This is a genomic window from Paraburkholderia sp. 32 (assembly GCF_050435345.1).
GTDB lineage: Bacteria > Pseudomonadota > Gammaproteobacteria > Burkholderiales > Burkholderiaceae > Paraburkholderia > Paraburkholderia tuberum.
Map to the genome: position 1 here is coordinate 168,941 of NZ_JBNDKD010000003.1, position 57,671 is coordinate 226,611.

Below are 57,671 nucleotides of genomic sequence, written 5' to 3' on the forward strand. Positions count from 1 at the left end.
GAACTGGCGCGTAATTGCAGCGTGGACGCGCCGCGCTACTGTGCGACGCAGGCGGCCTCGGCCTATCGGCTGCGTCGTCGGCGCTGCGTACGGCCGCGCAAGTTGATCGAAGGCAGCGCGCTTTATCGGCATGTGCATGATCACCTGGTCTACTGGCGCTGGTCGCCGCAGCAAATCGCTGCCAAACTGCGGGCCATGTATCCAGACGACCCAAGTCAGCACGTCAGCCACGAGACGGTCTATGCTGCCATTTACACGTATGCACGTGGCTCGCTGAAACCAGCCATGATCGCAGCCTTGCGCCAAGAAAAACCGGCGCGCGGAAATCGGCGCACGACGCTTGCTGGCGGCAGCTATGTTCCCGAGGATTTGCGCATCCAATATCGCCCCGAGCAGATCGAGCAACGGCTGTTGCCGGGGCACTGGGAGGGCGACTTCATCAAGGGTGCGTTTAATCGTTCCGCCGTGGGCACGCTGGTCGAACGCAAGACGCGCTTCGTGATTCTGTGCCGCATGGATGGCTGTACGGCCAGGAATGCGCTGGAAGGCTTCTCGCGGCAAATGAAGAAGTTGCCGGCCTTTCTTCGCGAGAGCCTGACCTACGATCGGGGAACGGAAATGGCCTGCCATGTCGAGCTCTCCAGGCGGCTCAATATCGATATCTGGTTTGCTGATCCGCATGCGCCCTGGCAGCGCGGCAGCAATGAGAACACCAACGGCTTGCTGCGTCAGTTTCTGCCAAAGGGCACAGACCTTTCGACGCTCTCGCAGACCCAACTCAATGACATCGCCAAATTGCTTAACGGGCGGCCTCGCCAGACGCTCGGCTGGGACTCCCCCGAGGAAGCAATGGCTAAAGAGTTAGAGAAGGCTGGATTAGCTAAACGTTGCACTTGACTCTTGAGACTGCCCTCCATCTGAAATTTTTGGATTAGTCGGACCCCCAGTTGGAGATCCACAGTAAATCATGGAAATCGACGGCTCTATTCGCCTGAAATTCGCCGTAAGAGCCTTGGGAATACAGCAGCGGCGTCGTTGCGTCGCCATTAATGGCAGTGCCTTCGACATGCCCAAAAATCACGGCGTGGGTACCAATCTCAATGATGCGTTCGACGCTGCAATCGAAATTGACCATAGTATTGGCCAAAGCCGGAGCCCCCGTCTTAATACGATTCCACGTCCCTGCCTGAAACTTTTCTTGCGGCGAAATGGGTCGCGAGAACCGCTGCGCCAATTCCCGCTCACTGCGCGCCAGAACGTTGACGACGAAGTTGCCAGTGGCCTGCACGTGCGCCAGAGACGAGTTTGCACGATTGATACAGACCAGCAGAATAGGAGGCGCTGCACTAACAGACGTCACAGCGGTTGCGGTCATGCCGGCAAGCGGTCCGTCCGTGTCCGAACCGGTAGTGATCAAACATACGTGCCCGGTCAAACAGCGCATGGCGCGTTTGAATTCGGATTCTTCTATGCTCACCTCACCCTCCAATCAAAAAACCAGACGGAGAAAATGGAGGGGTGGCGTTTTTTCGGGGCGCCACCCATGCTATAGACGCGAGTCTCAGCCGGTTTATTGATCCCAACCGAAGATACTGAGCGTGCTCTCGCCCGCTTCCATTCGCTTCATCTGCTGTGCTTCTGCTGCTTCGCGTGCTTCGGATGCAATGATCACCTCGGCGATTCGCTCACGCGGGATGCACACGACGCCGTCTTCATCACCAACGATCAGGTCACCTGCATTTATAGTGACATCGTCGAATCGAATCGGGGCGTTGATCCAACCTCTGGCGCCGAAATCTTTTCCTGTGCCACGGATACAAAGACCGCGAGCGAAAACGGGAAACCCGATCTCGGACAGCAGTCGCTGATCACGAACACAGCCGTTAATGACGAGACCGGCAAGCCCCCGAACCTTTGCGGCCGTTGACATGATCTCGCCCCAGTACCCGTGTTCATATGCTTCGCTTACGGAGACGACCAGGACATCACCTGGTTGTGCTCCGTAAATCGCACGGTGAAGCCAAAGGTTATCGCCACCGGGCGAATGGACGGTCACAGCTGGGCCGCAAATCTTGAAGCCGGGCGCGACAGGCTTAATTTCATAAGGCAGGACGCCGATCTTTCCGGCAGCCTCGTGAAGCGTTGCTGCCGGCAATTTCGCGGCGGCGTCAAGCAAATTGACGTCCGGTCGCTCGATAGCGAGACGCGTGGTCTCATGACGATTGAAAACCGGGCCCGTCATGCCTCTTCTCCAGTCCGACGCGTTTGCAGTTGATGGTACTTGAACTGTTTGCGAGCCTCGTCTAGCCGCATACCCGTTGCCACAGACCGTCGGATTGCATTTTCCGCGGCATCGATTTCTTCAGCAGCAGCAAGCACGCGTTCTTCGTGTTCCTTCGGAATCGAGATCACGCCGTCCGCGTCACCGCGCAGCAGATCGCCCGGAGCAACGCGCACGTTACCGATATTCACCGGAACGTTGGTGGCTTCGACCTGCACGCGATCCTTGCCCGTGCGCATCCAGTTATCCTTGGAGAAAACCGGGTAACCGAGCGACAGGCACAGGTGTACGTCACGATTTATGCCGTCGATTACGGTACCAGCGATACCACGGCGATGAGCGATCTCGGTCAGGATGTCGCCCCATACCGTTGCGTCTTCGCGACCACCGTTGTCGAGGACGATGACCGAACCCGGCGGAACGTCGTCGATGAAGTCACCCACGGTGCCTGCGGGCGAAGCGGCGGGGCCGTAGAGAATCGTGAATGCCCGACCGGCCATTCGGAACGACGAATCACGCGGCTTGATCTTGTAGCACTGACCGTTCAGGCCCAATCGGTCCAGTGCGTCGCTCAGGGTCGCCGTTTCGAGTTTCGCTGCGCGGGCAACATTCTTGTCTTGTTCGATTTCGGACATGGTTAATCCTTAAGCATAAATTCGTAGTTGCCACCCATGACTTCATGGATCGGCGTGTCCGCCAGTAGTGCCTTCGCCATCAAGGCTTCGCGTGCGACGATCGATTCAGCAGTCTCGACCACCCTGGCGATGTTTGCCTTGCTGATGAAAATCACGGCGCTGCTGTCGGCGATCACGTAGTCGCCGGCTTCCACTGCGGCCCCGAAGACTTCAATGGGGACGTTCACGCCCTTTTCGACGATACGGCCACGAGCGGTGAGCGCCGTGAACTTGTTTGTGAACACCGGCAGGCCCATCTCGCGGGATTCGTCGATATCGCGAACCGGACCGTCAGCGATCACGCCCGCGATACCGCGAACCTTGGCACCCAGCGACAGGATGCCGCCCCACGAACCGGCTTCAATACCGGTGCGCTGCTCGACAACGATCACATCGTCGGAGTTGCCGAGTTCGATCGCGGTGGTGCCCAGATGACGCGGCGGGCCGGGAGGCGGATCACCAACACCGAGTTTCATCGTGATAACGCGACCTGCGATGCGCTTCGTGCCTGAGGCTTGGGCGACGCCGCTCACGACGCCGGACAAGCCGAGTTTATCGAGTGCGTCCGAGACTGCGCAGCAGTCCAGCCGACGAAGGCGGTGGATCAATTCGTCTTTGGTTGCCATATATTTGATGTTTCCTTATTCGGACTGCGGCTTCCAGTACACAAAGCCCATGGCGTTGCCGGTACCGGCTTCGCTGCGATAGCAGGGCACATAGTCGACCACCGTCATGTCGAAGGCGAGTTCATCCATCATGCCGGCGACGGGAATCCAGTTCTTGATTTCCGATGTACCCGCCTGGAAGATTTCTTCGCCCAACGCGAATACCGGCGTGAGGTCGTGGTTCTTCATCGCGTCGAGAATCAGATTGTCGACGCGCTCGTCAATGACGAAGTGCGTCAGACCACCGGAAGCGATGACAGCTACACGTGCGTCCGAATCCCACGATTCGATGGCGCGAGCAATCGATGCACCGAAAGCGTGGCAGCGTGCGACTGTCGGTTGATTCGGCGGATAGAACGTATTGACAAACACCGGCACGGTCGGAACGACCTGGTCTTTCATCAGCTGGCGGAACACGAAGCCGTATGCATGCGGCGTTTCCGTTTCTGACAAGCGGCCAAGAGCGGCCACGTCAAAGTTGTCGGCGATCGCGTTCTTGATAATGTGCTTTGCAAGCTCTGGAACGCCTTCATGCGTGGCAGTTTCCGGCTTGTAACCCGGCATCGAATGGCGCACGCCCGGAGGCATTTGCATCAATTTATCGTGACTGATCATGTTGTTCACGATCGTCGGGCCGTGCATGACGCCGAATGCGGGAATGCAATCAGTGGTGAAAATTTCCATCTGATCGTTGCCGACAATGACAACGACGTCAGCTTTGGCCTCAGCCAGCACCCGCGCCATTTCCTCGATAGCCGCCCGGCACTGGGCATGGCGCTCCTTCCACTTCTCCGGCGTGATCTGATCCGCGAGGTTCTCGCTACGGCGATATTCAACGAGTTCATCGAAGGCCCATTCGCGGCCTTCGAAATCATGCTTGCTCAGTCGATCATCAGGTACGCGAGCGCCCCAGGTCTCCGGTGGCGTGATGAGCATGGGGCCATGCGAAGTTCCCATTCCCAATACGATTTTTGCCATGATTTCGAGTCCTGTGGGCGTCGGGATTATTCGTAATCCGCGAGGTTGAGCTTAAAGAAGTCGCGAGCGTTCCCGAAGAAGATTGCATCCTTCTCTGCTTTCGACAGCCAGTCGAAGCTTTCGATATACGGCTTGATGTCGTCGAAAGTGCGGCCGGTGTCCGGGTTGATAGCCGAACCCACGCCCGGGCACTCAGCGCCGAACATGCAGCGGTCAGCGCCAACCGTCTTGATCAGTAGACGCAGCGATTCTTCGGAGTAGAGCACGGTGTCGTAGTACAGATTTCGCATGCCCTCGAGGAAGTTGCGGCCGGCACGCGAGGCGCCCGACTGGAAACGGCCGATCTGGTAGGGGATCGAACCGCCGCCGTGCGACACCATGATCTTCAGATTCGGAAAGTCCTTGAAGACGTTCGAATTGACGAGGTTGAACACCGCGATCGTTTCTTCGTTAATGAAGTGAACGGTGTACGGCGAACGAGCCGACTGCGAGCCAGTAGCGTGGATGTGCGCCGGTACGTCGAGTTCGCACAGTTTCTCGTACAGCGGGTACCAGTAACGATCACCGAGACCGGGGGCTTCGACGCCGCTGTTTTCGAATGGGTCGGGATTCAGCAGTACGCCCTTGAAGCCCAGTTCCTTGACGCAGCGCTCCAGTTCCGGCAGCACGACCTCGATCGGGTCGCCCGACACTTGCGGCAGGCCGCCGACTCCGATGAAACGCTTCGGCAGCAGCTTGACAGTGCGCGAGATGATGTTGTTGGTTTCTTCCGTGAACCAGTGCACGAGCTTGCCCGGCTTCTGGCTGTGCATCATCTGGAACGGACGCGGCGACATCAGCTGGACGTTCGTGCCGACGCGGTCGAGCATGTCGAGGTGGCCAACCGGCGCCATTTCCTTCTTGTTGGCGTAGTGCAGGATTTCCTCGTCGGTCACCTCCGGCATCTTGCGACCGTGTTCGCCCCGATGCGACAGAATGTGTGCCTTGTAGACCCACAATTCTGCGGGTGCGCTGACGTGACCGTGGCAATCAATAATCACTTACGTGTCTCCTTGATTAACGTGATGGTGGGTGCCCGTAGGCACACGGGTGTTTGTTACAGATCGAGGACGAGACGATCGCCCTTGCAGCCAGAACAGCAGATAATCATCGTCTTGTTCGAAGCCTTTTCGGGCTCCGACAGAATGGCGTCGCGGTGATCCGGCTCACCTTCCAGCACGCGGACTTCACATGCACCGCATACGCCTTCTTCGCACGAGTATGAGATCGGTACACCGGCTTCGCGCACGACGTTGAGAATCGTCTTGCCTTGAGGGACGGTGAGCGTCTTGCCGCTCTTACGCAGTTCAACGACGTAGTTGCCATCGAGTGCGGCTTCGTGTTTGGCACTGAAGTACTCGACGTGGACTTGTTCAGGGGGCAAAGTCGAGCAAGCCTTTTCGAATGCTTCGAGCATCGGGCCCGGGGCCGCAGCAATAGAAATGGGCCGACGCCGGCTCCCGCTTCACCACGTCTTCGATATTCAGAAACGTGCCGACTTCTGCGTCGACGTGAACGAGCGAACCTTCGAACGTCTTCAATTCTTCAGCGTAGGCGACGTCAACCCGGTCTCGGCACGAATAATAGATACGCGGCGACTTTCCGATTTCCTTCAGGCGACGCGCCATACACAGAATAGGCGTGATCCCGATACCACCGGCAACCAGAATCGTGTGCTTAGCGTCTTCGTCGAGGGGGAAGTTGTTGCGCGGGGTTTCGACCTGCACGAGGTCGCCGACACGCATCGTTTCGTGGATGTAGCGGGAGCCACCACGCGACTGCGGGTCGAGTTTGACGCCAATCACGTACGAACGCTGCGTCAGGCTATTGCTGGACTCAAGGAGGGAGTACTGACGCGTCAATCCGTTCGGCAGGATCAGTGCGACGTGCGAACCCGCGTCAGCGGCGGGCAGACGCTCGCCCTCGGGGTCTTCAAAGGTCAGAGCCAGCGTGTTGCGCGCTAAATATTGACTCGCCGTCAAGCGCAGAGTCATCACTTCATTAAGTTCAGTCATCTCACCTCCAAAATCATAGAACGCGCGGAACCCTGCGAATGGGGGGCAGGCATCACACATCACGCTTCCTCAGTCACCAATCATTGAAAGTTTCTTGCCAACCGTTTGACGCGTAATTCTTTTTTGCATATTATTTCGTCTGAGCGGGAAAAAGTCAAAGACAGGCGACATCACATGGGGTATTCCCTAGGGAGGAGAAATGATTGCAGTTTTGACCACCAACGGTGGAACCGTTACGCACGGTGATGGCGCGGCAACGACGCTACTGGTTGCTACGATTCGCGGCATGCTCGTATTCGAGCGTGAAGACGCCAGTGCCCCGTGGGATCTCACGCGCACGACGCTGGAAGATCGCCACGTGAGCGCGTTGCTCTATGTTCCGGGTGCGGGCCTGTTGTTCGCGGGCGCACACGGCCAAGGCAGTCTCGTGGTCTCGAAGGACTTGGGCCTGACGTGGGAACCAGCCAACAATGGCCTGAAGAGCACGCATATTTATACGATGGCGCAGCAGGAGCGCGACGGGAAGACCGTCCTGTTCCTGGGCACTGAGCCGTCCGCGCTTTATCGCAGCGACGATCTGGGTGCTTCGTGGGTCGAAATTCCCGAAATGATGACGGTGCCGGACCAGGACAGGTGGACGTTCCCGCCGCCCCCGCATATCGCACACGTCAAGAATATTTCGTTTCACCCGGCCGAACCCGAAACGCTTTATGTCTGTATTGAACAGGGCGCGCTTCTCAAGACTACCGACGACGGCAAGACGTGGAACGAGCCGCGGTCGTACGAATCGGAAAACGACAAGTTCTACCACGACAACCACCGCGTGGTGATCCGCCCGTCGAATCCGAAACAGATCTTCATGTGCGGCGGCGAAGGCCTGCATTACAGCGCAGACGCTGGCGAGACCTGGGTTCACCTGATGACGCGTCAAGACCTTATCGGTTATCCCGACGCCATGTTTATCGACCCGCGCAACGAGAACGTCCTGTATCTCGGTGGACCGGGTAACGCACCGCGCGATTGGGGCGCCCGTAAGTCGGCGAACGCAACTGTTCTCAAGAGCACCGATGGTGGCGTTACCTGGAAACATATGCGTAACGGTCTGCCCGAGGAAATTATCGGCAACATCGAGGGTATGGGTATGTACCGTTGGGATGACAAGATCATGCTCATCGCCGGTACGGCAACGGGCGAAATCTATGCGACGGAAAACGACGGCGAAAGCTGGTACGTCGTCTCCGAAGACGTTCCGCCGATCTCGAAGGGCGGTCACTATCGCTGGTTCCTCGACGCCAAGGAACGTATGACCGTCGAAGATCGTTATGGTCGCAACGAACACTGAGCGATATCTAAGCAAAAACCATTCTGCACGCCGGCCACGTTCCGGCGCACCAAGTCCTCCCAGGAGAATGTCTTGAGCCGTATTAACAGCCGCGAGGAAGCCCTCGATATTGCCCGTGGTTTGCATGACGCGATTCGTTCACGCGTCAAACAGACCGAAAGCGACCGCGTGGTGCCCAAAGAAACGATCGATGTACTGCGCGAAACGGGTCTTTTCAACATCATCACACCGAAGACGTTTGGCGGTTCCGAACTAGGTTTCACTACGCTCGTCGAAGTTACGGCAGAAATCGCATCGGCCTGTGGCTCGACGGGTTGGGTTTTCGGCGTTCTGGCGGGTCATAGCTGGATGTTGAATCTGTTCCCGTTGCAAGCACAGCAAGACGTGCTTGGCAAAGGCCACGTATTGACGGCAACCGTGTTCCGCTTGGGCGGCACGATTACCGAAGTCGACGGCGGCTACAAACTCGTGAACGGCGACGGTCGCTTCTGTTCGGGTATCGACCACGTGCAATGGGTCATCATCGGAAACGCCGTGCAGCGTTCCGATGGGCCGCCTGAACCGCGCTTTTTCGTGATCCCGCGTTCGGATATCGAAATTGTCGATGACTGGCACACGGCTGGCCTGCGTGGCACCGGTAGCCGCACGATCAAGGTCGCGGAAGCGTTCATCCCGAAACATCGTTCGGTGTCGGTCAAAGACATGATGACGGGCAACGTCGAAGGCGCTGACGCAATGCGTGCCCCGATCTACCGGATGCCTTTCCAGAACGTCACGCCGTTCTCGCTCATCGGCGCGCCGCTGGGCATGGCACGCGCAGCACTCCGTTCGTTCGCTGAGGGTTTGGCGCCGCGTCTTCAGGCAATGCCGGCCGCTCAAATGGCGGAACAGTCGGCTACGATCGAACGCCTGGCACACGCGACGGCAGATCTCGACGCGGCCTACGCATTGATTCTCGAAGACACGCGCCGCGTCGATACGGCAGAAAGTGCAGAGTCACTGACGGCGCTCGAATGGTCGCGTATACCGCGCGACTGGGCGTATTCCGCTCAAACCGCTCGTCGCGCCGCCAACAGTGTCTTCGAAGCTGCCGGCGGCACCAGCATTTACAACGCTTCGGAGCTCCAACGTATCTGGCGCGACGTCAATTCCGCCGCCCAGCACTTTGCTTTCACGTGGGATTCGGCGCTGACGGCATTTGGCCGCCATGCGCTCGGCCTCCCACCTTCGCAGTTCGGTCCAGGTCCCAAGAAATAAGGATGAGCCATGAACGTGGATGATATTCACTCGATCGAAGATTACTCACCGCAAACGCTGCGTGAACTGATCGGGCGCGTGGAGAAGTCGAGTACGTTCGAGCACATGATTTACCGCGAATCCGAGCTCGATGAAGTCTGGCGGCTGCTCGATAACGATATCGTCGCTGCTGCACGGCAGGGCTCGAATGTGCGGGAAGTGCAGAACCTTGCTGCTCTGCGCAACCTGATTGTCGAAGCGCACGATTTCATTGGCAACGACAGCAACACCGTAGACGCGCGTGATCGATTGCTGAAGGCCGTCGAACTCGTTTAACGCTAGTGGGAGCGCATTTATCTCCCGCGCATATTCACAGATAAACAAAATCTAGGAGCAAACCATGCTTTCCCGCGAAGATAACGACGTTCTGACCCAGGTTGGTAAAGGCACGCCGAACGGCGACATGATCCGCCAATTCTGGATTCCGATGATGCTGGCGTCCGAAATCAGCGAGCCGGGCGGCAAGCCCGTGCGTGTGCGTCTGTTGGGCGAAGACCTTGTGGCGTTCCGCGATAGCGACGGCAAGGTTGGCCTGCTCGAAGAACAGTGCCCGCACCGTCGTGCGTCGCTCGCGCTGGGCGACAACTCGGACGGCGGCCTGCGTTGTCTGTATCACGGTTGGAAGTTCGCCGTCGATGGTCAGTGCATGGACACTCCGACGGAGCCGGAAGATTCGAAGCTGTGCTCGCGTATCAAGGCAGTGGCGTATCCGACTCGAGAAGTCGCTGGCGTGATCTGGACGTACATGGGCGATCCCGCGAAGGTTCCCCAATTCCCCGACTTCGATTTCCTATCGTACCCGGCGGAAAAGGTTGTTGCGTTCAAGGTACTCGAAGACTGCAACTACGCCCAAGCCGTCGAGGGCACGATCGACTCCGCACACGCAGGCGTCCTGCACCGTGAACAACCGTGGGCAGCGCCGGCCAAGTACGAACACGAACGCGATCTGCGTCCGAAGATCGAAGTCGAGTACACGCACTACGGCCTGCGCTATGCAGGCGTGCGCAATTTCCGTGAAGAAGGCAAGTTGCACGCCCGCGTCACGCAAGTGATCCTGCCGTTTTTCACGCTGATTCCGCCCGATGGATTCGGCGTGCGCAAGAACCGTCGCATGGCAAATGCATTTGTTCCGCGCGATGACGAATCGACGTGGCATATCCAGTGGTTCTTCGACGAAACGCAGCCTGTCGATATCGAATATCGTATTCAGGAAGGCGGTCACTGGCTCGATGAAAACTTCCGCAAGGAGCTCAACATCGACAACTGGTACAAGCAGGATCGCGAGGCCATGAAGACGACGTCGATGTCGGGCATCAAGGGCATCCTGACGCAGGACCACGCAGTCAGTGAAACTCAGGGCCGTATCCTCGACCGCACGAAGGAACACCTCGGCACATCGGATGTCGCGGTCGTTGCATGGCGTCGTCAGATGATCCGTGCGGCTCGTGCTTACTCGGAAAGCGGCGAATTGCCCAGCGTGCTGACGACCACGATTCCGTGGAATGAGATTCACGCTTCGACGGTGATTTTCCCGAACGATCGTACGTGGAAAGAAGAAGTACCCCTCAATCCGGAAGTCGCTCTGAAGGCCTGAGGTCCACATGATCGTCGATAGTCACGCGCATGTTTCGCCTCATTGGTATGAGCCTGTCGAGACGTTGATCGACCAAATGAATGAGTATGGCGTTGATATGGCCGTTCTCACTCAGATGATCGGACAGACGGATAACCGATATCAGCAAGACTGCGTCAAGCGATATCCGGGCCGTCTGTCGAGCGTGGCTTGGGTTGATGTCGAAGCCCCGGACGTTGCAATGACGATCGAAAACCTCGCAGCCGGTGGCGTGTCGGGTATTCGGCTTCGCCCCTCCTCGTGTCTTCCGGATGGTCGTCTTCCGGAAGCATGGCGTGCAGTCCAGGAAACTGGATTACCCGTCAGTTGCGTGGGGTCGGCGGAAGCATTCAACGCGCCGGGGTTTATCGAACTGGTTGCGAGGTTGGCAGGGACGACCATCGTCCTCGAACATCTGGGTGGCACCAGCATGCCCGTCACGACAGATGAGCAGTTAGCTATTCGTCGCCAGGTGTTCAAGCTCGCCGCCTTTCCGAATGTCATGCTCAAGGTTCCGGGGCTCGGCGAATTGATGCCTCGCGACCCGAAAACGTGGCATCTGGGCCGTCCCTTCGGGGACGCGGCGTCGCCGCTTGTCCACGAGGCGGTAGCCGCATTCGGCGCGAATCGCCTGATGTGGGGTTCCGATTTCCCAGTCGTGAGTTCTCGCGAAGGCTACGGGAATGCATTGGATCTCACCCGTATTGCACTCAATGGAATACCTGATGAGGATCTCAACGCGATCTTCGGTGGTAACGCACTTCGCGTATTTGGGAAACTCTGAGATCGAAAACGAGCAGGAGACAAACACATGACGAAGAAGGTACTGGCAGCAGTTAAGACGGATGTCGAAACCACGGAAATTCGTGAATTCGATTATCCGACTGTCAAGCCTGAAACCGGAATTCTGCACATCGAAGCGAGTGGCGTAGGTGGCAGCGATCCCGAGCTCTACCGCAAGGCCGGCCACGTTCCGGTCATCATGGGCCACGAAAACGTCGGGACCATCGAAGAAGTCGGTGAAGTCGCGGCCAAGCGTTGGGGCGTGAAGCCCGGCGATCGCGTTGCTCTGCACGAATATCTCCCGTGCTGGCACTGCGAATGGTGCATGAAGGGAGATTTCCGTCTGTGTATGGACGTCGATTTCTTCAATGTGAAGGATCGCCTGAATACCGATCGGTTCGGCATGTCCACCGCCAACAAGGCACCGCATTTGTGGGGTGGCTACGCACAGTATATGCATCTGCCGCTCAACACGGTGTTGCATAAAATTCCGCAAAACATGCCGGCAACGCACGCAACACTGGCAGTGCCGTTCGGTAACGGCGTGCAGTGGGCGTGTCTCGACGGCGGCGCAGGTCCCGGTAAGGTCGTACTCGTCTGGGGACCGGGCCAGCAGGGCTTGGGCTGCGTGCTGGCGGCAAAGGCCGCAGGCTCATATACGGTGATTCTGGCCGGCATGACGCGCGATCAAAGTCGTCTCGATCTGTCGCTGCGCCTGGGCGCCGACTATGCAGTCAACGTCGAAACGCAAGAGCTCGAAGCCGAAGTGATGCGTATCACCAAGGGTCGGGGCGTGGACGTCGTGGTTGATACGACCGGCGACCCCAAGGGCGAGATCGTCAAGCAGTCGATCGCACTGGCGGCAAAAGGCGCCTATCTGAGCCTGAACGGCCTGGAGCAGCACGTACCGATCGGCGAGATCAAGAAGCGCTATCTGACGGTTCGTGCACCGCGTGGCCGTAGCTACGCAGCGGTCGAATTGGCACTGCGCTATGTAGGCTCAGGCCGCTATCCGATCGATGAAGTGTGCTCGCACACGTTCGGCCTGTCGCAGGTGCACGACGCAATTCTGGCCACCGCAGGTCGGGGCATTCAAGGTGCGATCCACGTGTGCGTGGACCCGTGGAAATAATGCCGCAGATCATTGGTTAAATTGAATTTAATAGAGGTAACGTCATGATTGACAGCCACGCACACCTTATTTCGACCGACCGCGAGAAATATCCGCCGTCGCCGCTGAGCGGCGTTCTGGAAGAAAACGCATTCGACAATCCGGTAACGGCTGAGCGCTTGATCGACTTGCTCGGCACATTCGGTATCGATAAGGCGCTCGCGGTCCAACGCGCGCACCTCTACGGCTTCCACAACGACTACGTCGTGGATTCCGCACAGAAATATCCGGACCGTCTGCGTTCGCTGTGCATGCTCGACGCACTGGCACCGAACGTCGAAGAAACGGTGAAATACTGGGTCGGCGAGCGCGGCTCGGTCGGCATCCGTCTGACGGAACCGAAGAAAGGTGCAGACAGCAGTTGGTTCGCTTCGACGCAAGCGCGTCGTGCATGGGCAGCAGTGACGGATCTCGGCGGCAGCGTGCGTCTGCACTTCTACCGCTGGAATCGTTTGGCAGCACTCGAAGCGCTTCAAGACGTGGTGACGGAGTTCCCTGATACGCCGGTTATTCTTGACCACTTTTCAAATATTGTCGGCGAGGGCCCGGGACCGGATTACGGCGTGGATGAAGCACTGCTGAAATTCGTCGACAGTCCGAACGTCTTCTTGCTTTATTCCATGATCAACCTCGGCAAGTTGAAAGCGCTCGAGCTGCCGTCCGCGCCGGTTGTCGAGCGTGTGGTGCGCTCGTTCGGTGCCGATCGTGTGATGTGGGGTTCCGACATCGCTCAATCGAAGGGCGACTACAAGGACATGGTCCAGCTGGCGAAGGACTCCGTCTCCACCCTGTCGGCCGAAGATCAGCGCAAGGTGCTGCATACGACGGCTGAGCGCGTCTACTTCAGCTAATGAAGTTGCAAACATAAACGGCGTTCTGACTGGAACGCCGTTTACGTGCATTTCAGGGTTATCCCGAGTCATGTCGCGCGAAGCAACGCGATAAGATGCCATGAATACTGAATTGAATACTATTTAGGATGCCAGTCCGGTTGAGTCACAGAGGTCGCATGCGCAAACTGGCAGGTCTATTGTGTCGCACCTTGTTCCGATTTATCCGTTCCCGATTCCTTTCTCAGGAGACTGACAATGAAATTCCTCCGGAACTGCTGGTATATGGTTGGATGGTCGAGCGAGTTTTCGGCTACTGATATCGTCCCGTTCACGGTGATGAACGAGGCACTGGCGCTCTACCGCAAGGAAGACGGCACGCTCGTAGCACTCGAAGATCTGTGTCCGCACCGCCTGGTTCCGCTGTCGGTCGGCCGTAAGGAGGGTGATGAACTGCGCTGTATGTACCATGGTCTGAAATTCTCCGCCGACGGACGCTGCACCGAAATCCCGGGCACCGATCGTATCTCGTCGAAGGTCTGCGTTCGTAGCTACCCGATCGAAGAAAAACATGGTGCTGCATGGGTTTGGATGGGTGACGCTGCAAAGGCTGATCCCGCGCTGATTCCGCCGATCGAAGGTCCGGACAGCGCTGTCTTCGCGATGAAATGCTCGAAGAAGGTATGGAAGGGGAACGCGGAAATTGTCGCTGACAACTTGCTCGACCTTTCGCACGCACCGTATGTTCACGAAGCGACGTTCGGTGCCAACAACAAAGTGTCGCTCAAGATTCAGAAAGATGGTGAAGCAAAGCGCGGCATCGATACGGTCGAGCGTGGCGTCGTTGCTGACCGCTGGCACCTGGGACGTCAGTCGAATCCATACTTCGGTGAAATCCCTTCCGACGACAACGTCGTCAGCACGTTCCTCGTGCCGGGCGTCTTCATCCTCAAGATCCATTCGTACGCCCCGGGCGTTCAGGATCGTCTCGTCGATGGCAGGCCCACAGAAGAGCCGATCTTCCGCCGTTGCACATGCCAGATGATCACGCCGATCAACGATACGGAATCGATGTTCTTCTACAACTTCGGTCCTGATCACGAGCATGCCGATCTCGCAGATCACGCTTTCGCGATCGCCGAAGCCGCATTCGCTGAAGACAAGGCAATCATCGAGACGCAGCAGGCAACGATCTCGAAAACGCCGGGGCGCAAGATGATCATGTTGGTGATGGATCAACCGGTGCTGCGTTACAACGAAATCTACAACGGTCTTCGCTCGGCGGAAGAGGCTGAGCGAGCCGCTGCTGCCCCCGCAGCCTAGGTAGATCGAACCGCGCTGGTATGTTTTCTGAGACACGAGGAATAACGAAAATGGAATTGAATTGGACCGAGCCCCGATGGGATGACCAGGCCGATATGGTTGTTGTCGGCTACGGCGGCGCCGGCGCGGTGTTTGCGCTTGAAGCTGCTGAGCAGGGCGCCGACGTGCTCATTCTCGAAAAGGGTGCGCAGGGCGGCGGCAACTCGGTCTGCGTCGCGGGCGGTCTGATCATGACCTCTGTCGACGAAGAAGAGTCGTTCAAATATCTGAATTGGCTGTGTGGAGGCCAAACTGATGAAAGCGTTCTTCGCCATTTCGTGTCGAGCCTCAAGAACATACCCGCCTGGCAGCACAAACTCGAATTGCCGCTCAAGGACAACCCGCAGCCGTTCTCGGCACCGGGATTTTTTCCCGAATTCCCGGGGGCTCCCGGCGGGGAAAGCATCAAAGGCATGAGCGTCGTCGCCGCACCGGGCGGAGCTGGCCTCTGGAATGCGATCTCCGCACAAGCGGAGAAGGCGGGTGGCCGCGTCCAGTGCAACACTCGCGTCACCAGGTTGGTTCAGCACCCGGCCACGAAACGGATTCTCGGTGTTGAAGCCGAACATGACGGCAAGACGATCGCGGTGCGTGCTCGCAAGGCAGTCGTGTTGGCCAGTGGCGGCTTCGAGGCGAACGACGCCATGTGCAAACAATTCCTGACTGCTTGCCCGATCTACTTCCTTGGTAGCCCGAATCTGACCGGGGACGGCATTCGAATGGCGCAGGAGGTTGGCGCGCAACTCTGGCACATGAACGCCGTAGCGGGCCCCCTGAACATGGGCATCAAGACGAAGGAAGGCTACGTCTATGTGACTTACGACCTGAACAAGGTCGCGGGCTTCGGCTATAAAAGCGGCGCCTTCAAGGACGGCGGCAGTCTGTTGTGGGTCAACCGCCAGGCGAAGCGCTTCCATAACGAAACGGTGGACACGTCGGTTGTCCAACATGGATTGGCCAATCGCGATACCTGGTTGGCAACGACGCCGGGCACCCCGGAATTCACGAACGTGCCGGCATTCCACATTTTCGATGAAAAGGTGCGTGCGGGCGGTGCGGCAATGACGACGCTGAATTCGCGTGTGCCGCCGTGGTCGCAAGACAACCTCAAGGAAATCGAAGAAGGCCTCGTCATCAAGGCCGATACGCTTGAAGAACTGGCGTTGAAGTGCCAGTGGCCGGAGATCCAGGGTGTGTGCAAGGCCGGCCGCCTCGATCCGGCCGCACTTCGCGAGACGGTTGAGCGTTACAACGATCAGTGCCGCAACAACCTTGATCGCGATTGCGGGCGCGAAACGTTCCTCGTGCCGCTCAACGATGAAGGCCCGTACTACGCGATCGGGCCAATGCTCCCGACCTATTTGAACACGCACGGCGGTCCGAAACACGACGCAGGTCAGCGTGTTCTCGATCATCAGAACAAGCCGATTTCCGGTCTTTATGCAATCGGAGAATGCGGATCGCTATGGGGACCGTATTACAACTCGATGGGCGATATCGCCGAGTTCATCGTATCTGGCGTGACGGCGGCAAAGACCGCACTCGCCGATAGTGGGCGGGAGAAGGGCGCTAAATAGTTGTACGGATAATTAGCAAGGAGACACCGTAGTGAGTGAGATCGCAGATGTACAAACGAAGTTGGCCCCCGCCGACAACGTGGAAGATTCAAAGACGACCAAAGGTGCATGGTGGATGCTTATCGTTTTGACGTCCACCTACGTCATCTCGTTTATCGATCGGGGCGCGCTTGCTCTCGTTGTCGGACCGATTAAGGAAGACCTCGGAATTTCCGATCTTCAGGTCAGTTTGTTGCTTGGCCTTTCCTTTATGTTGCTGTATAGCATGCTCAGTATTCCGATGGGCATTCTGGTCGACAAATACCAACGGAAGACGCTCCTCGGCGGCGCGATCATGGCATGGTCGGTGGTTCAGATGCTTTGTGGTCTGAGTACGACCTATCTCCAGTTGTTCTTCACACGTGTTGGTCTCGGTGTTGGTGAATCGGCGCTGGCACCCGGATCGCAGTCGATGATTCGTGACGCATTTCCGCCGCATCGTCGCAGTATTGCTTTCGGTATCTACAATATCGGTCCGATGTTGGGTACTGGTTTGTCCATGGCTCTCGGTGCCGTCCTGTTGAAGGCAGCTTCTGCAGGCGCATTCGATACACTACCTGTCGTCGGCGGCATGAAGCCCTGGCACTTTGTACTGCTGGTGCCGGGCATCATTGGGGTTCCGTTCGCGATTCTGCTTTGGCTGCTGCGTGAGCCGCCCCGTCGTTTCCAGACCGATATTTCCGATGTGACGTACAAGCAGACCATGTGCTTCGTCTGGAAGAATCGTGGCGTGTATGTTCAACTCTGGGCTGCGATTTGCCTATACGGTATTGCCATTGGTTCCCAGATGGCATGGCTTCCGGAAATCATCGCTCGCACGCTACATGTTGCCCGTCCGGAAATCGGTAAGGCGATAGGCGGCGTTGCACTGCTCGCTTCCCCACTCGGTCTCCTGATTTGCGGCGGAATCGCGGACCGGTTGCGCAAGCGCGGCATGGTCGATGCGCCTGTTCGGGTAGCGGCAGTCACAACGGCAATCGCCGCAGTCGTTACGGCATGCTTCCCGCTCGTCCATACGATGAGCGCGGGTATCGTCCTCTACTTCGTCCAAATGTTCATGTTTGCGATGTTCGCGGTGGCAGGCGGTGCAACGAATGCCGAGTTCACGCCGGGTAACATGATGGGCAAGATCACCGCCCTCTATTACTTGATCACGAATCTCGTCGGGTTGGCACTCGGCCCTACCGTGGTGGCGCTCGTTGCTAAATTCTTCGACGGTGCGAATGCACTTGGCGCCTCGTTCGTCATCTGCTACGTGGTCTCCGTGGCATTGGCAGTGATTCTGCTGATCCGTGTCAGCGGTGCATTGCGTCGGCCAGTTGTGCAATAACTCGTCGTCGCGTCGGGGCGTCATTTCTGACGTCCCTTCCCACGAATATCTATAGGTTTAAATCAAGTGAAGATAACCCGCGTTGAGTGCATTCCGATTTCGATGCCGCTGAAGAAGCCGATTAAGCTTCCGAATGTCACAATCACATGCCTGAATACGCTTTTCTTGGCTATTACAGCCGACAACGGTCTCGTCGGCTATGCGGAGTCGGGGGACACTTCATCGTGGTATCGCGGTGAAAGCCAAGCGTCGATGACGGCGATGATTTCCGATATTTTCGCGCCACGAATTTTGCTTGGTGAAGATGCGAGCAATATCGAAAAGATCGTCGGCATGATGGATCAACTCGCACGCGACAACAATCAGGCGAAGGCGTTGGTCGACTGTGCTCTGCATGATCTGAAGGGCAAATCTTTGGGCGTGCCAGTCTACAGCCTGTTGGGTGGCCGCACTCGCGAGAAGATTCCGCTCGGTTGGGTATTGTCGGCGGGTGAGCCCGAAAAGGTGGCCGAGCTCGCGATCCAGGTCCGCGAAAATGGCTTCTCGGCGTTCAAGCTCAAAGTCGGCCGTCATACGTTCAATAACGACGTGGCTACGGTCCGCGAAGTGCGAGCCGCGCTCGGTCCGGATGCCAAGATCATCCTGGACGCGAATGGCTCATGGAACTACGAGCAGGCGTTGGCGACGATGAAGCGCCTCGATCAATACAACCTCTCATTCCTGGAGCAGCCACTGGCGCATCAATACCGCGACAGCCTGTCGAAACTGCGCGAGCGTATCACCACACCGATATACGCAGACGAGGGAGCGCAAGAGTTGGGCGATCTCCGCGAAATCGCCGAACGCCGTTCGGCCGATGGCGTCGTTCTCAAGATTCAGAAGGTCGGCGGGCTGGTCAAGGCACAGCGATTCCTGGCCGCATGTCGCATGTACGACATTCCTGTCTTTTGCAGCACGCTGATCGGATCGGGTGTCGAATCCGGGCCGAGCACGCATCTCATGGTCGCAAACGAGTGGGCATGCCAGTTCATGAGCGAAAGCATGGGCCCTCTCGCGATCCACGCAGCATGGAACAGTGGTGATATCCCCGTCGATCAGGACTTGGCTATCGGCGGCCAGCGCTTTAGCGGCGGCTTTGCGTATCCGAGTGAAGGCGTCGGATTCGGATTTGCATTGAATCAAGAATTACTGGCCAAGATTCATACGCCGGGACAGCAGCATCGGGTTGTCGAAGCGTAATAGCGGAACACAAGGCGGCGGGCTCGATTCCGGCGCGTTGCATAACCATAATCCAATATAGGAGATATTCGATGCACGGACTTAATTCGCCACCGTGGAAATATGCTGTACTTTGGCTCCGGGTTTATTTCGGCGCCGATCTTTTGTGGTCGGGTTTCCGCTATCTTTCGACAGGCTGGGTTCCGTTTATTCCAGGCATCGGAGGCCAATACGTGCAGGCGCTCGATGCCATTCACATGTTTTATGCCGTTAAAGCAGTGGAAATGCTGGCCGGCATCCTGTTGCTGACGAACCGATACGTGTTGCTCGGCGCAATTCTCGAGTTCCCGACATCTATCTCGATTTTCTGGATTAATACCTTTATCGTTGCGACTCCACGTCAATTGTTCTCGGGTCCGAATCAACTACTAATGAATGGCCTCATTCTGGTGGCGTATGGCGGCTATATGGCAAGTGTGTTTAAGCCAAACAAGCCGCTCGCGCTATGGGAGGGCTTCAAGGTCGACGTCTGGAAAGAGCATTTGAGGCTGAGTAAAGGCGCCGAATCGACGTCCACTATTAAGAAATCAAGCGATTTCGCATAAGGGAGATCGAAGATGAAAAGTAACCGGAATCTTTATATTGGCCTTGCATGCTGCGTCATCATGACGTGCTGGGTATTCTTCGGATCCACAGGACTGGGCTATACAGAATATCGAGAATTGCGCGCACGCGATATGTTTGGCCTGGCAATTCCATGGATCTGCGTCATCACCGTTTTAATTCGGGATCGACGCAAAGGCATCATTTAACGGGCTCTCAGGCAGTGGTCTGGACCACCGCCTTTGGGGTATGCCTGCCGCAGGCATATTTCGTCGCTGTACTGCACTAATTTTTTGGAAATATTTCCTTATGCAAAGCGCTAATTCTTCCCCGTGGAAGTACGTCATTACGTGGCTTCGGCTGTATTTCGGCGCACACCTTTTCTTCTCAGGCATTCGATTCGTGATCGACGGGTACGTACCGATGGTTCCTGGTCTTGCTGGTCAGTATTTGGCCGGTGCCGATGCAATCGGTATGTATCATTGGGTCAAGTATATGGAGGCGATTTACGGCTTCCTGCTTCTGACGAACCGTTTTGTCTTACTGACGCTGATTCTCGAAATGCCGACGACGGTTACGATTTTCTGGCTGAATACGTTCATTTCCGCAACGCCGCGTCAATTGTTTTCGGGCCCGCAAGAACTGCTGATGAACGGTTTGCTGCTGCTTGCGTATAGCGGTTATATGGCTGCATGCTTCCGCCCGACCCTGAACCCTATGTGGCTGTGGGACGGTTGGAATGGTTTCAACCTGAAGGGTAAAGGTGGTCTATTGCAAACCGACCCAACTTTGGTCGGTGTGTCTGTCGAAGAAAAAGTATCGGCTTAAGGAGCACTCGCATGAAAAAAAATACCTGGATCGCAATCGCCATCTGTATCGCGCTGACGCTGCTGGCCATCGACGGATCAACGGGTTGGGGTTGGGCGGACTACCGTCCGCTGCGTAACTTCGATTACTTCGGTCTCGGCATCTCCTGGCTGCTTTTTATCGGCGTGCTCATCCGCGACAAGATCAAAGGTGAAGCCTGAGCCTCGGTTGTGGATCTATAAAAGAGCCCGGAGACGACTCTCCGGGCTTTTCTATTTGAAATGTATCGCTAAAAGGTGCTGTTGAGAGTTCGAAAGTGGATGCGCTGAAGCTCGCAGAATACGAAGCTGCTGAGCCAGCAGAAGATGCGTTCGACCATTTAGCGGCTCCGCAACAGAGCGAAGGTTTTTTCGCGACCGGTAGCCTGACGACTAACGCTGGATGCCTTGCCCGACTCGGCCTGGCAAGCTCTTCGCCGGTGAGCTGTCACCGGCGAGCGCCACCGGACAGTCTGACCGGCGGCTTTCTGAACTCGACGCGCCAGTTGGCCAACTGGCACGTCTGCGGCTCGTTGGCTGCCGTCACATGCACGGGGGGCAACAGCGCCAAAGTGTCCATCGCCATATGGACCTTGAGAAGATACGTGCGTCAAATTCGTGTAGAACTATAGAGGAATAGAAACGCGAGGAGCGCGGCGAGCGGTACCACCTCGCATTTCCTATGAAATTAATCTACCAGCGCCTCGTATGTACGATACTTGCGCAGCCCACATTCACGGCCAATGCCACCACGGACTTGGCCAGCGCCGACCTCCCCATATGTCGGCTTCAGGCTCACATCAAGTTCACGAGAATTCGGCACCGAGAGCCAGAGGCGGAACAGATGGCGCTTCCTCGCTTCGTCGGTGTAATCCTCAAACGCCGTACGTCCATGGACACAGACATGGTTATTGACGAACTGCATGTCACCGGCCTCGAACATCATGGACACTGCAAACTCTTCGCTTTCGGCAAGTTGGGTGACCAGGTCGATGGCCTCGCGTTGCTTATCCGTCAGATGGGGAACGCCTTCCATCCCTTGGGCGAGATTGATCTTCACGGGAAGCCACAAGCACGAGAGCTTGTTGGCTACTCGCGAAAACAACGGCTGCTGGAAGTAGGGCGGATGACCTGCACTAAACGGAGCTGGGATTGTAGTTTTCCAGCAGAACGGCTGGTAGAGCACCTCCAACAGATCTGGTCGGGTCCGCGCGATTTCGTTATGTATTGCGACGGTACTGGCAATTCGTGACAGTCCGCCAGACTTCGCCGGACGCACGACAAACAGACCGACTACGTCGCAGGTATCGACATGGAATCCACCGGCGGCGTTGGTATTGTAAAGTCGACCATCGCTTGTACCAAAATCACGGACATCGCCGAGAAAATCTCCTTTATAGCTTTGGCAAACGGCGGTCCCGAGATGCAATCCGATTCCCCAAAAGATATAACGGAGATCGTCGACTGATTTGCCTTCTGTTGGAAATCCGCGAAGGACATACAGCCCGTATTGATTCTCCAGTGACTCCTTTAGGTGAGACAAGCGGACGCCGACGTTCGGAAGCGGAAAATCTTCCATGGTCAACGTATCGATTGTCTTTCCGAGGGAATAGGCATGCGCTGCTGCCCGTTCGATCTCGTCAATTTCATCCGGCGTCAACGAGTGAATCCAGTCTGTTGCGGACCCCATAGCGGCGCCGCGCCAGTCGCAGGGGTCATCAATAACAGTATTCATATGATTCTCCAAATATAAAAGCGGGATGACGATCAGTCATCCCGTGAGTCATTCAGCGAACTCTAGACGGGCGATGCTTGGGATTCCGTAACCTGCTGTTCTACAGATCGTTTCGGAATATGAGTCTTGAGCAAACCAAGCGCGATAAACGTGACAGCAATGGAGATTGCAACGCCCAAGAAAAGATACGGCGCACCAAAACTCTTGATCACCCACCCAGTAATCGAAACGGAGCAAATGGCGCCCGCGCGCGAGACGGCGACCACCCACCCCACTCCGGACGCACGAAATTCGAGGGGGTAGATATTGGTAGAAAGAGGATATTCGCCGAGTTGAATGCCTGCGATCGAAATGCCGGTCAAGCCCATGCCGACAATCAACGCCAGGTCCTCAAGCGGTGTCGAGGGGCCGTTCACGTGGTTGATTGTGAGCGCGAACAATCCGAGGGCAACGAATACGCCGAGCAGAGCAGTATACTGCAGCGATTTTCTGGAACCTAACCGGCCAAGCAGCCAGCCGCCGATCAATGCGCCGATTGCGCCGGCAAAATTCGAAACCATCAGGCCGTGAACTGCGACATAGAAACTGAAGCCCATGCCCGTCAGTGCCGAGGAAGCCCAACTGGAGAAAGAGACGGCCGCAAACTGATTGGACGCCCCGCTGACCCAAAGACAAAGCGTATCCCGGAGATATTGCGGCGAAAATAGCATGCGAACACCAACGCGACCGAACTTGGGACGTTCAACGAAGAATTGGCTTTCGCTTGATACCGTAAGGTCCGGGCGCAACTTTTGTAGCGTGGTCGCGAGTTCCTTATTTCTTGATTTTCTCAGCGTAAGAAAGCCGGGAGATTCCGGCACGAGTCCGAAAAGTACGAAAACGAGAAGTAGCGGCACTACACCGCCAAACATGACGACACCGCGCCAACCGAAATGCGGCAAGACCAATGGAATCAGCAGACCATTCAGCGATGCACCGAGCGGGAATCCGATAAATGCCGTGGCCATGACCTGACTGCGAATGCGCTGTGGCAACAGTTCGGACAGGAGTGATGCGATATTCGGAGTTGCGGCACCAAGTCCGACGGAAGCAATCAGGCGAAGTGCGATGATAGCCTGCATGCTGGGTGCCGCCGAAATCGCAACCGTTGCACTACCAAAAAGAATCACACTTGTGATCAATGCACGGCGACGGCCCCACCGGTCACCAAGCGAGCCACCGATAAATCCACCGCAAGCGCCACCGATCGGACTGACAGACAGCGCCAGCGTCACGAGACTACGACTCGCGCCGAAATGCTTGGCCACGACCGGCATCAGGTAGCCGAGTGTCGTGAAGTCCATGCCGTCAATCAATAGCGTAAAGAACAGACAGATCGACACCGCGATCAAGAGGCCTTGAAACTTCGCGCCTTCGATCATCTTATCGACGTCTACTCGCCCTAATATATTTTCAATCACGGGTATCCTCTGTTAGCAAATAGTCCAAAATGCTAAATGGATTAAAACTCAACGGACCAGTAGCAGCGGTTTTCCAAGAAGGAACGATCCACGTCCAGGCCGAACCCAGGTCCGCTAACGGCCAGGCTACCAACTCCGTCGGGACGCGGCACCTTGTGGAACAGGCAGTCGCCCCAGTCCAATACTTCTACGGGCAGATGATCGTCCACGCCGCAGGCGATATGCGCGGAGTAGTACGGATAGGCATGGGAGCCGACGCGAGTTCCGATGCGGTTTAGAATGCGGGCGGCTTCGAGTTGACGCAATGGACCGCCCAAGAGTCCCATATCGAGCAGCATATGGGTAGCGCCTGACTCGGCGAGGAGCAGCAGCTCGGAGACGTTCGTGCTAATCTCACCAACGGCAACGGGCGAGGCGACCGATACACGGTTAAGTTCTGGATAGGCAACGGGATCTTCTACCCAAAACAGCGGGGCCGAAAGTCGCTTGACGAAATCGTTCGCCTGTTGCGGCGTCCAGCGACGAAGCGCGTCGATCGCCAGGTTGTCCGCACCGAACATCATGAGCATGCGCTCGACGCGCTTGATATCTACCTCGAAGGGCTGGGCTCCGACGATCATTTTCGCGCGAGTGAAGTTTTCTTCGAAGCAGTGAGTGGCCGCCGCTTCAAGATCGTCGTCGGCTGCAAATGCGAGGTGGTAACTGCTATAACAGGGCACCGGACGAGCGAAACCGCCCCAAAGATGCGCAACCGGAACATCGAGGATCTTACCTAAGAGGTCCCACGCTGCAAGACTAATAGCGCATGCTGCCGCGCGAGTCGCGTTATCCGAATCCCGACCGAAATGCCGTTCTTCGCTTCTTTCGATAGCGATCAGGGTGGAGAGTTTAATGCTCTGTGCTCTCAATAGCTCTTGAGCGGCATGCGCCGCATCCAACGAAGCCTCGCGCGTCATGTGCTGCACATGGCCGAATCCGCACCGGTCATTTCCATCGCGGATCAATGCATAGAACACGGTTACATGATTGCGGAAACCGGATAGCGCGCGAAAAGGCGTAATCGGAATTTCAGCGGCCCCAATGGAAATCGCGATCTTCGTTCCGAGAAGACTTGCAACGTCGAGATTTTCTACCATTTGTTGCTCACACGACAGAGAAGAGGGACGCGACAGAACGTACTGAGAATCGATCTGCGTCTTGACAGAGGCGTACAGCCTTGGCCGTGTCAAATCCGAATCCGTCGAGATTGTCTCGAAACTTCTCGACGATCTGCGCCCTTGTTACGGGAGAAGCTCCGTGCTGGCTACCGGTAAATGAACGCCCGTCCTGGGTCTGCAGAGTAATCTCTGTAGACCATCGTCCGGGGCCCGTATTTAGCGGCAGGATGCTAATCCTTTTCATCATCGACTGGACGACGGGGTTTGAGATGTTTTCAGCCTCATACCAATCGCGATAGGGACGAACGCGAAGAATCGCGAGTGCCAGGCCGTATCGCAAGTCGGTCCACGCTTCGATGGGGGTGCTGACATCTTTCTCGTGATGAAGATAGTGTGTTCTTGTCAGGACCTCGACATGATCGAGATCGCCTATGGTCAGATCATTATTGGAAATGAGACCGAGCAACAGCTCGATGATCGGTACAGACCCGGTGCCGACAGGGTAGGGCTTGAATTCGACAGTATCGAGTTTCCAGACTTCACCGAGCCCCGTGAGAAGATGGTCCCAGTCACAGCCCTCGGCGCCGGATAATCGCCAAAACGGATAGTCGCCCTCAAGGACAGATTGATCGCCGGTAAAGCCGCGGCGGGCCAGCAGTGCAGCCTCGACTCCATTGCGCGCCGCCAAACCGATATGATCATATTTGGTCATCGCATCCTGGGACTTGCTGAAGAACCGCCGGAGGGTCGGTATCTGTGCGGAGTAGGCTGCGATACCGAACGCGTTCAGAAATTCGTTTTCAGAAAGGTTCAAAAGGCGACCGGCGGCGACCATAGCACCAATCGTTGCAAAGGTATGTCCCGTCAGCGGAGCCTTCGATTTAGTCGGCCTGCGAAGGGCGGCACCGAGACGGCCCCCCATTTCCATTCCAAGCGCAATAGCGGTGATCAAGTCGTCGCTGGAAGAGTCGATGGCTTCCGCTACTGCAAGGGCGGCAGGTACAACGACGACTGCCATATGTCCTTCAGGACCGAATGCATCGTAATCAAGGGCGTTTCCGAAGATCGTGTTTGCGAAAACGGCGCTCAGTAGGCTGACGGGCTTATGGCCCACCATAGTGGCTTCCAGAGGTCCGTGCTCTCCAGCACAATAGTCGGCGACGATCCGTCCAACTTCTGTTGTTGAGCCGGCAACCGCACAGCCGATCGTATCCAGCAGAATCGATCTGACGCGACGTTGTGTTTGCTGTGGCAGATTTTCGATCCCAACGCCTCGCGCCATCTTCACGATTTCGAGTGTGGGATTGTCGATCGGTGGCTTGAAAGCCTCTGCATTTTCGTTTGGCGCCATGACGCTTTCTCACTCTATTTAGAACGTATTACGACGGGGCCTCCACGGCCGCCCCGGGGCTTCAGCAAATCAGAACTTATGCAAGATACCGACACGCAACACGAGCTGCTTGTTCGTCGTGGACGGCGATTCTCCATTTAGGACAGCGACCTGACCATCGCCGCCCGTTTGTTGATACACAAGCGTGGTGAAGAGTTGCGAGCGTTTTGACAGAAGATACGCCGATGACACAGCAAAGACGTCCCACTTGTATTGGTCCATGGTCGAGTAGGAATAGGCGCCTTGGACGATGACGTCGGGCATGACGTTATAGCGACCGCCGACTTCGTAACTCGACATCGTTTCCGTGATGTTGTGGAACGCCATTTTCGTCTGCGTGAACGTCGCCGTAACCTTGAGGTCTTGGGTCCGATACATCGCGCCGACACCCAATACATTGCTGTGATCGAGGAGGAAACTTCGCGCCGAAAAATTCTGGCCGAACATGCGATGAACCCCAATGTCAGTCGCCGGGCTAATCGTCGTGCCGTTGATGCTCTGATAACTGAGGTACAGGTTATACGGACCGTTGGAGTAGACGAGGTTGCCGCCGACACCTCGGCCCGTGTTCGTCGTCCCGGAGTCGGGCGAGCCGAAACTGTAGAACAGCATCGCGCGCGTGTTGGCAATCGGCTCACTTTGGTACTTGATCGTATTGTTCAGCGTCAGACCGGTACCGCGGTCGTAATTGCCGGCGTGCGCCGCCGTCGTCGAGTTGTCGATCGCCGTGGTGAACGGCACGATACCGTAAGCGGCGTCATACTGCTTGCCCAACGTGAGCACACCGTACTTCTTGTCCGACAGGCCAACCCAGGTTTGACGCGTGTACGAACCGCCAGTATTCAACTGGATACCGGTTTCATATCGGAAGACTGCCGACAGGCCGCCGCCCAGATCTTCTGTTCCGGTCATCCCCCACATGTTCGGCCAACGCTTTTGGCTGGCTAGTGACCAGAGCGAGTGCCCATTGGAGTTGGAGTTGTAGCTCAGGCTGTCATCGACGATGCCGTACAAGGTTGCGCTGGATTGGGCATAAACCCAGTTGGTGCCCGCGAGTAAAGCGACTGCGCATAGCGCGCTGTACCTGGTCCTTTTCACGAGAGATAGTCTCCTGATCGTTTTAATGGGTCTTCGCGGAAAAGAGTGATGAAAAATCTCCATTTTTCAGATTCGAGGCAGCATGCAAGTGAGGATCTTCAGGCGCAGATACTGCTCATCTCGCAATCCGTACGCGCGTCGTTGGATGACCCGAATCTTGTTATTGAGTCCCTCAACGAAGCCGAGCGGCACCTTGTTTTCTGGCTTGCAATAGGAAGCAATCCCCTCCCAATGACGCTCGACCATCGCGGCAAACTTCTCATAGGGCTTCAAACGCTGCCACCTCAGGCTGGATTTCCAGTTCTCGAAGAAGCGACGTGCCCAGCCTTCGCGCTCGTAGTCCCACAACTGCCCGAACGACTCCTTGAGCAGGTACGCGGTATTCAGCCGTCGGTTCGCTGCGAGAAGCGTCTTCAACGAGTTCCTGCCTTCCATCGACAGGTTTTCGCGATGACTAAGCAGAACGTACTTCTGGCCTTTGATGTAGCGCCGCTGCTCGCCTTGCAGGCGAGCGTATTCGCTCTTGCGCACTTCATCCAGGGCTTCGTTGAGCTGCTTTATGACGTGGAATTTGTCGTACAGGATGGCCGCATGCGGCACGCGTTCCTGCGCGACGTTGTAAAACGGCCGCCACATGTCCATCACGACAAGCCGGATGCCGCGGGCCTTTTTCTCGCCCAGCCAGTCATAGAACTGATGCATGCTGGCCTCCTTTCGATCTTCGCCACCGAACCAGATCGCACGGCCCCGTATCAGGTCGCTCACAACAATGCGGTACGTCTGTCCCCTGCCAATCGAAATCTCGTCGATGCCGATGACCTTCGGCCCAGGCGTGCCGAACCGCTCCAGTTGCGCCCGCATGTACTGCATCTCGAGGTCCTTGACCGTGTGCCAGTGCAATCGCAGTTCGTCGGCCACGTCCTTGATCGTGCTCTCGCGACAGCGACGACCGACGTACCACGCGAAGCGCTTCGTGTAGTGAGGGTTGTCCGCCAGAAAGCTCAGTCGTTCGCCTTTCACGCTGCCATCGCATCGACAGCGGACCCGACGAGCTTCGAGTTCCAGGTAAATCCGTACGTCGCCGTTCGGCAGATCTCGAACGCGACGCACCGTGCGATCGTGGATCGAGCACCGTCGACCACATCCCTTGCAGGCCGTTTTTTTGAGCGCCGAACCAGCGTGACTACGCGTGCCATGCGATCACCGAAGACACCGCGCAGCGCTTCGCAAGGACGGAATCCGTCGAACCGGTATGCGTCAGAAAGACGCTTGAGTTTGCGTGAAGTAGCCATCGCGAAATCATGCCCGATTTCGCGAGGCCATCAAGACGCGCGAACCCTTACCCAGATTGGCTCTCCGACGTTTTCATCATGAAAAACCATCACACTTTTCCGCGAAGATCCGTTTTAATTTTGACGCTTGTCCGAAGGGCAGGACTGCCGAACGACACTTCGCGGCTTGCGGAATCGAATATGTTCGCTACCAAATCGAAAACACGTCGAATCCGTAAGTAGCCTGCTTCTGATTACCGCAGACACACTCGATAGCGAGCTCTTTATGCCGGCAATATCGTAGGCAAGAAGATATACCATGCACGCACGGCCCGGCCCTCAAGGTTTAACCTGGTTAACATTCCCGAGGAGTATCGGAATTTGAGCGAATTTTTTCGCCAAACCTGCGCCTGCCCCCGGAATGAGCTGTCAGAATTAGAATGGGGGTTTTCCCTGTGTCCACGCGGCGCGACGATATACTATACTTTAGATAGGCTAAATTGAATACAAAAGCTGCGGGCGATTTTCTTTCGTTGAGCCCGCGGGGAGTATGTTTGGTTCGCCACCGGGAACTCTGCTCGAGCAGCACACTGCGACCCGAGTAAGCGCCTGGTTCGACAGTTTGCATGGATGTGGGGCGTCGCACTTCTGGGGGTCTTGTTCATCGTGCAGATCGCTCACGAGTTCCACTTCGGCCCGCATTGGCACTGGTACGCGGACACAGGCAAGCTCCGGCATGAAATCTTTACCGGAGTTCATGGAGAGGCTTCCGCAAAGGTGCCAGTACATGATGGTGTGGCACACCAGGTACTGCTCCTGATGTTGATGTTCAAGCCGGTGATCGGCCGTATCGTCGACTGGAAGGCGTTGTCGAGCATTTGCTGGCCGGACGTCGCGTAAGTCTGTAAATCGGATATACGAAATTGCAACTGATTACCCCAAGTGAGGGTTCGCTGCCTCGCATAGGTGACGTAGTCTTTTTATCTGTATCAAAGGAAAGTACGATGAAGATGGCACACGAATCACCGTGGAAGTACCTAGTCATGTGGGGGAGGTTGTATTTCGCGTTCCACTATCTTGAGTCAGGACTTTATTACGTAATTTTTAGATACGTGCCGGATTTCAGCCACGCAGGCAAAGTTGGTGCGTATATCGGTGCGATGGCGGACGTCGGGTTCTATCAAATGATCAAGTATGTTGAGGTCATACTCGGTACGTCGCTGCTACTCGATATAGGGGTGCCGCTTGCGCTGATCGTCATGGCGGGTATCAGTACGACGATCGTCTTTCTGAATCTCTTCGTCTCGCCTGATCCGCGTGAATTGTTCACTGGCCTTCAGGAGTTGTTCCTGAACGGCGCACTCTTGCTGGCATACGGTGGATACTATGCAAATTTTTGCCGTATAAAGGCGCAGCCGTTTTGGTTTTGGGACGGGATGAAACGCGAAGGACTTGAGCCGAGGGGTGAGTCGTGAAGAGGGATTTCGTTGTTGTTTTTATGGTTGTTGTGGCGGTCACGCTGATTGTAATTTCCACTTCGACAATTTTCTTCGTGCGTCATCTACGTCTTTATGATTATGGTCCGCCCCTGGGCGCCGGGATCATTGTTTTGGCGATGATGATCCGGGCCGCGGTATCAAGGCGATATAAAGATTGACGCGCCGTCCACAGCGCACCCGTACCTTCACTTCACCGTCTCGAAGGACGCTGGAAACATGACGAAGCGATTTACACGTTCCAAGTCGATATGGTCGCTAAAGCATATTTGCAATCACATTACCGGGGCGCTGCTCGGAACGCTTTTGATTGCACAGCCGATATGGGTACATGCACAGCCGCTGCAAACGCTTACGATCATGGAATATCGGTCGCCCCTGAATTCGGATCAACCGACAGTGCGCGGCATGATCCGGTTCGCGGAACTCGTCAACGAGGAGTCCAACGGACGCCTGGCAGTGACAGTAAGTCGAGCGACGGTTCCTGGATCGCCCGAAGACCAGATCAAGGCATTGCAAAAGGGGGGGGGCCTGGTGCTCCCGATATGATGCTGCTGGTTACGCCGGCGCTGCGTCATCTCGAACGCGAATTCGAAATCATGGACCTTCCGTTCGTGGTCGACAGCGATCGCCAGGCGCATGAACTGCTGGACGGTCCCTTTGGCCGGGAATTGCTGTCGCGTCTCCAAGGCCATGGACTGACGGGGCTCGCTTGGTGGGAAAACGGATTCCGGCAGATCACGACGTCGGGGCAGCCATTCAAACACGCTAATGATCTGACTGACCGTCCGGTTCGTGTGATTCCGGAACCGGCGTTTGTGGAGACGTTTAAGGCCTTAGGTGCCAAGGTCGTTGGTCTTCCGTATCCCGATCTATATCCGGCTCTGAAGTCGGGACGAGTGGAGGCCGAAGACAACTTTTACTCCCAAATCCTGGTTGGCCATCTGTATGATGTTCAGTCGAGCGTGACGGTGACGAATCATTCCTATAGCGCGATTGCAGTCGTTGCTAACTCCGCAATATGGCAAAGGTTGTCGGTTGGGGACCGGAATGTTCTGCAACACGCAGCGGTGGAAGCAGGGCGCTATGAACGCGACCTGGTTCGAGAACAGGCCGAGGCAGATAGAGCCACACTTGCACATCATGGAATGATCGTTCAGAGCCTCTCGCCAAAGGAAATTGCAAGGATGGAATCTATGACGGAGCCCGTCAGAGAGCAATTCTTCCGGAACTACGATCCCATAATTCTCGATACCTATCGGCGTCAGATAGCAAAGCGTTAGATAATTCGGTGAGTGACGAAAATATAATCCTCGGGGCAAAGCAGGACGCCAAAACGGCGTCGCCCTCTCGGCAGACGCGACTGATTCCTATGATCGTCGCTGTGCCGATGTTTTTGCAGGCAATCGATACGTCGATATTGGGCACGGCACTTCAATCGATTGCTACGTCGTTGAACGTCGAGATACTTCACCTCAACTTCGCCATCACCGCGTATCTTTTAAGTTTAGCGCTGTTTCTGCCCGCGAGCGGTTGGCTCACGGATCGCTTCGGTACCCGCCGTGTTTTCTGTTCGGCAGTTGCGATATTCTCGGTGGCGTCGGCACTGTGCGGAGCCGCAACTTCTATCACTCAAATAGTTCTGTTCCGGGTATTGCAGGGCCTTGGCGGCGCAATGATGGTGCCAGTCGGCCGGTTGATTCTCTTGCGCAGCATTCCGCCTGCACATTTGGTAATGGCGATGGTCTGGTTTACTGTGCCTGGGACCATCGGTCGTGTCTTGGGACCGCTCCTCGGAGGCTTCATCGTCACGCTGGCGTCATGGCGCTGGATATTCCTGCTCAACATCCCTTTCGGCGTGCTGGGGATCTTGTTGTCACTAAAGTTTGTGCCGGATTCGCGATCAGAAAAAAGGGAACCGTTTGATGTCACCGGCTTTGTTTTGATGGCGATCGGACTTTCTGGAGTGGTCTGCGGCCTGGAAACTATCGGGCACAATTTTGTTTCTCTGAGCGCTACAATTTTTATTACAAGCATTGGTATCGTGGCATCAATCGCCTATTGGATCTATAGCCGAGATCGTGCTGACGTGATCATTCCGCCCAGCCTATTCCGATATAAAGCATTCAGTATCACAAATATCGGCGGTATGCCATTAAGAATAGCGGTCGGATCGTCTCCGATTTTCGTTCCGCTGCTTTTGCAGGTCGGTTTGGAATTCACGCCTATTCAGGCCGGATTGACGAGTGCCTGGCTTTCGGTTGGAGCCTTTGGGATTCGGCCAATTATGCGACGGGCGATTAATAGATTCGGATTCAAACCTCTTATGATTGCAGCGACGGTACTGTCAGGTGCCGCATTTGCTGCTTATGGTTTGTTCTCGCCCGGAATGTCGATTTATTTCATGTGCGCCGTGCTCTTCGCGGCTGGCATCTTCAATTCGCTTGGAATGGTCACGATGAATACGGTCGGATATTCCGGCGTCCCGAAGGCCATCATGAGCAAGGCAACAGCACTTTCAACTATGATGCAGCAGACGTCGATGAGTATTGGTGTCGCACTATGCGCTTCCTGCTTGACGTTTAGTGCGCGGGCTCACGGGCATAGTCCGGAGCATTTGACGATGAGCGATTTTCCGATGATGTTCTTTATCGTCGGGGCGTTGAGTTGTCTGTCAATGCCTGCGTTCCTCCGTCTTCCGAACGATGAAGGTGCCGAGCTGCGGTAAGTGATCTCGGTTAAAACGATGAGCGCCGGATGCGCACCCGCAGTCAGCGACAATTTCGGGCGGAGTTTAGGCTAGCCATTATGATGGCCACGATCGCGATGTGCGCTTCGCATGCTTCACATTCGGCCCGATCTGCTTGTCGACTAGACTTTGCGGACGATACCGTCGGGCCTAACCGTTAAGAGAAAAAGCCCAGGCACTGAACTGAGCCCGGAGAACCGGATGGTGCAAGGAGGCGGAATACCGAAGGGCTGGGCGCTACACCGGAGGCGAACTGTATGCAATTGAGCCCGCGATCCGCGGCAAGCCACGGACGTGCGAAGACGTGTCTGTCAGGAGCAGGCGGGGTCCGCTACTCGACGCCCTCGAGACCTGGCTGCGCTCGACATTGAGTCATATTTCGCAGAAAGGCGATACCGCCAAAGCCATCAACTACGCGCTCAACCAGTGGCCCGCGCTTACAATGTACGTCGACGAGGGGATAGTCGAGATCGACAACCATGCCGCTGAACGCGCCCTGAGAGCGGTAGAGCAGGAAAGGAAAGGCGGATTCATCCGGTCGTCGCAATCTTTGATCATGTTGGTGTTTATGGGGCGACCAGCGGGATGGATGCATAAGCTGACGCGGCGAGGGGCGATGCGCTCGTCAGGTGCACCGTCGCGTCGGCGTGAGATCGAGCGGCGACTCTGGAAGCAATTTGCAAGAGACATTACAAACGCGAAAGCAGAAGATCTGTTTTCACGGATTCAGTTTGACCTCGTTCGCCTTTCCGAATTGCAGGGGGATGAACGGTGCGGATCATCTCGCTGACGGTCATCGAGAAGCAGTATTGCCGGAATGCGAAACTGGCGAAGCAGATTTCAAGCGTCCCGACGTTTTCCATAGCGTCGCATGTCGTGAAGAAGCGACGACGGTGCCCGACATCCACTCCGTCGCATTGAAGACGCGACGCGGGCTTCCCGCCCTTCACGTCCCTTTGTGATGGACGGCAGCCAGAAGATTGCGCCGCGTATTCCTTTGACAATTGCGGCGTGGCTCGATGCTAGGCGATCCATCAAACACCTCGGGCCGGCCATGGCCGCAAGGTCCAAATTCGCGCCTGGACGAAGGACTGCGGCGAAGCCGGCGGTCTGTCGAAGCTTGCCTCGGCGGCGCAGGAAGTAGGGCACCAAGTCGGCGCGCCGCTTGCTGGAGCCACATTTCGAGGGTCTCGCCGGTACACATCAGGCAGAATGAATGTTGTTTCGATCTGCCTTTTTTTTGTCAAGACAGCGCCTATACTCTCAGGGATATCCCCGATAAAAAAGGCCTTGCCATGACCTCTCTTCCGCGTATTGCGCTCGGCGCCCTTGCCGCAGCGTGCTGCTTTGCGTCCGTTGCGGCGCTCGCCCAACCGTACGATTCGACAGCGCCGCTGACGCGCGCCCAGGTGCGCGCCGAGGTGATCGAATGGCAGCGGGCGGGCTACGATCAGTCCGACGATTGGTCTCACTACCCTGAAAGCGCGTTACGCGCAGGCGCGATCGTCGCACAACGGCGTGCAGAGACTGCCACTCCTGCGGGTGGCGCGCGCCATTGACCGCGGCGATCCTCGACTGGAAAGACCGCTCGCGTGAACCGCGCCCCTGTAGTTGGATATTGATCCGGCCTTTGGATGCAAAGTACAACGAGCAGTTTCGGCGGCAGATAGTTCAGTGGTATCTGGAGCCGGGCGCGAGCACACGAACGTCGGCCGCGCGTTATGGCATGGGTGGCAGGGCGATCCGACCCGGGGGCGAGCTACCGGGAACATCGCCTGGCCGGCCAGTGCACTAAGGTCATTGGCCACGATGCCCGGTTTAGGCCGTCGGTGCTTTGCCTGCAGCAGCGCATCGAGCCTTTTCAGGGACGCTACTCTGGGGACGAGCGTCCGGTACGCGGACCTCACAGTCGAGCTCCGGAGCGACTATGATCATCACGGGCGCGTTACGGCGATGTGCATGTCATGGAGGCGATCCGGCAGGCTGGACAGTTGATCAAGTACCGCGCCGGTGGCCCGTCCAGAAGTGGGTTCCGATCTAGCCGGCTTTAACGTCGACGGGCCGAAGCTTCTATGTGTCGCCGGTGATGGATTCATACAACGGAGAAATCGTTGCTTCCGGATGGATCAGCGACTCAGCTACGAACTGGCCAGCGGAGGTTGAAGAACGCACAGACCGCACTCCCACGCAAGGAGTGGCCACTGCAGCGTTCAGACCAGTGCTGACACCGCTGCACGTCAGCCTATCGTCAACTGCAGGACCGCCGCAGCCACGTGCAAAGCATGTCCCGCAAGGGCGATTGCCTCGATAAGGCGGCCATGGCAAGCCTCTTCGGCGCGCTCAGTCTGAATCCGCCGGGCTCGAACGTTTTGCGTGCGCCGGTCAATTGCACGCGCGCTGGATAGATACATCCACTACAACAACCACGAACGCGTCAGGAAAAATTAATGGCCTAAGTCCTATTCAGAAAAGGACTCAGGCCTTGATGGCCCGCCAGATTTTAACTGTCCGACTTCGCGGGGTCAGTTCGTTCGGCGGGTTTTCAATTGCAACAGCAACTACGCTCAGAAGCGCGTCGACATGCCCAGACCGATAGCCGTCACATTCGAGTGCTGACCGGTAGTAGCCAAGCCCCCCGGGGGGTAAATCGACTGACTTGCGATACCACTATTCCAGAGCTTCTTGACGAAGCCATAGAGCATAGTGGATTTCGAAACCGAGTAGGTGTAGCCGATAGCAGCGGAACGGATGAACCAGTCTCCGACTTTAACCGGCGTCGTGATTTGTGTGCCGCTCGCAGTGAGATTCTGGTCGCTCAGCTCGCCATACGAGACGCGGACCGTGCCGAAAGGGCTGGTCGGGACCGTGAAGCCAACCTGCCACCCCTTGTCAACGAAGCCTGGATCGTTGGTACGGATTTGGCCCGAGGCATACAATTCCATGAAATTCAGGTTGTAGCGGATGCCAAGGACATTTTCGTACGTATTGCGAGCCACGGCAGCTTGGTTCTGAAGGCTATGGCCGAAACCGTATTCCGTGATCAGGGGGCCGTTTTCATACCGCAGCGTCGCGAGTTCGAAGTGCCGCTGGTAGGCTTGAGCCGTCAGCGGATCGGAGGGATCACCCCAAGAATAGGTTAGCGTGCCGGTCAAGCCGCGAAATGTCGGGCTCGTGTACTGAATCGAATTGTCCGACCGTGCCGGGTCTTGCAGCATGTTGAACAGCCACGGACGCGGATTCTCACCGCCGATCGAACCCAGCGGGGATCCCGGTGCGAGCAGTATCGGGTCGAACGTGCCACCCCAATCGTAACCCATCGTCTGGAGGCGACCGGCGATCAACTCGCCGTACTGTGCGCTATGCAGGCCGACAAACGCACGACGACCAAACAGACGGCCGCTTTGGCCTGAGGTGCCGTTGTTGATATTGAAGCCACTTTCGAGGGTGAAGATTGCCGATAGACCGTTACCGAGATCTTCCTGGCCCCTCAAGCCCCAGCGCGAACCACCTGCACCACCGCTGTTCATGCTGATGACGTGCTGCCCATTGGAGTTGGCAAAATAACCCATGAACACATCGGCCACGCCATACAGTGTGACACTGCTCTGCTGCGCTTGAGCCATCATCGGCGCGAATGCTGCTGCGGCAATTGCGCCGCAGGTAATAAGTTTACGCACTGGAAGCCTCCAAAAATTGATATTGGTCGTAGGGCGGGCTGCCGACCCACCGTGACACGCCGAGATATGGGGTGTACGAATTCAAAATGATATTCTTTGTTGCATAAGTTGTGTGGAAAAAGCACCAAAATGTTGCTTAAGGGTATCCACTAGATGACAGTCGCGTGATCCATTTGGCATGACTTTGTTACTTAGCGATGCAAAGTAATGTGCAATAGGGACTCATTTTTCTTAGGGTCGGAAGTCAAAATCGGGTTTTCCCCACGTTTACAAGGCTTCTTGTTTGCCTATAGCATTAGATATGCTAAATTGAATACAAAACGCGGACCGGGGCAGCGGGCTCAAGGTTCCTATTGCAATGTGCCAAGGAGAAAGGATGTCAAACATTCAGGGTGGTCTTTCGTCGCCCGAGTTCATCGCGCAAGCAGATGGATGGCTCGATAGTTGGACGGGACGTGTAGCAGCAATGCTTGTCGGATTCATTTTCGTCGGCTGGATTGCGCACGATCTCCATTCGGATCCACGTTGGAAGTGGCACGCAGGCACCGGCAAACTTCCCCATGAGGTCGTTCACGAATTTATGGACATGGCCTATGCGCAGGGCCATGGGAGCGAGGCCTACAAGGAATACTTCTCGGCTAAAGCGATTGATACCGCGCCCCAGACCGTCGATCACCGGGATGGCGAGCCGATCCCCGATCACGTGAAGAAGATTATCGTTGAAGGCTTTGACGTCGCTGTCTACCACACGATTGGCGCCGCGCGCGGTCAGGCCGCACAAGACGTCGTTGATGTATTCCAGCTCGACGGGTCGGGCTGGATCATTCGACGTGATCGTCTCACGGCTCCGGTGCAAGAACAGGCGGCGAACACTGAGGTTGCCGCGCAAAAGCGGGGCTCCAAATAAGCGGGTCGTAAACAAAACGGTGAAAGCATATATGTCTAACGATGATCGTAGGACGACGGCTCAACTCGTCGGCAAAATTATTCTGACCTTCTGTCGCCTGTATCTCGGCGGTTGGATGGTGGTGAGCGGCACCAGCTATTGGCGCACCGTACTCGGGATGGGACCAATCTTTCCGCAGCCGTTCGGCACGCTCCATGCGTCGAATGAATTGCTTGTCACGATGGTTCACACGCACTTCTTCCACATCGTGAAGACGCTTGAGATCTTGGGCGGCCTGTCTCTCGTGCTTGGCCTCTTCGTGCCGATCGGCCTACTGGTCCTGCTGCCGGTGTCGTTTGTGGTCTGGTACAACGCAATCATCCTGAACCATCGTTTCGATAAGATGTTCACGCCATACATGGGCGTCGGGTGTCTCTACATCAACCTGGTGCTGTTGGTCTGGTATATCCGCTACTACCTGCCGATGATGACGTTCAAGACGACGATCGGCCGCATCAGCGACTGGAAGAAGTTGTCCAAAATTTTCAAACCAGATGCTGCTGATCTGGTCTGAATTCGGATTTTGAAGTGAGGGATTTAGCTATGCTGCTTCGGCAACGTAGCTCTTTTTTTGTGTAAGTATCTCGCGATATTCCCGAACAAACGACAAAAAGGTTACTACTTCTTAAATCGGTTTGTCATTCAGCCGAGTTTGTAGCGACATTCGGGGTGCATTATTTGCCATGCTGTTGATCGTGCAATAACGAAGTTCGGATTCAAGCCGATCATGGTCCTGTCCGCGTCTGTGCAGGCGATATCGGCGCAGCGTCGGGACTTGGGCGACTTCGCGCGATTGCAGGCATTCCTTCAAGTGTCTGACGAAGAGGGCGCACTCAGTTACGGTAAATGATATGAGCTATTCTTTTAAATCACAGTCCAACACACATCCCGGTTCAAATGACTACGGTCAAGACCTTGCAAATCACTTCGGTGGTTTCGACCTGGAATTTTACGACCGGCGCGTGGCCCATCAAGAAACCGAACTGCAGGAGACGCCGCGAGGTGAAGCGCGAGAAATCGAACAGGGCGTAAAGTTCACGCTCGCGCGTGATCAATGGTAAGCGCGCGATTTAGCACACCGAGTTCATAGGGGTATACGGAAGGCGACATGCAATACGGCAGCGCATCGATCGGCAAGGCGCTTCGAATGCGTCGGCCAGATCAAGCTCAACGAGCGGCTGCGGTGAGCTTTGCGTAGTTGAACGGCAGGAGGTCAGTCACGTCGGCACGCGGTTCGCGTTGCGGTAGTTCGGTGAGTACGTGCACGAAGTAGGTGGGCCGGCCCCCGCGAAAACCGGACACAAGGTAACGCTTAAACTTTGAGGTAGTCTTACGCCTATGTTTAAGCCCAGCTCTAACGTGGAACCCATTGAAGTTCTGACCCAACCCGAACAGCGCCGTCGGCGCTCTGTCGAGGAGAAGCTCGCGATAGTGCGCGAGACCTTCGAGCCCGGAGCAACCGTTTCCGGAGTCGCCCGTCGTCATCAGGTGAATGCAAACCAGGTATTCGCCTGGCGCAAGCTCTATCAGGACGGAAGCCTGTCAGCAGTCAGTGCCGGCGAGCAGGTGGTGCCGGCGTCGGACCTGGCCGAAGCGATGAAGCAGATTCGTGAACTCCAGCGGCTGCTGGGCAAGAGGACGATGGAAGTGGAAATCCTCCGCGAAGCAGTGGAGTACGGCCGGGCAAAAAAATTGATTGCGCGCTCACCATTGCCGCCGGGGGGACGACCGATGAAGACGGTCTGTGAAGTCCTGGGTGTGTCGCGCTCTAATCTCGCGGTGAAATCAAAGCGCGACGCTGAATGGGTCGACAGGCGCAAGACGCCCGCCCGCGACGACATGCCGCTCGTGGCGGAACTTCAAGGGCTGGTTGCTGATTTGCCTACTTACGGCTACCGACGCGCCTGGGCCCTGCTACGGCGAAATCGGGACGCACATGGGCAGCCTCGCGTTAATGCAAAACGGGTTTATCGGGTCATGCATACCCATGGTCTGCTGCTCGAACGCCGGCCGCGCCATCCCCAGTCAACTCGCCGGCACGACGGCAGGGTCGCGGTGGACCAGAGCAATGCGCGCTGGTGCTCGGACGGCTTCGAGTTCCGTTGTGATGACGGCTCGCCGCTGCGCGTTATCTTTGCACTGGACTGCTGCGACCGGGAGGCCATGAGCTGGGCTGCGACCACCGGGGGCTACACCGGAGACATGGTGCGTGACGTTATGCTTCAGGCTGTGGAAAACCGTTTCGATGGTGCACTGAAGGCCGACAACGAAATCGAATGGCTCAGCGACAACGGTTCCTGCTACATTGCCGAGGAGACGCTCACCTTCTCGAAAAAAGTGGGCCTGAAACCTATCACGACTCCGGTCAGAAGTCCGCAGAGCAACGGGATGGCCGAAAGCTTCGTCAAAACGATGAAGAGAGGGATGCCCAAGCCGGACGCGAGAACGGCGTTGCAGAACCTGGCCATCGCGTTTGACCACTACAACGAGTCGCATCCGCACAGCGCCCTGAAATACTGCTCACCACGCGAGTTTCGCCAGCGAGCAAATTCACCAACCTAAGCGTGACTGCATGTCCGGTTATGCAGGGGCAAGTCCAAAACCGTGGACCCCACCATGCCCGGCATTCCCCGGTTAGCAGGCCTGCGACGCCGACTAGACATTCATAGCTCTGGTTGAAGACTTGTCCCGCGTGCTGCGAGGCAAGATCTCGAAGACGATCCTGGACGTCAATCAGCATCGAGGGGCCGTAGGGTGCGTCTCGCTGGCGCGCGCGAAGATTGGCTTCAGACAGTTCCCCATGCACGCGCTGCTCAATCTGCTGGAGTCGCTCGGGGAACTTTTCAGGGTATCGGGTTGCTTCTTCGAGAAGGTTATATTCGGCCGCACGTGCACGCGCAAGCATGTAGTCAACATCCTCTGACAATCCAGCTGCAACGAGCTTCTGTTCCAGCACGCTGGTCTTCAGGCCCGCATTGAGATCGATCGTCGGTTTGCCCGGAAACCGGAAGGAGGGTTTCCCGGCTGACGAAGGTACAGCCAGCAGCGCCTGTGCGATGTCGACACGCTTGGCCAGCAGGACTGGATCGGGATCCACAGGATCGATGAGTGCACGCAGATGCCTGATGGGGTCGCTCACCTGAAGGGATGCGGCCCGATGGACGAGTGCAACCAGGCTGTCCCTGAATGTATCGAGCTGTTCAGCAATGAACTCGCGGCAGATCGGCAGCCGGGCAATGTGTTCGTGTGACAACGCGGCATCGAACTCGCCACGCGACGGACCGAGAATCAGATCCATGCGGTGCAGGGTGAGCAGCAATTCGTCGACCTCACAGCCACAGGCGGCCAGTAGTTCGTCGAAAGCGCCGTCAAAGGGCGATGATATTTCGGCCCTGCTGGGACACTGGCGGATATGCTCGAGGAATAGACGTGGACTGCGCCCGCGTCGTTTCTGGTCTGTACTCGCCGGCGTTGGCTCGTCGAACTCTGTATTGGAGACGAAGTAGACGTGACCAATCCGGTCGCCGAATTCCGCTATGAGATCAACGAAGCGCCCGATCGACCTTGTCAGTTCGCTATCGGCCAAGTCCCAGGCGCCGCGTTCCGGGCGTGATGTCTTGATCTGGTATGCATCGAAGATGCCCTGGCCGTTCTCGGCGAGAAAGTCCTCATGATGTTCGCACCACAGCGCGGTGTACGGTCGCGTCCCAAGCCGGGCCGCAACCATAAGCATGACCCCGTACGCATGCTGATACCGGAAATTGCGCTCCGTGGCGTCGCCGGGGTCGCTGGTATTGCGTTTCGTTGCAGGGTTGGCCGCGCTCGGTGCACGCACTGTTGATTTGGCCTCGCCGCTCGGTCCCATGGGAATTCTATATTTGGATTGGGGTAAACCTCATCGCTCTCGCGCAGAACAGTATCAGGAAACAAGCAAATGCGGCAACGATTCCAGGGGAGATGCCAAGCAATCCGGCGCAGCATTCCACAGTCGTGCGAGTGTGCTGCCCGGCAGAGCCCGTAGTGCTGGTGACGACGTTGTCGTATCCATATCGCATACGATCCCGTTATTTTCGTTTTTTCGTTTCCGAAAGAAATGCGAAACCCGGACGCGACGCGGGTTTGAGGGACGCGACGACTGGGCGCCTTGACGTGACGGTAGCGGTTGGTCTATTCGAGACTACACGTCCCATCAGGTTCTTTGATTTCCGAAATTTTAAGAACTTCAGGGCTCCAACGAAGCTGGGCTACTGGTACGAGGACTATGAAGAGCGACAGATCTGCCGTGAATTGTTGCTCCATCTGCCGGAGGTCATCGCTAAGCCAGTGCGCGAAGGCGAAACCGGTTATATCACGACACAAGCGATGGTCGAGTTTATTCGTCACAAACTCGCGGGCGATTTCGGTGGTGTGATTTTCTCCTCCGTTCAGCATGCGGGTGGTACCAACTTTGTTGTTTTCAGCGATAGTGCGGTTTCGGCGCTGCTGGACGATCTTACTCACGAGCCGACGTTCCCAGTGAAGCTTCACGACAGGCCGCAGTTCTTTCATATTGACGCGGTGGCGTATACGTCGAAACCACTAAAGGTCGAGTCTTCCGCTTCGGTTTGATAGCTTCACCCGCAATAAATGCAGGCGGATTGCCAGATGGTCTTGTGCTGTCTTGTTTGGGGGTAGCGGTTCTCGTATCAAGAGGTCACGTCAGAAATGCAAACTATGTATCTAACAAGCGAACGAACCCACTACAAATCCGCCGGGTACGAAGAAATCTCGACACATTCTGGAACGGGGTCATTCGTCCTTCTGAACCATGCAGCGGAGAGAGCGGTCAAGATCTCTCAAGACGAAGCCTACGATCAGTTTGTCCGATTCGTCCATACCCAGTCATTACCTTGCTTTCCGAGAATCGATTGTCATCGAGCGCCGCTCGGACCTTTCATCTCAGGATCGAATGATCCATACACTGTAACGGAAACTGAACTGTTGAAAGACCTCGATGCGGCGACCCAAAGGCAGATTTATGATTGGATACAATCCGTGTTGCTTTTTGTACATGGAGCTCCGGGAGCGAGCGCGCCAGTTGGCGATCCGTATGGCCTGCTAGCGGGTTTGCAAGCTATGAGCATATGGCTCAAGCGCGAATGCACGGGAATCGGTATTGACAACAAACCCGGAAATGTACTTTCTCGTCATCGCGGCGGCAGTGTGGAGTACGTTATGACTGACGGCTTTGCTTGTTGTTGAGCCATTGAACGCTTTACGTGCGTGGCGAGAGGATCGAAGACACGCGGACGGTGGCGTGTGCTCGCGCGAAGGACAGACCTAATAGAGGCGCGAAATCGGTCGCTCCCGGCCAGCATGCACGTCGGGCAGGGGAAGATAATGACCGGCCTATGCAGTAGTACGTGGAGCGAAACAATTCGCGATCAAACGGGGCAGGGATTCTCAGTTTCTATCTGCTCCAGCGGTTCGCGTTGAAAGTTGACCTCTGTGTCCGTCGCTTGGCACATGCAGGACCCGTTGGATGCTTTTTGGAAAAAAATGAGTCTGGAGTCAGCCGGTCCAATGTTACGCTGACTTGCACAATGCAAGGATTGATTTGTTGTCAGACTTTGATGTCGAGTTTCTCGAGAGCATTTCTCACTGCAGCTTGACCTGGATGCTTGTCGCCGGACCGTACGTGCCTGAACGAAAAAGCATTGCCAGGGCATGGAGCTGTCAGATTTTTTACGATACCGACGACATGCCTAATCTCGGATAGCAAGTAATTCAGCCAGTCGAGAAACGTAAGTTCATCGTGAAGTTCGAAAACCAGACCTTGGAAACTTTCTTCCGCACCAGTTTCCGTGCCATCATCTGCTTTCGCAATTCGCGGACGCCTCTGAATTTCAACGATGTAAATTACCTTTTTGGGGCTAACAACGCGCGCTACAAGTATGCCGCGAGGAAGGCGGTGTTCGACATCGAAGAAAAGCCAGTTGCGCTTCTTCGTTGTAATGTCCTTGTCGTCTTTGTCAAACGGTGTAAGCGCGACGAGTTGTGGTGGCTCGCTGCTTCTGAAACCATTCTCGTGCGTGTACCATTCAACGCTGCGAACCTGATCGGGATGTGACGTTGGGAGTTTTCGGAGAGCATTCCACATGTCACGTAGTGTGCCTTCGGATTCCATTGCCACATGCGCGTGAATGGAAGCATGGCCGGTGTCAGTCCCGGCACCGCGGACTTCTCCACTTGAGAACGAGTCTGGATTGCGCCCATCGCTGCGTTTCCCTGCGGATGTTTCCGCTTGGTAGCGGCGATAATCCTTAACTGCCCGCTTTTCTCCCAATACTTCGAAGTCGTCTTCGACCACGTCGGTCGACGCGGCCCCGAACTGCGGGGCATTAGCATCAGTGAGGTCCACGATCTCTGGGGGGCGAACGATGTGACGGCCCGGTGCTCCTTTCCACGCTTCTCCGATGCCGCTGCCTGTCGCCGGATTTTCCACTTTGTTCGAATTTTCCCTATCGCGCTGTAGTGGAATGCCGCTTGGTTCTGTCAAGCCATCGACGCGAAGAGCCAAAAACGTCCGGCCATTGTTTATCCAGTGGCCACGGACCTTGATCGTTGCTGTGCCCGAGAACCACGGGCCTATTTTGGGGAAAGCGTACGAGTCGCCGCGGTTGAATGCAGTGCTGATCTGAGTGAAAATGCTCTTTGCTGCGTTTCGCGCGAAATCGTCGTGCAATGCATGGGCGAGGAATACCGTGTCTCCGTTGTGCAGACGCTTGCGTAATCTGATCGGCCAGTACCCTGGCTCGACCGCTGTCGCGTCGAATGGAGCGAAAAAGCGGTTCGCAGCTTCTTCCCAACGATACGTTGTAAGTATGCGAGGCACTTCCTGGGAGCGGCCATAACATCGGGTCAAAAACTCGATGCATGGGACAAGAAGATTGCCTCCGTTGGGCAAGCGGAAGCTAATCAACCAATTCCTGTCGCGTTGATACCGGAGCGGGTAGTCGGAGCCGGACAGGGGGCTCGGTTCACCTTTATACAAACACTCGTCAGGAGAGGTAAAACTCCATTCCCCTGGAGTAAACTCGATCTCGGCACGCAGATCGTCTTGTTCAGCTTTGCCAATACAAACTCCATTCAAACTCCATTTTGCCAAACCGTCCCAATGCGCAGAATGCCCAAGTGGGTCAACGCCACGCTAATTTGCTGCCATGCTCGGGGTACATTGTCCTTGTCGAGCGTTCGGAGGAACACTGCGACTTTGGGCACGCTTTCATCGCGGCGGTTCTGAACTATGCCGCCGAACCACCAAACCACGACTTTCCCTTGTATCGCGCGGAGATCCTCACTAGGTCTGACATTTCCGGAGACCGGTCGCAAGACGATTGCCCCACTGGGAGGACGATGCTCAACGGGCGGACTGGCTTTGGTAGTTTCGGCGGGTGTATCGAGCGACATTGGGGACAAGATATATTTTCCAGACAAATTCATTGTGCCACAGGGACGGAACAGCAAAGACTTCGAGAAGGAGTGCGCAGCGTACTTCCTGAGGCGTCTTTCAACTGCCTGAGCGCGAAGATAATCACCTTGCTTTCCCTCGACCTCGACATCTGCCTTCCCGCCGTATGCGCTTGCAAAGGCCGATCGACGTGGGTGAAGAGTTGGCGCAGTAGTTATTTTTAGCGCTCCGTCAACGCGGTGACGTCACCATCTTGATGGTTTTGACTGCCAGAAAATCGTTCGCGATACCCGGGGAGACAAGTGCGGTCGCGCGACCGCTCTACGCCTATGAGTGCAATAACTTCATCCGCATTTTCCGAGGGAATCCGCATGCGGCCATCGCGTAGGGCGTGATATAGCGCGTCTACAGCATGTTGGACACCAAGTGTGGCGATGACCGTCGGATGCCAAAGAAGGTCTAGCGACCAGTGCGGCACTAACGCTGGCAGCAGTGTGCCGGCGCGTATTCGCCCCCTTCGTTCATCAATAACCGGTCGAAGTTGCCTGGAGGCGGCGATGGCAATCGTCGCGGCCTCACCATCATCCAGCGACGGAGACGTCGAAGTAAGTTCGTGGAAAATCAGATACTCAGCGTCGGTTAGACCGACGACAGTAACGATTCGATCTGCCACAAGCGCCTGCAGAAAGGTGTACTCGCCATTTTTACGGCTTCTCTCATGTTCCAGTTCTCCCGCGACGATTTCGGGAACGAGAATGTCGTTCGGGATGGCCGAGAGGATTCGTTCACCATATTTGCACGCGTGAAGGTTAATCAGTACGCTGGTGTCGAGAACCCATTGGTTCACGATATCAATCCGGGAGCTTGAGCAGTTCATCCGTATCCCTTTCCTCAAGCTCGATTTGATCGATAATGCCGCGTACTTCCACTCGGCCTAACTTTAGTAACTCCGCCAATTGTCCTTCCGACATTAATTCGCGCTTCCAGGCGGCATGTGCCATCAAGCTCAGGCGGTGGGAGATGGGACGGTCGGCATCGCTTTTCGCCGGATCTCGGCGTTCAGTCATTTCGCCGAGAACCTCCCGAGCGTGCTCATCGGTGATGCCGCCATTGTTCTCGAACCAGACCCAGGTACCTTTCTTGGCAAGCCCTAATTCCTCGAGCCGGAGGCAGCACGCCTGTCGCGATATGTTGTACTGTTGGGCGAGGAGAATTATTAGACGGCGGGTCGTCTTGCCAGTGATCTGCTTCAATTGGCGGAAGCTTTCCGAGAAACTCTCGGCCGGCGTCAGGAAAGTACGACCAAAAGCGTTGGCATAGCGCTCGTCGCGTGACAGGAATTTCTCATCTTCTTCGAGCACCTCCGGAGTCTGACGCGTCCCATAGAAGTGGCCGAGCTCATGCGCCGCGGACTGGATGCGCCGGGGTAACGGATGACTAGCGTTGAGAAGAATGCAGGCACCAATGCTTTCATCGTAGTTGAAGAGGCCCGCAATCTTCGAGTTGGAAGCAAGGCGACGCTGATACAGGCGGATGCCAAGATCCAGCTCGATTACCGAGAAAATGTCGGCAATCGGTCCAGAGCCAAGACCAAGCCAGTCGCGCAATTCCTTGGCATGCTTTTCGGCAAGTGCCGTGACGTCGCCCTCATTGAGGCCGCGCTCCGGCGGATAATTTCGTCGGCGCTGAATGCCCAGTATATTCTCCATTTCAACATCCGCTTTAATCAAGTCGTTGAATAGCCGGATAGCATCAGCGGTTTGCGCGTCTTCTGTTTCACGCAATTTTCGAAAGCGAGGCAATAAGTCGACGTGAACGGCTTCCCGGCGGAGCAGAGCGTTCACTGATACGCCGTAGTGGCGGCCGAGCAACTGGATTTCCTGAATACGCACGCGGCGTACGCCCTTCTCGATGGATACGAGAGTGGGGCGGGAAACGCCGATGATTTGGGCTGCATCCTCTTGCCGAATGGCTGCGTTCTCTCGTGCTATTCGCAGGCGGCGTCCAATTTCCTGTGAGGTCAGCTCATTTAGATCAGCCATAGCGTCCTCCATCCATCCAGTTGTTCAGGAAGCTTTGTTGCCCTTGAGCGGACAGAAATGCTCGCCATTCTTTGGCATGTGATGCCAACATCCATTTCAGTTTTTTCAAAGTTTCCTCATAGGTTTCCCCGGTCGCGATCGCGATTTGCGAAGCGTACGCGCGAAGACCGTCGTCGGGTCGACCGGCCATGTCCGCAAGATGCTGCAGATGGCGCGCACCGACGCTTCCATATTCGATCATGATGTCTCTATCGGCCTTCTGAGGGATGACCGACAAAGCATCTCCCACATCGGAGGCGGCAAGATCGAACACAATATAGGTGTCGCGAGTCTCTGTGACTCCGGCGGCATGCAGACTCAAGCGCCTCAGCAGGCAGGCAGCGCACAGGCCACACTGTTTCTTCTCACCTACATTAACTACTCGGCGTGTTTGCCAGCAGGATCGAGTATTCGTCAGATGCTCTTTAGACTTTCCAGGTATGTGCAAGAATGCGCTTAGTGTTTGGCCTTTCGTGAACCAAAGGCGCGGTTGCTCAAAACTGACCTGGTAGTTTTGCAATGCCCTGATGAACTGCTCCATCTTTCGAAAGAACGTCGGATGGTTGCGATAGTCAGGGTAAACGTTGTACAGCGGAAGCAGCACCGGTCCAAGCGCTCCCTGTCCGCTCTCTGGAACGACAATCCGAGTCACGTTCGAGAGCTGCGTGGCAATCGCTGTTACCGCTGCGAACTGAAATCCGCGTGAGCGGAAGCTACTCTCGCTGCCACGGTATTCCTTGGTCTCGAAGGGAATCTGAGTGAAGTAGCTATCGCCGTCCTTGGGGCGCTGGTAATTTCCAGCGACCCGGATACAAAGGGCTTCGTCCCTTGCGCCGCTCAAGGCCGATACTGCGCGCGAGTCCAAACCATTGCTGTAGGCAACAGCAAAGGTCTTGGTCTTACCAAAGTCCAAAGGTATCTGTCGCGAGCCGATTGGCGAGGGCGCCTTCGTTTTCACAAAGGTGAATTGCCACGTGTCGCCGGTCAGATGGTTCAAGACGCCCTGGAGGCTGTTCAGAACCTCCGGCTGCTGCCAACTCTCGGGGGCGGCAACGGGAAGAGTCACATGTAAGATGCGCCGCCAGCCCAGCGGCCGCTTCCAGCGACGATCAGCGAACTCCACGGCGGCACAGAGAACGAGCATATCGTAGTGAATTGGCTTGCACCCCTCAACGTCGAAGCTATCGAGAGCTGACGGATCAAAGCGGATGTGCTGGCCGATTTCCGCGATTTCGGCATCCTTCGGGACGGCACGACCGCGCTTCTGCCCATTCTCGAGGACAACCAGACGCTTTTCCGATCTAGCTGGTTTTTTGACGCTAGTGCTCATTCTTCAGGGCCCTCATCTACGCCGCTTTTCTTATGGAGCGCTTCGCCAAATGCGCGCTTGTTACCGGAGGCCAAAGCAGCGCAGAGCTCATCAGGCTTCATGGCAGAAAAGGTTTCGTGGTTTCGCTCAAGGCCCTTTCGATAATCCTCGCGCTTCATGTCTCCAAGATCGCGGGCACGAATGCAGTGTTCGTCGAGCCGATTCTTAGTGGTGCCGATCCATTCTCTTGCCGTGTTCCCCAACGCTTGATCAAGTGCTTGCTTCGTCGAAATCTGATCCCTGAGATTCGCGATCAAATGCCTGTTCAGAGACTCGGACAGAAACGACCTGGGGTGGCGATCAAAGATCGTCTCGATCGCTGCCGCAGGGTCCAGATCCATTTGGGGGCGCTGGGCATGTGCTCTGAGTTCGCCGAAAAGGGGATGGAAGGTCTTCATGTCTACGTCGCGAATCATGCTGTGGCAAGCCTGCGCCATGCGCTCTTCAGCGCTCGTGGCGTCGCTAACCAGCTTTTGGCCGTATACCTTCCAACGACTAGTTAATGCGACATTTCTGAATGGTCCGTCAGACATAGCGCCCTCCAATGTCAGCAATGTACGATTTAAATCTGACAATGTCAACTTATGCGTAAAATATGCTGACATTGCGCCTAGCCGAGGTCACGGGCGAAGAAATCGCTGACGATCGGCCTTGACGGTGGCGGAGGCGAGTCTCGCTGGGTCAATAAGAACCGCTGGATCAGCGACGTGCCGTTAGCGGAGTCGGATCCCAGGTCGGTTTTCTGACCGCTGGTGGTGCTGAGACCGGGTGGGCCCGCGCAAATGAGATGTAGACGTCGAAATAGCAGCCGGCCAATATGAGATCGACATCGGTGAGGCGCAGCCCGGAATCGTGGAATTGAGCGTGGCGGTGCAAGAATTTGCCACTATTATTTTGATTGCGGCGGCTGTAGCGCTTCGAGAGCGTTTGCTTTGTCGCAGAGAAGCTTCCCCGCTTCTGAGGGCGTAGCATAGCTTCCGCAGGCTCTGCCGGGACCGTGTTGGAACGTGCCTGACGGTATCGACGACGGTATTTCGACAGAAGCCGTCCTCGAATGCTTCGTGTCTGCGATCTTTCAATGGAAGCACGGGTCGATTCTCCGATACAGTCTCGTCAAAGCTGACAACTGCTGCTTGGAGTTTCCGGTATCACTGACGGTATCGATCCAGCGTGACAAGGCGGAAACGCTGTCCCGACTGGGCTCCCGCCTTGGGATTGACAATCGAGTGGGGAGGGTGCCCAAGACGAGCGAGAAGGCGTTGAATGAGAATGGGCGGTGCTCCAAGTAGCGAGGGCGTCGTCATCGGTCGGCTCAATTACGGCTTCGCGCTGCAGAGCCGGTCAATGTAATCAGCCCACTCTTGCATAACGCGGCGACGGTCATCGTCGAAGGTTGTCCTGTCATACGCCTTCTGCACGTCCCCTCGTTTTGCGTGCGCGAGTTGCGCCTCCAAAATGTCGATGTCGATGCCTAGCCGCTCCGTCCCCACGGTGCGTAGCATGCCGCGGAATCCGTGAGTTGCATGCTTTCCCTGGAAGCCCAATTCGCGCAATGCCTTGCTTAGGGCATCCCGGTGCAAATGCGGCGTCTTCTGGCGCGCCGGTGAGGGGAAGACGTAGTGTCCGCGGCCGGTCAGAGCCTCGAGTTCCTCGAGCAACTCAACCGCTTGCTTCGGCAGTGGCACGATGTGCTCGTGCTGCATCTTCATCCGGCCGGCCGGGACGTGCCATTCGGCCACATCGAGATCCACTTCGTCCCAGGGTGCGGCTGCGACCATCCCCGGACGCAGACCGGTAAGCATGGTCAGTTTCAGGGCGGCCCGCGTGATCGGCGATTTATAGGTGTTAATGGCTTGCACGAGCGGCGCGATCTCGGCGGGTTTCGTGATTGCCGGAATATGCCCTTTCTTATGCCGTGGGATGACGCCGCGCAGCGACAGCGGAATACCGTCTTCTCTTAGACCGTGTTGTATTGCGTAGGTCACGATGCCGCCGACGTACTGGCGCGCTTTCGTGGCGAGGTTCGGCGCGTGCGCCGCAATCGCTTCCAGCACGGGTTTGACCTCGGGCGTAGCCAAGGTCGAAATCGGCTTATTGCCAAGCGCCGGACTCAGGTACTCGCGCACCACGAACTCGGCCTTCCGGTACGTCTCATCGGCCCACTCCTTGCGCTTGAATGCGAGCCACTTCTGAGCCACAAGCTGAAATGCGCCTTCGGCTGCGCGCTTGCGCGCCGCTGACTCGGCTCTCCGGTGCTCGACGGGATCGGTGCCATCGCGGACGAGGTTGCGCGCGATGGTGGCTGCTTTACGCGCATCCACGAGCGAGACGTCAGGGTAGGGACCAAGGCTGAGGAAGTTTTCCTTGCTGGTGCCTGGTCGCCGATATCGCAACAGCCACGTCCGGGTACCGTTTGGCCGGACCCTCAGTGCAAGACCATTTCCATCAGCGAGCAGGTAAGGCTGCGCGCGCGGCTTGGCGGCGCGAAAGACCAATTCCGACTTCGAATCGACGCGTCTGGGCATGAGAAAGCCCCCGAATCTGGTATACGCAACAGTATACGTAAAAATGATCGACGTCAGCGGAACGTAACGGAACTGCAGGCAACAAAAAACCCCGTAAGACCTTGATCTTACGGGGTTTCTCGGACCACTACGGCTTACGCCGGAACAACTGATGGTGCCCAGGAGAGGACTCGAACCTCCACAGTGTTGCCACCGCTAGGACCTGAACCTAGTGCGTCTACCAATTTCGCCACCTGGGCAGGTGATGAACAGCAAAGACCGCAATTATAGCGACAGATTCCGACCTGTCAAGCGATTTGCCGAACGCGATTCAACCTCGCGGCGAGCCCGGCGCACTATGCGTCCCAACCACCGCCGCAGGCCCGCGTGGCGCCCGACACGGGTGTTAGAATGCCTCGCAGTAGTTCGTTGGCACGATGCACATCCGGCGTCCCGACGCGAGTGTCACTTGCGATCAGGCAGACGCGCGTCGGCTGGCGTCGAACGAGCCGGACCCAGGCAGTTTCCGGTGCAAATCGCAGTGGAGCAGAAGAGCAGAAAGCAGCAGGTGCAATGACCGAGCCAGCGCAGCCGCCGTGCAGATGCAGCCGAGCGCGACTGCGCGCATTACGCAAACGCCTTCCAGGCCGGATCACATCGCCGACCGACGTCCATGCAACGAGAAAAAATCATCGACAAGCCCTTGAGCAAATTTCCGTATCCGATTCCAAGCCGCGAAGAAATCCTCGGCGTGCTGCGCACGAGTGAAATGCCGCTTGCCGCGAACGACATCGCCGAAGCCCTGTCGATCAAGCGCCAGGAGCGCGAAGGATTTTTCAAGCGTCTCGGCGCAATGGAGCGCGACGGCCAGATCCGGCTCGATCAGCGCAATCTCTATCAACTGACCCATCCGTCGAACTTCGTCGCGGGCCGCGTCCAGGGCCATCGCGACGGCTACGGTTTCCTGATTCGCGACGACGGCCAGGACGACCTGTTCCTGCCCAACGGCGAGATGCAGAAGGTCATGCACAACGACCGCGTGCTCGCGCGCATCGTCGGCTATGACCGGCGTGGGCGGCCCGAAGGGCACATCGTCGAGGTCACCGACCGCGCGAACAAGCGCGTGATCGGCCGTCTGCTCAACGAGAACGGCGCGCTGATCGTCGCGCCCGAAGACAAGCGCATCGGCCACGACATCCTGATCACGCAGAACACCCGCAAGGCGAAAGTTGGCCAGGTCGTGGTGGTCGAGCTGACCGATTTTCCGAGCCGTCATTCGCAGCCGCTCGGCCGTGTGGTCGAAGTGCTGGGCGATATCGACGACCCCGGCATGGAAATCGAAATCGCGGTGCGCAAGTACGGCGTGCCGCACGAGTTCGGCGAGGCCGCGCTGGCCGAAGCGGCGAAGCTGCCCGACGAAGTGCGCCCGGCCGACATTCGCCATCGCGTCGACCTGCGCGACGTGCCGCTCGTCACGATCGACGGCGAGGACGCGCGCGACTTCGACGACGCCGTCTATTGCGAGCCGGTGCAGGTGGGCCGCGGCGACGGTTTCCGCCTGATCGTCGCGATCGCGGACGTGTCGCATTACGTGCTTGCGCAAAGCGGGCTCGATACCGACGCGATCGAGCGCAGCACGTCGGTGTATTTTCCGCGCCGCGTGATCCCGATGCTGCCGGAGAAGCTGTCGAACGGACTGTGCTCGCTGAATCCGCAAGTCGACCGCTGCGTGCTCGTGTGCGACATGATCGTCACCGCGCGTGGCGACGTGAAGGCGTATCAGTTCTATCCGGGCGTCATGCATTCGGCCGCGCGGCTCACCTACACCGAAGTCGCCGCGGTGCTGAAAAACACCAAAGGCCCGGAAGCGACCCGCCGCGCCGCGTTGCTGCCGCAACTGCAGAATCTGTATGGCGTCTACAAGGCGCTGTTCGCGGCGCGTCAGAAGCGCGGCGCGATCGACTTCGATACGACGGAGACGTACATCGTCTGCAACGCGCAGGGCAAGATCGAGCAGATCGTGCCGCGCACGCGCAACGATGCGCACAAGCTGATCGAGGAATGCATGCTGGCCGCGAACGTGTGCGCGGCGGACTTCCTCAAGCGCAACAAGCATCCGGGCCTGTTCCGCGTGCATGCGGGCCCGAGCGCGGAAAAGCTCGAGAACCTGCGTACCTTCCTGCGCGGCATGGGCCTGACGCTCGGCGGCGGCGACACGCCGCACGCGAGCGACTACGCCGCACTGATGGCGCAGATCCGCGACCGGCCCGACGCCTCGATGCTGCAGACGATGCTGCTGCGCTCGATGCAGCAGGCGGTCTACAGCCCCGACAACATCGGCCACTTTGGCCTCGCCTACGAGGCCTACGCGCACTTCACGAGCCCGATCCGCCGTTACCCCGACCTGCTCACGCATCGCGCGATCTACGCGATCCTGCAGGGCCGTAAGTATCAGCCGCAGCCGCCGCACGGCGTCGAGCTCAATACCGCACTGTCGCCGCGCGCCCGCGCGATGCAACAGGCCGACGAGGAAAAGCGGGGCGCCCGCGGGCGCGCGAACAACGTGGCGATCTGGGAAGAACTTGGGCTGCACTGCTCGGCGAACGAGCGCCGCGCGGACGAAGCATCGCGCGATGTCGAAGCGTGGCTCAAGTGCTATTTCATGCGCGACAAGCTCGGCGAAGAGTATGGCGGCATGGTCAACGGCGTCACGTCGTTTGGTATTTTCGTGCAGCTCGATTCTCTGTTCATCGAAGGCCTCGTGCATGTGACCGAACTCGGCTCCGACTACTTCCAGTACGACGAGATCAAGAACGAGCTGCGCGGCGAGCGAACCGGCATTCGCTACCGGCTGTCGGATCGCGTGCGCGTGCAGGTGAGCCGCGTCGATCTCGACGCGCGCAAGATCGACTTCCGCCTTGTGCGCGATACGCCGATCAAGCCGCCTTTGGCACGCGGTATCGCGGCGGACAAGGCAGAAGGCGCTGGCCCGCGCGTGCGCGTGATGCCGCCGGTGGAAAGTGGCGCGTCGGTGCCGGGTCCGCGGCGCAAGAGGGCCGCGCCCGCGCAGAGCGCGGCGGTCAAGGAAGCGCGCGTGGCGAGGAAGCACGGTGTCGCGACCAAGGCGGCGTCGAAGCAGGCACGCAAGAAGCGCTGAGGCTTTCACAGCGCCGGGACCGCGCGCAGCGGGCACGTGAGCACGTGCCGGTTGCGCGCGGTCTGCCTTTTGGTTTCATATTCATCACAGTGGCGCGCGTTGAACGCGCGCCCCATCAAAGGTTGTTCAGTCATGGCACGTCATAAGGTCTTATACGGTTTCCACGCAGTGACCGCGCGTATCCGGCACGATGCGTCGACGGTCGAGGATGTCTATTACGACGCGACGCGCAAGGACCGTCGTATGACCGAATTCCTGCACGCCGCGAAAGACGCGGGCGTGCGTCTGATCGCCGCCGACGAAACGCGTCTGTGGGGCCTCGCGCGCACGGAACGTCATCAGGGCGTGGTCGCGCGTGCGGGCGATCTGCCGCTTGCGCAGAATCTCGCCGAACTGCTCGACGGCATCAGCGGCTCGCCGCTGATCCTCGTGCTCGACGGCGTGACCGATCCGCACAATCTCGGCGCCTGCCTGCGCGTCGCCGACGCGGCCGGCGCCCACGCGGTGATCGCGCCGCGCGATCGCGCGGTGGGACTGAACGCGACCGCCGCGAAAGTCGCGAGCGGCGCGGCCGACACGGTCCCGTACATCACGGTCACGAATCTGGCGCGCGCGCTGCGCGAACTGAAGGACGCGGGTGTCTGGGTGGTCGGCACGGCCGACGACGCGCAGAAGAGTGTCTACGAAACGGAACTCGACGGGCCGGTGGCGCTCGTGATGGGAGCCGAAGGCGAGGGCATGCGACGCCTGACGCGTGAAACCTGCGATGTCGTCATGAACATTCCGATGGCGGGAACGGTGGAGAGTTTGAATGTATCCGTGGCTAGCGGAGTGTGTCTGTTCGAGGCTGTGCGGCAGCGGGCGGTGAAGAAGTAGTTTTTCTGTCGTCGTTCTTGTTTGTTGCCCGATTGTGGGCGCCCGGAACGCGGTGGTGGTTCCGGGCGTTTTGCTTTGAGTGCGGAAAATACAGCTATTTGCGCAGGAGGCGCTTTAGTGTAGCCCCACAATTTGGCGCAAAAGCCAGTGTCGTATTCCCTTTCGAAAGCGGGATCAAGGTCCATCGGGTGCGCATTCATGAATAGATCAATTTCGCCGATCAATTCGTGATGGCGATGGATGATTCCTGTGTCTCAATGTGTCCAATCGTGTCCGGCAAACAAACGTGGTCCGCGGCACAAAGCCACCCAAACCCGGCCTTCTCCGCGCCACTCCGGTAAACTACGGGTTTTTCACGCTTTTCCCGCCTCTCCCATGACTCAAGACGAACTCAAGCAACTGGTCGGCCAGGCCGCCGCCGATTACGTGAATGCCAACGTGCCGCAAGGCTCGGTGATCGGCGTCGGCACGGGCTCCACCGCGAACTGCTTCATCGACGCGCTGGCCGCCACCAAATCCCGCTATCGCGGCGCGGTGTCGAGTTCGCTCGCCACCACCGCGCGTCTGCAATCGCACGGCTTCAAGGTGCTCGACCTGAATGAGATCGACTCGCTGCCGGTGTACGTCGACGGCGCCGACGAAATCGATCACAGCGGCGCGATGATCAAGGGCGGCGGCGGCGCGCTCACGCGCGAGAAGATCGTCGCGTCGGTGTCGGAAGTATTCGTCTGCATCGCGGATGCGAGCAAGGTCGTCGAGACGCTGGGCTATTTCCCGCTGCCGATCGAAGTCGTGCCGATGGCGCGCACCGCGATCGGCCGGCGCGTGACGGCGCTCGGCGGCGTGCCCGTCGTGCGTGTGACGAAAGAGGGTGTGCCGTTTATCACCGACAACGGCAACGAGATCATCGACGTGAAGGGCTTGAGCATCAGCGACCCGCGCACGCTCGAGGCGCATATCAACGCATGGCCCGGCGTCGTCACGGTCGGCCTGTTCGCGGGCCGCGGCGCGAGTCTGTGCCTGCTCGGCACGGACACCGGCGTGCAGACGATCACGTACGGCCAGAATTAAGCGAATTGCGTTTCTGTTCGCTCTGACGCGTGTGAGCCGCTCCAACGGTTCACACGCGTTTTTTGTTGCGGTCGTGCCGCACGATCCCGCTTATACCGCCCGCCGCGGCGGCAATCGCGCGCACCTGGCGGAAAATGCCCGGCACCGTGCGCAGACAATTAGCCGCCGATGCCCGCCGCGCGATGCCCGACACGCGCGCGTCGCCGATCATCCGCGCGCCAGGCGCTGCGAAGCGCACGCGCAACGGACCGTCCGACAGCAGCACCACTGCGTCGCGCGCCGTGCAGCGCACGGCGAAATTCCCCCAAGGCGAACCCGGCCCTCCCAACTGACTGCTCCGATCGCCAAACGGCACGCGAGGCACGCGAGGCACGCGAGGCACAGCGGCCGTCGAGGTCGCTAGCCCGTCGTTCGCGCAGCGCTCCGATCGTAAAGGTGTGGGCAGGACTGGCGAGCAGGCGTGAGGCGATACGTCAGGCGTAGTGCACATACGAAAGCGCGGGAATGAAGCCGTGTTTTTGCAGACGCGAACGGACTCTCCGAATTACTCGCGTACTGTCGCACGTCGAATGTGGGCACGCGCACGCACAGTCAGGAACGTGGCACATACACTCTTCTCTGAGGCCAGGTGGCGATTCGTGACAGACAGGACGGAATATGAAAGTGGCGATCGTGCACGATTGGCTGGTCGCTCCCGGCGGCGCCGAGAAAGTGCTCGGGCAGATCATCGAGTGCTTTCCCGACGCCGACATTTTCAGCGTCGTCGATTTTCTCGAAGATCGCACGCCGCTTGCCGGTAAGCCGGTCACCACGTCGTTCATCCAAGGCCTGCCGTTTGCGCGCAGCCGTTATCGCGCCTATTTGCCCTTGATGCCGCTCGCCGTCGAACGGTTCGATCTGTCGAGCTATGACCTGATCATCACCAGTTCTTGCGCAGTCGCGAAGGGCGTATTGGTCGGCCCTCATCAGACGCACATCAGTTACGTGCACTCGCTGATGCGATATGCGTGGGATCTGCAGTATCAGTATCTGCGCGAAGCGAATCTGCTGCGCGGGCCGAAGTCGTGGGCCGCGCGGGTATTGCTGCATTACCTGCGCGGCTGGGACGCGCAGTCGACGAATGGTGTCGATCGTCTGATCGCGAATTCGCAATCGGTCGCGCGGCGCATGATGAAAACCTATCGGCGCGATGCCGCGGTGATTCCGCCGCCCGTCGACGTGAACGAATTCGAACTGCGCACCGAAAAAGACGATTTCTATCTGACCGTGTCGCGGATGGTGCCGCACCAACGCATCGATCTGATCGTCGAGACGTTCAACGCCACGCCGCAGCGCAAGCTGATCGCGATCGGCGACGGGCCGCAAATGGCGTCGATCCGCGCGAAGGCAGGACCGAACGTGACGGTCCTCGGCTATCAGCCATTCGGCGTACTGAAGGAGTATCTGGCGCGTGCGCGAGCCTTCGTGTGCGCCGCCGAGGAAGATTTCGGCATCGTGCCGCTCGAAGCGCAGGCCTGCGGCACG

General features: G+C 57.2%; 52 protein-coding genes, 1 tRNA gene and 3 pseudogenes (2 of these 56 running past the window's edge). 33 read left to right on the forward strand and 23 right to left on the reverse strand.

All coding sequences use genetic code 11. The features are described from left to right. A protein-coding gene (locus tag OKW26_RS23465) for an IS30 family transposase (RefSeq protein WP_429352295.1) crosses the window boundary here: on the forward strand, nt 1-897 show its 3' portion. The gene continues 126 nt to the left of window position 1, outside the view; 897 of the gene's 1,023 nt are visible here — the last part of the coding sequence; the start codon falls outside the window, past its left edge; it ends in the stop codon at nt 895-897. Between the two features lie 34 nt (nt 898-931). Here OKW26_RS23465 and OKW26_RS23470 read toward each other — a convergent pair whose 3' ends face one another. From OKW26_RS23470 to OKW26_RS23500, 7 genes and pseudogenes are all read right to left on the reverse strand, one after another. Next, nucleotides 932-1,477, reverse strand: a complete 546-nt coding sequence (locus OKW26_RS23470; protein ID WP_311734868.1) for a flavin reductase family protein — start codon at nt 1,475-1,477, stop codon at nt 932-934. A gap of 93 nt (nt 1,478-1,570) precedes the next feature. Continuing rightward, nucleotides 1,571-2,242, reverse strand: a complete 672-nt coding sequence (locus tag OKW26_RS23475; protein ID WP_184062839.1) for a 4-carboxy-4-hydroxy-2-oxoadipate aldolase/oxaloacetate decarboxylase — start codon at nt 2,240-2,242, stop codon at nt 1,571-1,573. After that, nucleotides 2,239-2,916, reverse strand: a complete 678-nt coding sequence (locus OKW26_RS23480; protein ID WP_184062837.1) for an RraA family protein — start codon at nt 2,914-2,916, stop codon at nt 2,239-2,241. The genes OKW26_RS23475 and OKW26_RS23480 overlap by 4 nt, the downstream gene beginning before the upstream one ends. Before the next feature lie 2 nt (nt 2,917-2,918). Further along, nucleotides 2,919-3,581: an RraA family protein gene (locus OKW26_RS23485; protein ID WP_184062835.1), complete on the reverse strand. Its 663-nt coding sequence runs from the start codon at nt 3,579-3,581 to the stop codon at nt 2,919-2,921. Between the two features lie 15 nt (nt 3,582-3,596). Next, on the reverse strand, nt 3,597-4,598 hold the full coding sequence (locus tag OKW26_RS23490; RefSeq protein WP_184062833.1) for a protocatechuate 3,4-dioxygenase: 1,002 nt from the start codon (nt 4,596-4,598) through the stop codon (nt 3,597-3,599). A gap of 26 nt (nt 4,599-4,624) precedes the next feature. Next, nucleotides 4,625-5,638 carry an amidohydrolase family protein gene (locus tag OKW26_RS23495; protein WP_027197812.1) on the reverse strand — a complete coding sequence of 338 codons (1,014 nt, stop codon included), beginning with the start codon at nt 5,636-5,638 and terminating at the stop codon, nt 4,625-4,627. A 56-nt stretch (nt 5,639-5,694) separates the two neighbouring features. Beyond that, nucleotides 5,695-6,652, reverse strand: a pseudogene (locus OKW26_RS23500) (PDR/VanB family oxidoreductase). Between the two features lie 211 nt (nt 6,653-6,863). Here OKW26_RS23500 and OKW26_RS23505 point away from each other — a divergent pair. From OKW26_RS23505 to OKW26_RS23570, 14 genes are all read left to right on the forward strand, one after another. After that, a complete protein-coding gene (locus OKW26_RS23505) occupies nt 6,864-7,994 on the forward strand; it encodes a glycosyl hydrolase (protein ID WP_429355390.1) in 1,131 nt (376 codons plus the stop codon). A 72-nt stretch (nt 7,995-8,066) separates the two neighbouring features. After that, nucleotides 8,067-9,251 (forward strand): acyl-CoA dehydrogenase family protein, encoded by a 1,185-nt coding sequence (locus OKW26_RS23510; protein ID WP_429355391.1) that lies wholly within the window; start codon nt 8,067-8,069, stop codon nt 9,249-9,251. A 9-nt stretch (nt 9,252-9,260) separates the two neighbouring features. Then, nucleotides 9,261-9,566, forward strand: coding sequence for a hypothetical protein (locus OKW26_RS23515; protein WP_184062819.1), 306 nt, complete (start codon nt 9,261-9,263; stop codon nt 9,564-9,566). A gap of 64 nt (nt 9,567-9,630) precedes the next feature. Further along, on the forward strand, nt 9,631-10,884 hold the full coding sequence (locus OKW26_RS23520) for a Rieske 2Fe-2S domain-containing protein (RefSeq protein WP_429355392.1): 1,254 nt from the start codon (nt 9,631-9,633) through the stop codon (nt 10,882-10,884). A 7-nt stretch (nt 10,885-10,891) separates the two neighbouring features. Then, on the forward strand, nt 10,892-11,686 hold the full coding sequence (locus OKW26_RS23525; protein WP_429355393.1) for an amidohydrolase family protein: 795 nt from the start codon (nt 10,892-10,894) through the stop codon (nt 11,684-11,686). Nucleotides 11,687-11,713: 27 nt separating this feature from the next. Continuing rightward, on the forward strand, nt 11,714-12,817 hold the full coding sequence (locus OKW26_RS23530) for a zinc-dependent alcohol dehydrogenase (RefSeq protein WP_184062813.1): 1,104 nt from the start codon (nt 11,714-11,716) through the stop codon (nt 12,815-12,817). Nucleotides 12,818-12,861: 44 nt separating this feature from the next. Continuing rightward, a complete protein-coding gene (locus tag OKW26_RS23535; protein ID WP_184062811.1) occupies nt 12,862-13,707 on the forward strand; it encodes an amidohydrolase family protein in 846 nt (281 codons plus the stop codon). A 237-nt stretch (nt 13,708-13,944) separates the two neighbouring features. Beyond that, the gene (locus OKW26_RS23540; RefSeq protein ID WP_260321311.1) at nt 13,945-15,009 is read left to right on the forward strand and encodes an aromatic ring-hydroxylating dioxygenase subunit alpha; all 1,065 of its coding nucleotides are present in this window, start codon (nt 13,945-13,947) and stop codon (nt 15,007-15,009) included. Nucleotides 15,010-15,059: 50 nt separating this feature from the next. After that, entirely contained in the window at nt 15,060-16,625 is a 1,566-nt protein-coding gene (locus OKW26_RS23545) for an FAD-dependent oxidoreductase (protein WP_184063099.1), read from the forward strand. A gap of 31 nt (nt 16,626-16,656) precedes the next feature. Beyond that, a complete protein-coding gene (locus OKW26_RS23550) occupies nt 16,657-17,994 on the forward strand; it encodes an MFS transporter (protein WP_184062809.1) in 1,338 nt (445 codons plus the stop codon). A gap of 66 nt (nt 17,995-18,060) precedes the next feature. Then, nucleotides 18,061-19,233, forward strand: coding sequence for a mandelate racemase/muconate lactonizing enzyme family protein (locus tag OKW26_RS23555; RefSeq protein ID WP_429355394.1), 1,173 nt, complete (start codon nt 18,061-18,063; stop codon nt 19,231-19,233). Between the two features lie 71 nt (nt 19,234-19,304). Further along, nucleotides 19,305-19,817: a hypothetical protein gene (locus OKW26_RS23560; RefSeq protein WP_429355395.1), complete on the forward strand. Its 513-nt coding sequence runs from the start codon at nt 19,305-19,307 to the stop codon at nt 19,815-19,817. A 307-nt stretch (nt 19,818-20,124) separates the two neighbouring features. Continuing rightward, the gene (locus OKW26_RS23565; protein WP_260321309.1) at nt 20,125-20,643 is read left to right on the forward strand and encodes a hypothetical protein; all 519 of its coding nucleotides are present in this window, start codon (nt 20,125-20,127) and stop codon (nt 20,641-20,643) included. Between the two features lie 11 nt (nt 20,644-20,654). Beyond that, complete coding sequence (locus OKW26_RS23570; protein ID WP_184062805.1) at nt 20,655-20,843, forward strand: hypothetical protein; 189 nt, start codon at nt 20,655-20,657, stop codon at nt 20,841-20,843. Nucleotides 20,844-21,348: 505 nt separating this feature from the next. Here OKW26_RS23570 and OKW26_RS23575 read toward each other — a convergent pair. From OKW26_RS23575 to OKW26_RS23600, 6 genes and pseudogenes are all read right to left on the reverse strand, one after another. Then, a complete protein-coding gene (locus OKW26_RS23575; protein WP_429355396.1) occupies nt 21,349-22,395 on the reverse strand; it encodes a TauD/TfdA family dioxygenase in 1,047 nt (348 codons plus the stop codon). A gap of 62 nt (nt 22,396-22,457) precedes the next feature. Then, nucleotides 22,458-23,816: an MFS transporter gene (locus OKW26_RS23580; protein ID WP_429355397.1), complete on the reverse strand. Its 1,359-nt coding sequence runs from the start codon at nt 23,814-23,816 to the stop codon at nt 22,458-22,460. An 80-nt stretch (nt 23,817-23,896) separates the two neighbouring features. Continuing rightward, on the reverse strand, nt 23,897-24,991 hold the full coding sequence (locus OKW26_RS23585) for an enolase C-terminal domain-like protein (protein ID WP_429355398.1): 1,095 nt from the start codon (nt 24,989-24,991) through the stop codon (nt 23,897-23,899). A gap of 7 nt (nt 24,992-24,998) precedes the next feature. After that, nucleotides 24,999-26,363 (reverse strand): MmgE/PrpD family protein, encoded by a 1,365-nt coding sequence (locus OKW26_RS23590; protein ID WP_429355399.1) that lies wholly within the window; start codon nt 26,361-26,363, stop codon nt 24,999-25,001. A 69-nt stretch (nt 26,364-26,432) separates the two neighbouring features. Next, nucleotides 26,433-27,563, reverse strand: a complete 1,131-nt coding sequence (locus OKW26_RS23595; RefSeq protein ID WP_429355400.1) for a porin — start codon at nt 27,561-27,563, stop codon at nt 26,433-26,435. A gap of 3 nt (nt 27,564-27,566) precedes the next feature. After that, a pseudogene (locus tag OKW26_RS23600) lies at nt 27,567-28,658 on the reverse strand (ISL3 family transposase); the annotation flags it as partial. 743 nt (nt 28,659-29,401) lie between these two features. Between OKW26_RS23600 and OKW26_RS23605 the strand changes: the two are divergent. The 8 genes from OKW26_RS23605 to OKW26_RS23640 all read left to right on the forward strand — a co-directional run bounded on the left by OKW26_RS23605 (nt 29,402) and on the right by OKW26_RS23640 (nt 34,575). Further along, nucleotides 29,402-29,671 (forward strand): hypothetical protein, encoded by a 270-nt coding sequence (locus OKW26_RS23605; protein WP_429355401.1) that lies wholly within the window; start codon nt 29,402-29,404, stop codon nt 29,669-29,671. A gap of 104 nt (nt 29,672-29,775) precedes the next feature. Then, complete coding sequence (locus tag OKW26_RS23610; RefSeq protein ID WP_027197791.1) at nt 29,776-30,246, forward strand: hypothetical protein; 471 nt, start codon at nt 29,776-29,778, stop codon at nt 30,244-30,246. Then, entirely contained in the window at nt 30,243-30,428 is a 186-nt protein-coding gene (locus OKW26_RS23615; RefSeq protein ID WP_429355402.1) for a hypothetical protein, read from the forward strand. Before OKW26_RS23610 ends, OKW26_RS23615 begins: the two co-directional genes overlap by 4 nt. 58 nt (nt 30,429-30,486) lie before the next feature. Beyond that, entirely contained in the window at nt 30,487-30,816 is a 330-nt protein-coding gene (locus OKW26_RS23620; protein WP_429355403.1) for a hypothetical protein, read from the forward strand. After that, nucleotides 30,813-31,550, forward strand: coding sequence for a TRAP transporter substrate-binding protein DctP (gene dctP / locus OKW26_RS23625; RefSeq protein ID WP_429355404.1), 738 nt, complete (start codon nt 30,813-30,815; stop codon nt 31,548-31,550). Before OKW26_RS23620 ends, dctP begins: the two co-directional genes overlap by 4 nt. An 8-nt stretch (nt 31,551-31,558) precedes the next feature. Then, nucleotides 31,559-32,995, forward strand: a complete 1,437-nt coding sequence (locus OKW26_RS23630) for a DHA2 family efflux MFS transporter permease subunit (protein ID WP_429355405.1) — start codon at nt 31,559-31,561, stop codon at nt 32,993-32,995. Between the two features lie 274 nt (nt 32,996-33,269). Next, complete coding sequence (locus OKW26_RS23635) at nt 33,270-33,806, forward strand: IS66 family transposase (protein WP_429357124.1); 537 nt, start codon at nt 33,270-33,272, stop codon at nt 33,804-33,806. A gap of 505 nt (nt 33,807-34,311) precedes the next feature. After that, a complete protein-coding gene (locus OKW26_RS23640) occupies nt 34,312-34,575 on the forward strand; it encodes a DUF4148 domain-containing protein (protein WP_184062786.1) in 264 nt (87 codons plus the stop codon). A gap of 1,005 nt (nt 34,576-35,580) precedes the next feature. Here the strand turns inward: OKW26_RS23640 and OKW26_RS23645 are convergent. After that, entirely contained in the window at nt 35,581-36,693 is a 1,113-nt protein-coding gene (locus OKW26_RS23645; RefSeq protein WP_184062784.1) for a porin, read from the reverse strand. A 376-nt stretch (nt 36,694-37,069) separates the two neighbouring features. Here OKW26_RS23645 and OKW26_RS23650 point away from each other — a divergent pair, with 376 nt between their 5' ends. The 4 genes from OKW26_RS23650 to OKW26_RS23665 all read left to right on the forward strand — a co-directional run bounded on the left by OKW26_RS23650 (nt 37,070) and on the right by OKW26_RS23665 (nt 40,201). Next, nucleotides 37,070-37,600 (forward strand): hypothetical protein, encoded by a 531-nt coding sequence (locus OKW26_RS23650; RefSeq protein ID WP_260321307.1) that lies wholly within the window; start codon nt 37,070-37,072, stop codon nt 37,598-37,600. A 31-nt stretch (nt 37,601-37,631) separates the two neighbouring features. After that, nucleotides 37,632-38,153, forward strand: coding sequence for a DoxX family membrane protein (locus tag OKW26_RS23655; protein ID WP_027197785.1), 522 nt, complete (start codon nt 37,632-37,634; stop codon nt 38,151-38,153). A gap of 337 nt (nt 38,154-38,490) precedes the next feature. Beyond that, nucleotides 38,491-38,700, forward strand: a complete 210-nt coding sequence (locus tag OKW26_RS23660; protein ID WP_184062782.1) for a hypothetical protein — start codon at nt 38,491-38,493, stop codon at nt 38,698-38,700. A 277-nt stretch (nt 38,701-38,977) separates the two neighbouring features. Beyond that, entirely contained in the window at nt 38,978-40,201 is a 1,224-nt protein-coding gene (locus OKW26_RS23665; RefSeq protein ID WP_429355406.1) for an IS3 family transposase, read from the forward strand. Nucleotides 40,202-41,126: 925 nt separating this feature from the next. Here OKW26_RS23665 and OKW26_RS23670 read toward each other — a convergent pair. Continuing rightward, nucleotides 41,127-41,504: pseudogene (locus tag OKW26_RS23670) on the reverse strand (dsDNA nuclease domain-containing protein); the annotation flags it as partial. Between the two features lie 92 nt (nt 41,505-41,596). Between OKW26_RS23670 and OKW26_RS23675 the strand changes: the two are divergent. Continuing rightward, nucleotides 41,597-42,247, forward strand: a complete 651-nt coding sequence (locus OKW26_RS23675; protein ID WP_429355407.1) for an RES domain-containing protein — start codon at nt 41,597-41,599, stop codon at nt 42,245-42,247. Between the two features lie 372 nt (nt 42,248-42,619). Beyond that, on the forward strand, nt 42,620-42,880 hold the full coding sequence (locus OKW26_RS23680) for a hypothetical protein (RefSeq protein WP_429355408.1): 261 nt from the start codon (nt 42,620-42,622) through the stop codon (nt 42,878-42,880). Nucleotides 42,881-43,241: 361 nt separating this feature from the next. Here the strand turns inward: OKW26_RS23680 and OKW26_RS23685 are convergent, their stop codons facing one another. From OKW26_RS23685 to OKW26_RS23715, 7 genes are all read right to left on the reverse strand, one after another. Then, the gene (locus OKW26_RS23685; protein ID WP_429355409.1) at nt 43,242-44,786 is read right to left on the reverse strand and encodes a hypothetical protein; all 1,545 of its coding nucleotides are present in this window, start codon (nt 44,784-44,786) and stop codon (nt 43,242-43,244) included. Nucleotides 44,787-45,309: 523 nt separating this feature from the next. Next, nucleotides 45,310-45,936 (reverse strand): DNA-binding protein, encoded by a 627-nt coding sequence (locus tag OKW26_RS23690; RefSeq protein ID WP_429355410.1) that lies wholly within the window; start codon nt 45,934-45,936, stop codon nt 45,310-45,312. 4 nt (nt 45,937-45,940) lie between these two features. Continuing rightward, nucleotides 45,941-47,131, reverse strand: a complete 1,191-nt coding sequence (locus OKW26_RS23695) for an ImmA/IrrE family metallo-endopeptidase (RefSeq protein ID WP_429355411.1) — start codon at nt 47,129-47,131, stop codon at nt 45,941-45,943. Further along, entirely contained in the window at nt 47,124-48,500 is a 1,377-nt protein-coding gene (locus tag OKW26_RS23700; RefSeq protein ID WP_429355412.1) for a 7-cyano-7-deazaguanine synthase, read from the reverse strand. Before OKW26_RS23700 ends, OKW26_RS23695 begins: the two co-directional genes overlap by 8 nt. Beyond that, nucleotides 48,497-49,072, reverse strand: a complete 576-nt coding sequence (locus OKW26_RS23705; protein ID WP_429355413.1) for a hypothetical protein — start codon at nt 49,070-49,072, stop codon at nt 48,497-48,499. The genes OKW26_RS23700 and OKW26_RS23705 overlap by 4 nt, the downstream gene beginning before the upstream one ends. Before the next feature lie 783 nt (nt 49,073-49,855). After that, on the reverse strand, nt 49,856-51,064 hold the full coding sequence (locus tag OKW26_RS23710; RefSeq protein ID WP_429355414.1) for a tyrosine-type recombinase/integrase: 1,209 nt from the start codon (nt 51,062-51,064) through the stop codon (nt 49,856-49,858). A gap of 152 nt (nt 51,065-51,216) precedes the next feature. Further along, a tRNA-Leu gene (locus OKW26_RS23715) sits at nt 51,217-51,303 on the reverse strand. A gap of 413 nt (nt 51,304-51,716) precedes the next feature. On the opposite strand from OKW26_RS23715, the gene rnr reads away from it, so the two are divergent. The 3 genes from rnr (at nt 51,717) to rpiA (ending at nt 56,147) form a co-directional block, all read left to right on the forward strand. Then, nucleotides 51,717-54,200, forward strand: a complete 2,484-nt coding sequence (gene rnr, locus OKW26_RS23720) for a ribonuclease R (RefSeq protein ID WP_429355415.1) — start codon at nt 51,717-51,719, stop codon at nt 54,198-54,200. A gap of 132 nt (nt 54,201-54,332) precedes the next feature. Next, entirely contained in the window at nt 54,333-55,076 is a 744-nt protein-coding gene (gene rlmB, locus OKW26_RS23725) for a 23S rRNA (guanosine(2251)-2'-O)-methyltransferase RlmB (RefSeq protein WP_184029367.1), read from the forward strand. A gap of 375 nt (nt 55,077-55,451) precedes the next feature. After that, a complete protein-coding gene (gene rpiA, locus OKW26_RS23730) occupies nt 55,452-56,147 on the forward strand; it encodes a ribose-5-phosphate isomerase RpiA (protein ID WP_429355416.1) in 696 nt (231 codons plus the stop codon). A 49-nt stretch (nt 56,148-56,196) separates the two neighbouring features. Here the strand turns inward: rpiA and OKW26_RS23735 are convergent, their stop codons facing one another. Further along, a complete protein-coding gene (locus OKW26_RS23735) occupies nt 56,197-56,439 on the reverse strand; it encodes a hypothetical protein (RefSeq protein ID WP_429355417.1) in 243 nt (80 codons plus the stop codon). A gap of 365 nt (nt 56,440-56,804) precedes the next feature. Between OKW26_RS23735 and OKW26_RS23740 the strand changes: the two genes are divergently transcribed. Then, a protein-coding gene (locus OKW26_RS23740) for a glycosyltransferase family 4 protein (protein WP_429355418.1) crosses the window boundary here: on the forward strand, nt 56,805-57,671 show its 5' portion. The gene runs 363 nt beyond the window's last position; the window shows 867 of its 1,230 coding nt (coding positions 1-867); the start codon lies at nt 56,805-56,807; its stop codon lies off the right edge, out of view.

Bases quoted from the DNA above. Each gene is read 5' to 3' on its own strand.
- OKW26_RS23520 (WP_429355392.1), top strand. From the start codon at position 9,631: ATGCTTTCCCGCGAAGATAACGACGTTCTGACCCAGGTTGGTAAAGGC.
- OKW26_RS23665 (WP_429355406.1), top strand. From the start codon at position 38,978: ATGTTTAAGCCCAGCTCTAACGTGGAACCCATTGAAGTTCTGACCCAA.
- OKW26_RS23580 (WP_429355397.1), bottom strand. From the start codon at position 23,816: ATGATCGAAGGCGCGAAGTTTCAAGGCCTCTTGATCGCGGTGTCGATC.
- OKW26_RS23475 (WP_184062839.1), bottom strand. From the start codon at position 2,242: ATGACGGGCCCGGTTTTCAATCGTCATGAGACCACGCGTCTCGCTATC.
- rlmB (WP_184029367.1), top strand. From the start codon at position 54,333: ATGGCACGTCATAAGGTCTTATACGGTTTCCACGCAGTGACCGCGCGT.
- rpiA (WP_429355416.1), top strand. From the start codon at position 55,452: ATGACTCAAGACGAACTCAAGCAACTGGTCGGCCAGGCCGCCGCCGAT.
- OKW26_RS23620 (WP_429355403.1), top strand. From the start codon at position 30,487: ATGACGAAGCGATTTACACGTTCCAAGTCGATATGGTCGCTAAAGCAT.
- OKW26_RS23695 (WP_429355411.1), bottom strand. From the start codon at position 47,131: ATGGCTGATCTAAATGAGCTGACCTCACAGGAAATTGGACGCCGCCTG.
- OKW26_RS23530 (WP_184062813.1), top strand. From the start codon at position 11,714: ATGACGAAGAAGGTACTGGCAGCAGTTAAGACGGATGTCGAAACCACG.
- OKW26_RS23650 (WP_260321307.1), top strand. From the start codon at position 37,070: ATGTCAAACATTCAGGGTGGTCTTTCGTCGCCCGAGTTCATCGCGCAA.
- OKW26_RS23565 (WP_260321309.1), top strand. From the start codon at position 20,125: ATGCAAAGCGCTAATTCTTCCCCGTGGAAGTACGTCATTACGTGGCTT.
- OKW26_RS23545 (WP_184063099.1), top strand. From the start codon at position 15,060: ATGGAATTGAATTGGACCGAGCCCCGATGGGATGACCAGGCCGATATG.
- OKW26_RS23560 (WP_429355395.1), top strand. From the start codon at position 19,305: ATGCACGGACTTAATTCGCCACCGTGGAAATATGCTGTACTTTGGCTC.
- OKW26_RS23610 (WP_027197791.1), top strand. From the start codon at position 29,776: ATGAAGATGGCACACGAATCACCGTGGAAGTACCTAGTCATGTGGGGG.
- OKW26_RS23515 (WP_184062819.1), top strand. From the start codon at position 9,261: ATGAACGTGGATGATATTCACTCGATCGAAGATTACTCACCGCAAACG.
- OKW26_RS23490 (WP_184062833.1), bottom strand. From the start codon at position 4,598: ATGGCAAAAATCGTATTGGGAATGGGAACTTCGCATGGCCCCATGCTC.
- OKW26_RS23675 (WP_429355407.1), top strand. From the start codon at position 41,597: ATGCCAAGCAATCCGGCGCAGCATTCCACAGTCGTGCGAGTGTGCTGC.
- OKW26_RS23640 (WP_184062786.1), top strand. From the start codon at position 34,312: ATGACCTCTCTTCCGCGTATTGCGCTCGGCGCCCTTGCCGCAGCGTGC.
- OKW26_RS23710 (WP_429355414.1), bottom strand. From the start codon at position 51,064: ATGCCCAGACGCGTCGATTCGAAGTCGGAATTGGTCTTTCGCGCCGCC.
- OKW26_RS23605 (WP_429355401.1), top strand. From the start codon at position 29,402: ATGTGGGGCGTCGCACTTCTGGGGGTCTTGTTCATCGTGCAGATCGCT.
- OKW26_RS23575 (WP_429355396.1), bottom strand. From the start codon at position 22,395: ATGAATACTGTTATTGATGACCCCTGCGACTGGCGCGGCGCCGCTATG.
- OKW26_RS23480 (WP_184062837.1), bottom strand. From the start codon at position 2,916: ATGTCCGAAATCGAACAAGACAAGAATGTTGCCCGCGCAGCGAAACTC.
- dctP (WP_429355404.1), top strand. From the start codon at position 30,813: ATGATGCTGCTGGTTACGCCGGCGCTGCGTCATCTCGAACGCGAATTC.
- OKW26_RS23590 (WP_429355399.1), bottom strand. From the start codon at position 26,363: ATGGCGCCAAACGAAAATGCAGAGGCTTTCAAGCCACCGATCGACAAT.
- rnr (WP_429355415.1), top strand. From the start codon at position 51,717: ATGCAACGAGAAAAAATCATCGACAAGCCCTTGAGCAAATTTCCGTAT.
- OKW26_RS23585 (WP_429355398.1), bottom strand. From the start codon at position 24,991: ATGGTAGAAAATCTCGACGTTGCAAGTCTTCTCGGAACGAAGATCGCG.
- OKW26_RS23705 (WP_429355413.1), bottom strand. From the start codon at position 49,072: ATGTCTGACGGACCATTCAGAAATGTCGCATTAACTAGTCGTTGGAAG.
- OKW26_RS23535 (WP_184062811.1), top strand. From the start codon at position 12,862: ATGATTGACAGCCACGCACACCTTATTTCGACCGACCGCGAGAAATAT.
- OKW26_RS23525 (WP_429355393.1), top strand. From the start codon at position 10,892: ATGATCGTCGATAGTCACGCGCATGTTTCGCCTCATTGGTATGAGCCT.
- OKW26_RS23595 (WP_429355400.1), bottom strand. From the start codon at position 27,563: ATGGAGATTTTTCATCACTCTTTTCCGCGAAGACCCATTAAAACGATC.
- OKW26_RS23655 (WP_027197785.1), top strand. From the start codon at position 37,632: ATGTCTAACGATGATCGTAGGACGACGGCTCAACTCGTCGGCAAAATT.
- OKW26_RS23485 (WP_184062835.1), bottom strand. From the start codon at position 3,581: ATGGCAACCAAAGACGAATTGATCCACCGCCTTCGTCGGCTGGACTGC.
- OKW26_RS23570 (WP_184062805.1), top strand. From the start codon at position 20,655: ATGAAAAAAAATACCTGGATCGCAATCGCCATCTGTATCGCGCTGACG.
- OKW26_RS23540 (WP_260321311.1), top strand. From the start codon at position 13,945: ATGAAATTCCTCCGGAACTGCTGGTATATGGTTGGATGGTCGAGCGAG.
- OKW26_RS23700 (WP_429355412.1), bottom strand. From the start codon at position 48,500: ATGAGCACTAGCGTCAAAAAACCAGCTAGATCGGAAAAGCGTCTGGTT.
- OKW26_RS23660 (WP_184062782.1), top strand. From the start codon at position 38,491: ATGAGCTATTCTTTTAAATCACAGTCCAACACACATCCCGGTTCAAAT.